Raw genomic sequence first — 57671 nt, forward strand, 5'->3', positions numbered from 1 at the left:
CTCGCAACGGCGCAGGAGGAACACGCCACCCCTCTCCTGCGAAGAGAGGGATGGCGGGTACATGGTCAGGTCTTGACGCTTCAGATATCGAAGCCGTTCTGTGCCGCGAGGTTCTTCAGCGACGTCCCGGGGCGTGCTCCGACATGGCCGATGACCTCGGCCGCCGCCATGCAGCCCAGTTCCGCGCAGCGCGGCAACTCGTAGCCACGTGCGAGACCGAAGAGGAAACCTGCGGCATAGAGATCGCCGGCGCCCGTCAGGTCCACCACCTCATCGACCGGATTTGCCCGCACCTGATAGGTTTCCTCGCGCGTGACCGTCAGCGAGCCCTTTTCGGAAAGCGTGACGGTCGCGAGCTGCGCGTCCTCGCGAACCGCGTCGATCGCGGCATTGATGTCGGAGGTCTCGTAGAGCGCCTTCAACTCGTGCTCGTTGGCGAAGACGATATCGACGGCCCCGTTGCGCACCAGTTCCCGGAACTCGCCCCGGAAGCGATCGACACAGAAACTGTCGGAGAGCGTCAGCGCTGTCTTGCGATCGGCGGCGTGGGCAAGATCCATCGCCCGGCGGAACGCTTCCTTGGCGGCCGGCGGATCCCACAGGTAGCCTTCCATGTAGGTGATGGCCGAGCGGGAAACGAGATCGGCGTCGATGTCGTCGGGGCCGAGTTCGGTGCAGGCGCCCAGATACGTGTTCATGGTGCGCTCGCCGTCGGGCGTGATCAGGATCATGGAACGGGCGGTCGGATTGCCGCCCTTGAGCGGCGCGGTGGAGAAATGGGCGCCGATGCCGCGCATGTCGTGCGCATAGGCCTCGCCCAGCTCGTCGTCGGCGATCTTGCCGATATAGGCGGCCTTGCCGCCCAGCGAGGCGATGCCGGCGATGGTGTTGCCGGCGCTGCCGCCCGACATCCGGGTGGCCGAGCCCATCTTGCCGTAAAGACGTTCCGCCTCGGCGGTGTCGACAAGGCGCATGGAGCCTTTCACCAGCTTCTCGGAGACGAGAAAGTCGGATTCGACATGGGCGAAGACGTCGGCGATGGCATTGCCGATGCCGAGAACGTCGTAGGTCAGATCGGTCATTCAGATGTCCGTTGGTTGATGGTCGGAAGGATGAAGCCGCGTTGAAGGTTCCTGTCGGTGCCGGTGCCGCGCGCGCCGCGTGCTACACACCGGGTGTCGGCCTGAGCGCGCGGTTTGCCTCCGGCTCGCGGATCTTCTCGCGGAAGGGGCTGGCGCGATAGACGCCCAGCATCTTGAATTCGGCACAGAAGAACTTCAGCTCCTCAAGCGCCAGGGCCACGTTGCGCTCGTCCGGGTGGCCCTCGATATCCGCGTAGAACATGGAGGCGAAGAACTGGCCTTCAAGCTGGTAGCTCTCCAGCTTCGTCATGTTGACGTTGTTCGTCGCGAATCCGCCGAGCGCCTTGTAAAGAGCGGCCGGCACGTTGCGCACGCGGAAGATGATGGTGGTGATGACGGGTTGGCCGTTGTCGGCGGCTCGCATGTCGTCACGCGCAAGGATCAGGAAACGGGTGGTGTTGTGGGCCGCATCCTCCACGTCGCGTGCGAGGATTTCCAGCCCGTAGGCCTCGGCCGCGAGATCCGGCGCGATGGCCGCCGCGGTGAGGTCGTTGCGTTCCGCGATCTGACGGGCGGAGCCGGCGGTATCGGCGCCGACCACGGCGGTCAGGCCGAGCCGGCGAATCATCTTGCGGCACTGACCAAGCGCCATGATGTGGCTCTGCACGCTCTTCAGCCCCTCGATGGTGGCGCCCGGAGGCGCCATCAGCTGGAAGCGGATCGGCATGAAATACTCGCCGATGATGTGCATGGACGAACGCGGCAGGAGATGGTGGATGTCGGCCACCCGGCCGGCGACCGAATTCTCCACCGGGATCATGCCGAGTTCGGCCTCGCCCGATTCCAGCGCGTGGAAGCAGTCCTCGAAGGTCGCGCAAGGCACCGATTCGTAGTCGGGATAGACGTCTCGGCAGGCCATGTGCGAATTCGCACCCGGCTCGCCCTGGAACACGATCTTCTTCATGCTCGACATTTCTGGCTTGATCCTCGAGGTCTTCTTGTCTTGTCGTTCTTGTATAAGGCCTTTTCTTTCAGGCCTTTTCGGATGCCGTTTCCATTCGGGCGAAGGCGGCACGCACGCGCTCCAGATCCTGGGGCGTGTTGACGTCCATCGGCGTCGCGGGAACCAGACTCACGTCGATGCGCATGCCCGCCTCCAGCGCGCGAAGCTGTTCCAGCTTCTCGCGCATTTCAAGCGGAGATGGCGGCATGGCGACAAAACGTTCAAGCGCCGCGCGGCGCCACGCATAGACGCCGATGTGCTGGAAGAGCGGCCCTTCGCCTGTCGGGGCGGTGGCGCGGGTGAAATAGAGTGCGCGGTGACGACCGCCGGACAGCGGCGTCGTGACCGCCTTGACGAAACTCGGATCGATGCGCCCGCTCTCGTCGTGGATCTCGGTCATGATCGTGCCGATATCCACGGCGTCATCGGTGAGAGGATCGAGTGCGGCGGCGAGCGAAGCCGGATCGATCAGCGGCACGTCGCCCTGCAGATTGAGAATGATGTCGCAATCGGGATCGGCCTTGTTGACCGCCTCGCGCACGCGGTCGGAGCCCGACGCGTGATCCTTGCTGGTCATGACGGCACGTCCGCCGGCGGCTTCCACGACGGCGCAGATGCGGGCGTCGTCGGCGGCTACGACGACGGGGCCGAGATCCGCTTCGCGGGCGCGGTCGAGGACCTGCACGATCATCGGCTTTCCAGCGATATCAGCGAGGGGCTTGTCAGGCAGGCGGGAGGAGGCCATGCGCGCCGGAATCACCACGAGAACGCGTGGGCGGCGGCGGGAAGAACCAGTGGAAGCGGACATCAAGAAAAATGCTCCTGGATCGACGCGGGCCTGTCAGGTCTTGCGGAGCCGGGCTCAGCGGCATCGATCGGGTTCATGGTCTTGGAACGGCGGCGCCACGGCCCGGATCCCAAGCCGGACCCGAAGCTCGTGCTCGGATCGGGCCCCGGTTCCCTGGGGCGGACGCGCTGCTCCGGCGTGCGGGCGTCTGATGAAGCGGATCGCTGCGGCAGGGAGGTCGTTGCCGGGCGCTCCCGCTCTTGTACCAATGACGCAGGAACTGGTTGTTTTATACCTATGGACAGCGACGTCAAAAAATTTGTAGTTTCCGGCGACTTTGGGAAAAAGTGCTGACAGGGACGGGGAGGGTTGCTGCCGGTCGTCTCCTGCCAGCAAGTCAAGCGGAGAAATGGCCGACATGGATAGCTTCGAGCTGAACAAGATCGCCGGGGCGGTGCTGCTCTCCCTTCTCGTCATTATGGCGCTGGGGGTCTCCTCCGACATCATCTTCGACAGCCATGCGCCGGAGACGCCAGGCTATCCGATCGAAGTGGCTTCGGCAGATGGCGCAGGGGAAGCTTCGCAATCTGCCGAAGCGGAAGCTCCGAAGTCGCTGGCACAGCGGCTGGCGGAAGCGGACGCGGGAGCGGGCGAGAAGGTCTCCAAAAAATGCCAGGCCTGCCATTCGTTTGACCAGGGCGGAGCGAACAAGGTCGGCCCGAACCTGTGGGGCGTGGTCGGCCGCAAGCCTGCCAGCCACGAAGGGTTCAAGTATTCCGCCGCCATGCAGGCCTTCGCGCAGGAGCACGCGGAATGGACCTTCGAGCAGATTGACGAGTTCGTCACCAAGCCGAAGGATCACATTCCCGGCACGGCGATGGCGTTCGCGGGGCTTTCCAAGCCCGATGACCGCGCCAACCTGATCGTTTATCTGCATACGCTGGACGAGAACCCGTTGCCGTTGCCGGAGCCGGAAGCCGCGGCACCAGCCGATTCGGGAGGCGTGAGCGAGGCGCCGGCGGAAGACGCCGCTCCGGCCAATCAGTAGGCACAGCACACGATCGTTGACCTTTGTGAAAAGGCCGGACCCGTACGGGTTCGGCCTTTTTCGCGGGAGCGTTGTGGAGAAGGACTGCGTTCGGGATGCGGGATGAGAAATCCATCGCGCGGGACGCGGGTACGCCCCCGCCGCCGACACGATCCCAACATATGAAATCTTCGTAATTTGCGAAGCTTGCCCAATCATGGCCTAGTAGTCTGATAACACTGAGCCGGCGATTCACCTTCAAGCTGCCGAGGATCGATGTCTGGATTTTTTACCCGCACTCTCCTTGCCGCCTTCCTCCTCCCCCTGTTGGCCACCGCGTCAGCGTTTGCCGCCGATGGCACTTCGAGCGACGGCGGGCCACAATGGACGCATGCCACGGCCCTCACCGGCACGCCCAAATATGGTCCCCACGTCGACCACTTCGACTACGTCAATCCCGATGCGCCCAAAGGCGGAACCGTGCGGCTGGCCACATCCGGCGGGTTCGACACGTTCAACCCGATCCTCTCCAGAGGCAATCCGGCACCCGGACTGGGGCTCACGTTCGACCGGCTGATGGACGACGCGCTCGACGAGATGAACATCTCGGCGACCTATGGGTTGATCGCCGAAGCGACACGGCATCCGGACGACGATTCCTGGGTTGAATTCCGGATCAACCGGAAGGCGCGCTGGCATGACGGCCAGCCAATTACAGCCGACGATGTCGTCTGGAGCTTCAACAAGCTGGTCGAGGTCAACCCTTCCCAGCGCTTCTACTATCGCAACGTGGCGAAGGCGGAGAAGGTTGCCGACAACATCGTGCGCTTTACCTTCGACGTGAAGAACAATCGCGAATTGCCCCAAATCATGGGCCAGGTGCCGGTGTTTCCCAGGCACTGGTGGGAGGGAACCGACGCCAAGGGCAACAAGCGCGACATCTCCAAGGGCACGCTGGAACCGCCGCTGGGCTCCGGCCCCTATCGCATCAAGTCATTCGAGGCCAACCGGTCGATCACCTACGAGCGGGTAAAGGACTACTGGGCGGCCGACCTGCCGGTGCGCAAGGGCACCAACAATTTCGACGAGATCCGCTACGACAGCTATATGGATTCGGCAGTCTCGCTGGAGGCGTTCAAGGGCGACCAGTACGATTTCCGTGACGAGCGCGCCGCCAGCGTGTGGGCCAAGCGCTACGATTTTCCCGCCGTCCATGACGGGCGCGTCATCCTGCAGGAATTTCCCGACAAGGCCTCGGGGGTGATGCAGGCCTTTGTGCCGAACCTCAGGCTGGAGAAATTCGCCGACCCGCGCGTGCGCGAGGCGCTCAACTACGCCTACGATTTCGAAACGACCAACGAGATTATCTCCGCCGGACTTCTCAAACGCGTCGATTCCTTCTTCGCCGGCACCGAACTCGCCTCCTCCGGCCTGCCTGATGGCGAGGAGCTGAAAATCCTGGAAAGCGTGCGCGACGAGGTGCCGCCGGAGGTCTTCACCACGCCCTACGAAAACCCGGTCGGCGGCAATCCGCAGAAGGTGCGGGCCAACCTGCGTCATGCGCTGAAGCTCCTGACCGAAGCCGGCTACCGGCTGGACGGCCGCAAGCTGGTCGACGCCTCCGGCAAGCAGCTCTCCATCGAGTTCCTCTACTACGACAAAGGCCAGGAAAAAGGCCTGCTGCCCTATCTGAGCAACCTGAACAGCATCGGCATCGCCACGACGCCGCGCCTCGTCGACATGCCGCAATATATCAACCGGCTGCGCAACCGCGACTTTGAAATCCTGACCTACGCGTGGGTGGAATCGCTGTCGCCGGGCAACGAGCAGCGAGATTACTGGGGTTCCCAGGCTGCCGACCAGTCGCAGTCGCGCAATATCGCCGGCATCAAGGACAAGGCCGTCGACACGCTCATCGACAAGGTGATCTACGCCGGGGACCGGGCCGAACTCGTCGCCGCCACCCATGCGCTGGACCGGGTGCTCTTGTGGAAGCACTTCGTCATCCCGCAATTCTATTCCGACGTTGACCGTACGGCGCGCTGGGACCGTTTCGGCCACCCCGAGACCATGCCGCAATACACCTACGGCTTTCCGCAGATCTGGTGGTGGGACAAGGACAAGGCCGCCAGGGTGGGCCCGCAGCCATGAGCCGCGATCCGAGCCGCCGCACGGTTCTGGCAATGGGCGCGGGCGCCGCGCTCGTGCCGCTTGTCCGCGTCCTGCCGGCGCACGCCGGGGAGACGGCCGCAAAGGACGCCATCCATGGCCTGTCTGTCTTCGGCGATCTGAAATACGGGCCGGATTTTCAGAATTTCGGCTACGTGAACCCCGAGGCTCCGAAAGCGGGATCGATGTCCTTCACCCCGCCGAACTGGGCCTTCAACCAGAACCCGCTCACCTTCGACACGCTGAACACCTTCGTGCTCAGGGGCAACGCCCCGCCGCGCATGGAATTCTGCTTCGACACGCTGATGGTGCGCGCCGTGGACGAGCCCGACGCGATGTACGGGCTGGTGGCGGAAAGCGTCTCCATCTCCGGCGACGGCAACATCTACACGTTCCATCTGCGCCCCGAAGCGCGCTTCCACGACGGCTCGCCGCTGACCGCCGAAGATGTCGCCTATTCGCTCGTGCTGCTGAAGGAAAAGGGCCATCCGGCCATCACCCAGACCGTCCGCGAGATGACGGACGCCCGCGCGCTCGACCCGGCCACGGTGGAGGTGACGTTTTCCGGCAAGCAGACGCGCCAGCTGCCGCTCACCGTCGCCGGCCTGCCGATCCTTTCGAAGGCCTATTACGAAACGCGCGATTTCACCGCCTCCACGCTGGAGGCGCCGCTCGGCTCGGGCCCCTACAAGGTGGGCGAGGTCGATCCGGGCCGCTCCATCGAATACGAGCGGGTCAGGGACTGGTGGGCGAAGGACCTGCCCGTCTCGCGTGGCATGTACAATTTCGACAGGCTCCGGATCGAGTTCTACCGCGAGCGCGACATCGCCTTCGAAGCCTTCAAAAAGGGCAATCTGACCTATCGCGAAGAATTCACGGCAAAGACCTGGGCCACCGGCTACGACTTTCCCGCCATCCGTCAGGGCCGGGTGATCAAGACGACGTTTCCCGACCTGACGCCGGCCGGCGCACAGGGCTGGTTCTTCAACACCCGGCGCCGGAAGTTCGCCGATCCGCGCACCCGCGAGGCGATCGGGCTCGCCTTCGATTTCAAGTGGACCAACCAGAGCCTCTTTTACGGGCTTTACGAGCGCACCAGTTCGTTCTTCCAGAATTCGCCGATGATGGCTGAGGGCAAGCCCTCAGCCGGCGAGCAGAAGCTCCTGGAGCTTTTCCGGGGGCAGGTGCCGGACGAGGTCTTCGGCGAGGTGTGGAGCGCGCCTGAGTCCGACGGCTCGGGCCGCGACCGCACGCTGCTGCGGCGGGCAAGCGAGCTGTTGGCCGAGGCCGGGTGGGTCCGGCAGGGCAACCGGCTCGTCTCCGCCGGCGGTGAGCCGCTGACGCTCGAGATCCTCGGCAATTCGCCGAGCTTCGAGCGCATCGTGCAACCTTACGTCAATGCGCTCGGCCGGCTCGGCGTCGCGGCGCAGTTCCGCCTCGTCGATGCCTCGCAGTACCAGTCGCGGCTCAACGATTTCGATTTCGACATGACCGGGCGCCGCTATTCGCTGTCGGCGACGCCGGGCGAGGCGATCCGCCAGTTCTGGGGCAGCCGGGCCGCGGACACGCCCGGCAGCGCCAATCTCGCCGGCATCAAAAGCCCCGCGATCGATGCGCTGATCGAGAAGGTCATCCACGCCGATACCCGCGAGGAGATGACCATCGCGGCGCGCGCGCTCGACCGGGTGCTGAGGGCCGGCCACTACTGGGTGCCGAACTGGTACAAGGGGAGCCACTGGGTCGCCTACTGGGACAAGTTCGGAATGCCCGAGGCGCCGCCGGCCTACGATTTCCCGGTGGAGACCACGTGGTGGTACGACGAAGACAAGGCCAAGCGAATCGGCAAACCTGACTGAATTGCCGAGGACACGGTCCCGATCCATTTCCCACTGACACGCGCCGGTCCTCCGGCCGAAGACACGAGACGAGATCCTCGCCCATGGGCGCCTATATCCTCAGACGTCTGCTTCTGATGATCCCGACCATCATCGGCATCATGGCGATCAACTTCGCGATCATCCAGTTCGCCCCCGGCGGACCGATCGAGCAGATCATCGCCAAGCTGCAGGGCACCGACGTCTCCGCCACCTCGCGCTTTTCCGGCGGCGGCGGCGATTTTGCCGGCCAGCAGGCCCAGGCCGGCGGCGGCGAGGGCATCGGGTCCAAGTATCGCGGCGCGCAGGGGCTCGATCCTGAATTCATCAAGTCGCTTGAAAAGCAGTTCGGCTTCGACAAGCCGCCGCTCACCCGTTTCGGCGATATGCTGTGGAACTACGCCCGCTTCGATTTCGGTGAGAGCTATTTCCGCGACATCTCCGTCATCGACCTGATCAAGGAGAAGCTGCCGGTCTCCATCTCGCTGGGCCTGTGGATGACGCTTCTCTCCTACGGCATTTCCATTCCGCTCGGCGTGCGCAAGGCGGTGAAGGACGGCTCGCGCTTCGACGTATGGACCTCAGGCGTCATCGTCATCGGCTATGCGATCCCGGGCTTCCTCTTCGCCGTTCTGCTGATCGTGCTGTTCGCCGGAGGCTCCTATTGGGACTGGTTCCCGTTGCGCGGCCTCACCTCCGACAACTGGGAGAGCCTGTCCTGGCCCGCCCGCATCTTGGACTATTTCTGGCACCTGGTGCTGCCGCTGATCGCCATGGCGCTGTCGGCCTTCGCCACCACGACGCTTCTCACCAAGAACTCGTTCCTGGACGAGATCCGCAAGCAGTATGTGGTCACCGCGCGCGCAAAAGGGCTTTCCGAGCGCAAGGTGCTCTACGGCCACGTCTTTCGAAACGCCATGCTGATCGTCATCGCCGGCTTTCCCGGTGCCTTCATCTCGTCGTTCTTCGCCGGCTCGCTGCTGATCGAGACCATCTTCTCGCTCGACGGCATCGGACTGCTTTCCTATGAATCGGTGCTCAACCGCGACTATCCGGTGGTTTTCGCCACGCTCTACATCTTCTCGCTGCTGAGCCTCGTGGTCGCGCTGATCACCGACCTCACCTACACCTGGATCGACCCGCGGATCGATTTCGAGAGCAGGAAGGTCTGAACGATGGCGATGGACCAGAGGCTCGACAGGGAACTGGAACGCGAAGGGTTCGAGGCTCCCGAACCGCTTCCCGGCGAGACGCAGGCGCCGCCGAAGCGCTTCGCCATTTCACCGCTCAACCGGCGCAGGCTCGCCAGCTTCAAGGCCAACCGGCGCGGCTACTGGGCGTTCTGGATCTTCCTCGTCCTCTTCGTCCTCTCGCTCTTCGCCGACGTGATCGCCAACGACAAGCCGCTGCTCGTCTCCTACAAGGGCGAGCTGCTGTCGCCGGTGCTGGTCGACTATCCGGAGGAGAAATTCGGCGGCTTCCTTGCGGTCACTGATTACCGCGATCCCTATATCCAGGACGAGATCAATTCCAACGGCTGGATGATCTGGCCGCCGATCCGCTATTCCCACACCACTGTGAACACGGCGATCCCGACGCCGGCGCCGGCCGCGCCCTCCTGGCAATTCGACAGGGAGACACGCTGCCAGCGCTACGACAAGGGCGTGGACGACCGCAATTGCACGCTTGGCAACTGGAACTGGCTGGGAACCGACGACCAGGGCCGCGACGTGCTCGCCCGGCTGATCTACGGATTCCGCCTGTCGGTGCTGTTCGGGCTGGTGCTGACCATCCTCTCCTCGTTCATCGGCGTGGCGGCGGGGGCTGTGCAGGGCTACTACGGCGGCTGGATCGATCTCGGCTTCCAGCGCTTCATCGAGATCTGGACCTCGATGCCGCAGCTCTATCTGATCCTGATCATATCCTCGGTGCTGGTGCCGAATTTCTGGATCCTGTGCGGCATTCTGCTCGCCTTCTCGTGGGTGGCGCTGGTCGGGCTGGTGCGCGCGGAATTCCTGCGCGGGCGCAACTTCGAATACGTCAATGCGGCGCGCGCACTGGGCGTTGGCAACCGCACCATCATGTTCCGCCACCTTTTGCCCAACGCCATGGTGGCGACACTGACCTTCCTGCCGTTCATCCTGAACGGCTCGATCTCGACGCTGACCTCGCTCGACTTCCTGGGCTTCGGCCTGCCGCCGGGCTCACCGTCGCTGGGCGAACTGCTCAGGCAGGGCAAGGACAACCTGCAGGCGCCCTGGCTGGGCATTTCCGGCTTCATCACCATTTCCCTCATGCTGAGCCTGCTGATCTTCATCGGCGAGGCCGTGCGCGACGCCTTCGATCCGCGCAAGACGTTCAAGTGAGGCCTGGCAAATGAGATCTGGCATGAGCGAGAATCAGGACCCCCTCCTCTCCGTTCGCGATCTTTCCGTCGATTTCGAACAGGGCGGCAGCGCGACCCACGCGGTGCGTTCCGTCTCCTTCGACATCGCCAAGGGCGAAACCCTGGCGCTTGTCGGCGAGAGCGGGTCGGGCAAGTCGGTCACCGCGCTGTCGGTGCTGAAGCTGCTGAGCTATCCGCCCGCCTCCCATCCTTCCGGCCGGGTCCTGTTCGAGGGCGAGGACCTGATCGCGGCCAGCGACAAGGCGCTGCGCTCCATTCGCGGCAACCGGATCGCGATGATCTTCCAGGAGCCGATGACCTCGCTCAATCCGCTGCACCAGGTGGAGCGGCAGATCACCGAGATCCTGAAGCTACATCGCGGCATGGGCGATGCGCAGGCGCGCGCGCGCACCATCGAACTGCTCGATCAGGTCGGCATCCGCGATCCCGAAAGCCGGCTTTCGAGCTATCCGCACCAGCTTTCCGGCGGCCAGCGCCAGCGCGTGATGATCGCCATGGCGCTTGCCAACGAGCCGGACCTGCTGATCGCCGACGAGCCGACCACCGCGCTCGACGTGACCGTGCAGGCGCAGATCCTCAAGCTCTTGAAGGAGCTTCAGGAACGCCAGGGCATGGCGATGCTGTTCATCACCCATGATCTCGGTATCGTGCGCAAGATCGCCGACCGCGTCTGCGTGATGACACAGGGCGAGATCGTGGAACACGGGCCCGTGGAGCAGATCTTCACGCAGCCGCAGCACGCCTACACGAAGCACCTGATCGAGGCCGAACCCAAGGGCACACCGCCGGAGCGCGATCTCTCCAAGCCGATCATCGTGTCCGCCGACGATCTGAAGGTCTGGTTCCCGGTCAAGCGCGGCTTCCTGCGCAAGACCGTCGGCTACATCAAGGCGGTGGACGGCATCGACGTGGCCGTGCGCGAGGGCCAGACGCTGGGCGTGGTGGGGGAATCGGGTTCGGGAAAGACGACGCTGGGACTGGCGCTCCTGCGCATGATCTCGTCCACCGGACGCATCGCGTTCCTCGGCCACGACATCCAGCAAAAATCCTGGAAGGAGATGCGCCCACTCAGGCGCGACATGCAGATCGTCTTTCAGGATCCGTTCGGCTCGTTGAGCCCGCGCATGTCGGTCGCCGATATCGTCGGTGAGGGGCTGGAAGTCCATTTCCCCGGCATCAGCGTAGGCGAGCGCGACAAGCGCGTGTGCAAGGCGCTTGACGAGGTCGGCATCGACCCGGTCGTGCGCCACCGCTATCCGCACGAATTCTCCGGCGGCCAGCGCCAGCGCATCTCGGTGGCGCGCGCGATGGTGCTGGAGCCGAAATTCGTGATGCTGGACGAGCCGACCTCGGCGCTCGACATGTCGGTGCAGGCGCAGGTGGTGGACCTGCTGCGCGACCTGCAGAAGAAGCACGATCTCGCCTATCTGTTCATCAGCCACGACCTGAGGGTGGTGCGCGCGCTCGCCAACGACGTGATCGTCATGCGCGAGGGCAAGGTGGTGGAGACGGGTACGGCGCGGGAGATCTTCGACGCGCCGAAGACCGACTATACCAGGGCACTGATGGCCGCCGCCTTCCGCATCGAGACCGCCCCGGAAGGCGTGGTCAGCGACTAGGGCGCTTTCCGATCAAACGGACCCGTTTGGCGGCCGATCCTTCGAGACGCCCGCTCGCGCGGGCTCCTCAGGATGACGTTGAGCTTGTTGTGGGCTTTCTCGAAACCATCAACACATTCAACGTCATCCTGAGGAGGACCGAAGGGCCGTCTCGAAGGATCGGCCACTTGTTTCCATCAAGCCCTGAAACGCTTCAGGTATCCTTGTCGTCAATGAGCGCAGTCGGTTTGGCCAGCGTCTTGACTGCCGCCATGTCGTTCAGCCGGACGACGTTGTTGTCCACGTCCACGCCGTAGGGGCGCAACGTGTTGAGCGCACGCGAGAGATTTTCCGGGGTCATGCCGAGCATCGAGGCCAGCTTGCGCTTGTCGTAGGGCAGAACGAGTTCGCCCGTGCCGCCCTGCTCCTTTTCGAAGCCGAGCAGCCGGTTCGCCAGCCGCTCCACCGCCGAGCGCAGCTTCAGGTCCTTGTGTTCCTTCACCATGCCGCGATAGCAGTCGGCCAGTTCGCTGATGATGGCGCGCGCGAAATCGGAATCCGCCTCGAACACGTGCCGCACGTCTTCGGCCGGGATCAGCAGGATCTTCGACTTGTCGAGCGTGCGCGCAGACATGAGGAAGGGAGCATCCTTGATCACCGCCGCGAGGATGAAGGTGCCGATCGGATGAACCATGCCCATCGTCGCCTGACGCTCGTTCCAGCAGGCGTAGAGCTCGACGCAGCCTTCCACGACCACATAGAGAAAATCGGCGCTGTCGCCTTCCGTGATCAGGTCCAGTTGGGCAGGAAACGTCTGCAGATAGGCGGCCTGCATGAGCTCGGCGAACCGTTCCTCCGACATGGAGCGGAACAGTTGCAGGTCGCGAACCTCCGGCAAATCGCTGGAGCGCATTGAGGTTCAACCCCTTCGGGTTCTTGATAATTATCAAGCATGGTTATGTCGCTTTTAGCAACAACGACAACGCATAGCAAATGAATGCATGACCGACAGAAATCTGATTCTTGATCTCAATATCGCCACTCCTTGTTTCTTCCGCACCAGCGGAAAACGTTGATTCAGGTCAAAAGACTTCCGCTTTCATGGGCGGACCTTCTGCGCATCTTCAACGATACAGGCAACAAACGCTGCCCAACCGAAGGGGTGCAAAATGCATGCGTTGCACGGGGTTTCACGCTCGGATCAATACAGGGCGCTCGGTCTGAGCACATTCGCCTTCACGACCTGCTTCGCCGTCTGGACGATCTTTTCGATCATCGGGGTCAGGATCAAGACCGAACTGGGCCTGAGCGATACGGAGTTCGGCCTGCTGGTCGCAACGCCGGTTCTCACCGGCTCGATCAGCCGCATCTTCCTCGGCGTGTGGACCGAGCAGTTCGGCGGCAGGATCATGTTTCCCTTGCAGATGCTGGTCACCGCGATCTGCGTCTGGCTGCTGACATCAGCGCATACCTATCCGGTTTTCCTGCTTGCGGCCCTTGGGCTGGGGCTCGCCGGCGGTTCGTTCATCATCGGCGTCGCCTACGTCTCCCAATGGTTCGAGAAGGAGCGCCAGGGCACGGCGCTGGGCATATTCGGCGCCGGCAATGTCGGCGCGGCGGTCACCAACTTCGCCGCCCCTTTCCTGGTTGTCGCGCTCGGCTGGCAAGGCACGGCACAGGTCTACGCCATCGTGCTGGCCGTGGTGGCGGTGTTGTTCTATCTGCTGTCCAAGGATGACCCGGCCCAGGTCGCGCGCAAGCGCACCGGCGCGTCGAAGGTGTCGGCGGCCGAGCAGCTTGCGCCGCTGAAGAACATCCAGGTCTGGCGGTTCGCGACCTACTACTTCTTCGTCTTCGGCGGCTTCGTCGCGCTGGCCTCCTTCCTGCCGCGCTACTATGTCGGCGCCTACGCGCTGCCGCTGACGACCGCCGGCGTGCTGGCCGGTCTCTATTCGCTGCCTGGTTCCATCTTCCGCGCACTGGGCGGCTGGATGTCGGACAAGTGGGGCGCGCGCTTCGTGATGTACCTCACCTTCTTCGTCGCGCTCGCCTGCCTTTTCGTCATGAGCTATCCGCACACCCGTTACACGGTCAGCGGCATCCACGGCTCGGTCGACTTCGAATTCGGTATCGGCCTTCCCGCCTTCGTCGGCCTGACCGTTGTGCTCGGCTTCGTCATGAGCCTCGGCAAGGCGGCCGTCTACAAGCACATTCCCGTCTATTACCCGCACCACGTCGGCGCGGTGGGCGGTCTCGTCGGCATGATCGGCGGGCTTGGCGGCTTCTTCCTGCCCATCGCATTCGGGTTCCTGCTCGACGCAACCGGCGTGTGGACCGTGCCCTACATGCTGATGTTCGTTCTGGTCGCGGTCTCCACGATCTGGATGCACGTCGCCATCCGCCGCATGGAACGCCGCCGTCACCCGGCCCTGCGCGACGAGCGCCACCTCTCCGATCTGCCCGACGCGCCGCTTGGAAAGAGCGAGCCGTCCACCGCCGATGCCAATGCCGATGCCGAGATCGCGCCTGCCCCGGGTCTCGCCCGCTAACGGCTGTGCGCCGTCGCACCCAAAAGGGCGCGACGGCGGGCCTTGCCAAGAAGATCCCCAATTCATTCGAGGACCCAACCCATGAACATCGCGACGGCCGGTTCCGGCCGAAAGGGCTACACCCTCTCCGACTGGCACCCCGAAGACCCGGATTTCTGGAACGAAAGGGGCAAGGCGATCGCCACGCGCAACCTGTGGATCTCGATCCCCAACCTGCTGCTCGCCTTCTCGGTATGGATGGTCTGGTCGGTGGTGGTGGCGAAGATGCCGGCCATCGGTTTCGACTTTACCGTCGGCGAACGCTTCTGGCTCGCTGCCCTGCCGGGCCTGTCGGGGGCGACGCTGCGCATCTTCTATTCCTTCATGATCCCGGTCTTTGGCGGGCGAAAATGGACAGCGCTGTCCTCCGCCTCGCTGCTGCTGCCGGCCATCGGCATCGGCATCGCCGTGCAGTCGCCGGACACGACCTACGCGACCTTTCTGATATTGGCGCTGCTGTGCGGTTTCGGCGGCGGCAACTTCGCCTCCTCCATGGCCAACATCGCCTACTTCTATCCCAAGAAGACCAAGGGCAACGCGCTCGCGCTCAATGCGGGACTTGGCAATCTCGGCGTATCGGTGATGCAGTTCCTGGTGCCGCTGGTCATCACTGCGGGCGTCTTCGGCGCCATCGGCGGCGAGCCGCAGACGCTCACCGACGGATCGAAGCTGTGGATCCAGAACGCCGGTTTCGTCTGGGTGCCGTTCATTCTCGTGGGCACCATCGCCGCCTGGTTCGGCATGAACGACATCGCCTCGGCCCAGGCGAGCATCAAGGACCAGACGATCATCCTGACGCGCAAGCACAACTGGGTCATGTGCATCCTCTATACGGGAACGTTCGGTTCCTTCATCGGCTATTCGGCCGGCTTTCCGCTGCTGATGAAAACGCAGTTTCCACAAGTCGATGCGCTGACCTACGCCTTCCTCGGCCCGCTTGTCGGCGCGCTGAGCCGGGCCGCGACTGGCTGGATCTCTGACCGGCTGGGCGGCGGGCGCGTCACCTTCTGGACCTTCCTCGGCATGATCGCGGCCGTTGCCGGCGTGCTCTTCTTCCTCGGCATCAAGGAACAGCCGGGCGCCTTCTGGGGCTTCTTCGGCTGCTTCATGGCGCTGTTCTTCCTGACCGGCGTCGGCAATGCCTCCACCTTCCAGATGATCCCCTCGATCATGCGCCAGGAAGTACCCCGGCTGATGCCGGAGCTGGCCGGTGACGCGCTCCTGAAGCAGTCGGAGCGCGAGAGCGCGGCCATCATCGCCTTCACCTCGGCCATCGCCGCCTACGGCGCCTTCTTCATCCCCAAGGCCTACGGCACCTCGATCGCCATGACCGGCGGTCCGGAGGCAGCCCTTTGGTGCTTCGGCATCTTCTACGCACTCTGCGTCGTGATCACCTGGGCCTTCTACACCCGCGCGAACGCCTCAGTTCCGTGCTGAACGCAGATCGGGAAAGAGACCGCACATGTCACATCTCATAGACCGCCTGAACTTCCTCTCCCGCAAGAATATCGGCACCTTCGCCGATGGCCACGGCGTGACCACCAACGAGAGCCGGGCCTGGGAAGACGCCTACAGAAAACGCTGGCAGCACGACAAGATCGTGCGCTCCACGCACGGGGTGAACTGCACCGGCTCATGCTCGTGGAAGATCTACGTCAAGGGCGGGATCGTCACCTGGGAGACCCAGCAAACCGACTATCCGCGCACCCGGCCGGACCTGCCCAACCACGAACCGCGCGGCTGTTCGCGCGGCGCCAGCTACTCCTGGTACATGTATTCGGCCAACCGCGTGAAATACCCGCTGATCCGCTCCCGGCTGTTGAAGCTGTGGCGCCGCGAACGGGTGCTGAAGAGCCCGGTCGGCGCCTGGGCGGCGATCCAGGAAAATCCGCAAAAGCGCGCCGAATACGTCAAGGTGCGCGGCCACGGTGGGTTTGTCCGGGCGGCGTGGGACGAGGTCAACGAGATCATCGCCGCCGCCAATGCCTATACGGCCAAGACATGGGGACCGGACCGGGTCGTCGGCTTTTCGCCGATCCCGGCCATGTCGATGGTCTCCTATGCGGCGGGCGCGCGTTACCTGTCGCTGCTGGGCGGCACCTGCCTGTCCTTCTACGACTGGTACTGCGACCTGCCGCCGGCCTCGCCGATGACCTGGGGCGAGCAGACGGACGTTCCGGAATCCGCCGACTGGTACAATGCCGGCTTCCTGATGCTGTGGGGCTCCAACGTGCCGCAGACGCGCACGCCGGATGCCCATTTCTACACCGAGGTGCGCTACCGCGGTACCAAGTCGGTCGTCGTTTCGCCGGACTATTCGGAAGCCGCGAAATTCTCCGACCTGTGGCTGCATCCCAAGCAGGGTACGGACGCTGCACTGGCGCTGGCCATGGGCCACGTCATCCTGCGCGAATACCACCTCGACCGGCAGGCGGAGTATTTCGAGGACTATTGCCGCCGCTACACCGACATGCCGATGCTGGTGAAGCTCGTGGAGAAGGACGGTCGCTACGTGCCCGACCGGATGGTGCGCGCATCGGATTTCTCCGACGAACTGGGCGAGGCCAACAATCCCGAGTGGAAGACGGTCGCGATCGATGCGGACGGTTCTCTGGTGACACCCAGCGGCTCCATCGGCTTTCGCTGGGGCGAACAGGGCAAGTGGAACCTGGAGGCCAAGGACGGCAAGGGCAAGGACGTCGCCCTGCGCCTCTCGCTGATCCTCGGCGAGGACCATGACGAGGTCGCCTCCGTCGGTTTCCCCTATTTCGGCAATCGCGAGCACGATTTCTTCGAAGGAACCGAGCATGAGAGCGTGCTGGTGCGCAAGGTTCCGGCCCGCAAGCTGAAGCTCGCCGACGGCGAGACGATGGTCGCCACCGTGTTCGACCTCTTCGTCGCCAATTACGGGCTCGACCGCGGCCTGGACGACGCCAATTCCGCCAGCGCCTACGACGAGGACATCCCCTACACGCCGGCCTGGGCGGAGCGGATCACCGGCGTGTCGCGCGACCATATCGTAACGGTGGCGCGCGAATTCGCCTCCAACGCGGAAAAGACCAACGGCCGCTCGATGGTCATCCTTGGGGCCGGGCTCAACCACTGGTACCACATGGACATGGCGTACCGGGGGATCATCAATCTCCTGGTCATGTGCGGTTGCGTGGGCCAGTCGGGCGGCGGCTGGAGCCACTATGTGGGCCAGGAGAAGCTGCGTCCGCAGACCGGCTGGCTGCCGCTCGCCTTCGGGCTCGACTGGTCGCGCCCGCCGCGGCAGATGAACTCCACGTCGTTCTTCTATGCCCATACCGACCAATGGCGTTACGAGACGCTCAAGGTGGAGGAAATCCTTTCGCCGACGGCGCCGGAAGGGCCGTGGGATGGCGCGCTGATCGACTACAACATCCGCGCCGAACGCATGGGCTGGCTGCCGTCGGCACCGCAGCTTCGCACAAATCCGCTGGACGTCGCCAAGGCGGCGGCCAAGGCCGGGGTGGAGGCGAAGGACTACGTCGTCTCCGCCCTGAAGGACGGCAGCCTGCAGATGTCATGCGAGGACCCGGACGATCCCGCCAACTGGCCGCGCAACCTGTTCGTGTGGCGTTCCAACCTGCTGGGATCCTCGGGCAAGGGGCACGAGTATTTCCTCAAGCACCTGCTCGGCACCTCGCACGGCGTGCTCGGCAAGGACCTTGGCACGGAGGAAGGACAGGAGCGTTCCAGGGAGATCCGCTGGCACGAAGAGGCGCCGGAAGGAAAACTCGACCTGCTGGTCACGCTCGACTTCCGCATGTCGACGACCTGCGTCTACTCCGACATCGTCCTTCCCACCGCCACCTGGTACGAGAAGAACGATCTCAACACCTCCGACATGCACCCCTTCATCCATCCGCTGACGAGCGCGGCCGATCCCGCCTGGGAGGCCAGAAGCGACTGGGACATCTTCAAGGGGATCGCCCGCTCGTTCTCTGACGTCGCACCCGAGGTGCTGGGCGTGGAGAACGACGTCGTGATGGTTCCGATCCTGCACGACACGGCCGGCGAACTCGCCCAGCCGCTCGACGTGCGCGACTGGAAGAAGGGCGAGACCGACCCGGTGCCGGGCCGCACGATGCCGGCGATCACCGTGGTCGAGCGTGACTATCCCAACCTCTACAAGCGCTTCACCTCGCTTGGTCCGCTGCTGGACAAGCTTGGCAACGGCGGCAAGGGCATCTCGTGGAACACCGAGCACGAAGTGGACCTTCTCGGCCGCCTGAACGGTCTCGTCACCGAGGAGGGTACATCGAAGGGCCGGCCGCGGATCGAGACGGACATCGACGCTTCCGAGGTCATCCTCGCTCTTGCGCCGGAAACCAACGGCGAGGTTGCGGTCAAGGCCTGGGCCGCGCTGTCGAAGGGCACCGGGCGCGATCACACCCATTTGGCCGTGCCGAAGGAAGACGAGAAGATCCGCTTTCGCGATATCGTCGCCCAGCCGCGCAAGATCATTTCCTCGCCGACCTGGTCGGGAATTGAATCCGACAAGGTCTGCTACAATGCCGGCTACACCAACGTCCACGAGTTGATCCCCTGGCGCACGCTCACCGGCCGCCAACAACTCTATCAGGATCATTTGTGGATGCGGGCCTTCGGCGAGGGTTTCTGCGTCTATCGCCCGCCGATCGACACCAAGTCGGTCAATCCCGCGCTTCGGGCCAAGGCCGACGGCGCACCGCATCTGGTGCTGAACTTCATCACCCCGCACCAGAAGTGGGGCATCCATTCGACCTACACCGACAATCTGCTGATGCTGACGCTCAATCGCGGCGGGCCGGTCGTCTGGCTGTCGGAGACCGACGCCGCGAAGGCCGGCATCGCCGACAATGACTGGGTGGAGGTCTACAACGCCAACGGCGCGCTGGTCGCCCGCGCGGTCGTCTCCCAGCGCATGAAGGACGGAACGCTCTTCATGTACCACGCGCAGGAGAAGATCGTGAACACGCCGGGCTCGAAGATCACCGGCCAGCGCGGCGGCATCCACAACTCGGTCACCCGGGCGATCTCCAAGCCGACCCACATGATCGGCGGCTACGCGCAGCAATCCTATGGCTTCAACTACTACGGCACCGTTGGTTCGAACCGCGACGAGTTCGTGGTCGTGCGCCGACTGGAGAGCGTCGACTGGCTCGAAGGTCCGCTTGAACCCGGCACTCACAGCAAGGAGGCGGCAGAATGAAGATCCGCGCCCAAATCGGAATGGTGCTGAATCTCGACAAGTGCATCGGCTGTCACACCTGTTCCGTCACCTGCAAGAACGTGTGGACCAATCGCGAAGGCGTCGAATACGCCTGGTTCAACAATGTGGAGACCAAGCCCGGCATCGGCTACCCGAAGGAATGGGAAAACCAGAAGAAGTGGAACGGCGGCTGGGTGCGCGGCAAGAACGGCAAGATCCGGCCGAAGGCCGGCGCCAAGTGGCGCATCCTCGCCAACATCTTCGCCAACCCCGATCTCCCCGAGATCGACGACTACTACGAGCCGTTCGACTTCGATTACGAGCACCTGCAGACCGCACCGGAAAGTCAGGCCATGCCGACGGCCCGGCCGCGCTCTCTCATCTCCGGCGAACGCATGGAGAAGATCGAGTGGGGTCCCAACTGGGAGGAAATTCTGGGCGGCGAGTTCGCCAAGCGCTCCAAGGACATCAATTTCGAGGGGGTCGAGAAGGAAATCTACGGCCAGTTCGAAAACACCTTCATGATGTATCTGCCGCGCCTGTGCGAGCATTGCCTCAACCCGTCTTGCGTCGCCTCCTGTCCCTCAGGCGCGATCTACAAGCGCGAGGATGACGGCATCGTCCTCATTGATCAGGAAAAGTGCCGGGGCTGGCGGATGTGCGTCTCCGGTTGTCCGTACAAGAAGATCTACTACAACTGGTCGTCGGGTAAATCGGAGAAGTGCGTCTTCTGCTATCCGCGCATCGAGGCGGGGCACCCGACCGTATGTTCGGAGACCTGCGTCGGCCGCATCCGCTATCTGGGTGTCGTGCTCTATGACGCCGACCGCATCGAGGAAGCGGCATCCAGCACCGACGAGAAGGACCTGTACGAGGCGCAACTGAAGATCTTCCTCGACCCGAACGATCCCAAGGTCATCGAGCAGGCCCGCAAGGACGGGATTTCGGATGCCTGGCTGGAGGCCGCCAAGCGTTCGCCCGTCTACAAGATGGCGATGGAATGGAAGGTCGCCTTTCCGCTCCATCCCGAATACCGGACCCTGCCGATGGTCTGGTATATCCCGCCGCTCTCGCCGATCCAGTCGGCGGCCGAGGCCGGCAAGATCGGCATGGATGGCGCCATGCCGGACGTGCGCTCCATGCGCATTCCCGTGCGCTATCTCGCCAACCTTCTCACCGCCGGCAACGAGAAGCCCGTCGTCCATGCGCTGGAACGCATGCTGGCGATGCGCGCCTACATGCGCGCCAAGACGGTCGACGGCGTCATCGACGAGGCGGTGGCGAAACGCGTCGGCATGAGCGGGCAGATGATCGAGGACATGTACCAGGTGATGGCGATCGCCAACTACGAGGACCGCTTCGTCATCCCGACCTCGCATCGCGAGGTCTCCGAGGACGCCTACGACGTGCGCGGCTCCTGCGGCTTTTCCTTCGGAAATGGCTGTTCGGGCGGCACGTCCTCCAACGACCTGTTCTCGGCCAAACGGACGCGCACGGTCCACACGCCCACCGACATCTTCAAGGAGCGCGCATGATGACCAGGAGCCTCAAGATCCTTTCGCTGCTGCTCTCCTATCCGAGCCTCGAGCTGCAGCAGGCCGCGCCGGAGATGGCGCGGATCGTGGCCGACGACACGCAGCTTGGCGAAGAGAACCGCCGGTCGCTGCTGGAGCTGATCGACGATGTCGCGAAGGGCGATCTCACCGATCTTCAGGAGCGTTACGTCTTCCTGTTCGACCGCACCCGCACGCTGTCGCTGCATCTCTTCGAACATGTCCACGGCGAGAGCCGCGACAGGGGGCAGGCGATGGTGGACCTGATGGCCACTTATGACGCAGCAGGCTTTGAGATCGGCGCGCGGGAGCTGCCCGACTACCTGCCGCTGTTCCTGGAATTCCTGTCGATGTGCCCGCAAGAGGAGGCGGCGGACCTGCTCGGCCAGACCGTCCACATTCTCGCGGCGCTGAAGGAGCGGCTCGAAAAGCGCGGTTCGATCTACCGCAATGCCTTCGCGGTGATGGAGGCAATGGCCAGCGGCACGCCCGACCGCGCGCTTCTCGACGAACTGCGCGACGCCCCGCAGGACGACCCCAACGATCTCCAGGCGCTCGATGCCATCTGGCAGGAGGAGGCCATCACCTTCGGCGGCAATGCGGGCGAAGGCGCCTGCGGCCCCGACCGTCTGCAACGTCGCATCCGGGCATCAAAACGCGATGCGGCAAGCGACATGTCCCCCGACGTCGGGCACGTGGCCTGAGGAGGCAGAGATGGAACTATATTTTCACAACTTCGTTTTCGGCATCTATCCCTATATCGCGCTGAGCGTCCTGATCATCGGATCGGTCATCCGCTACGACCGCGAGCCCTATACGTGGCGGTCCGGCTCCAGCCAGCTCCTGAGGCGCCGGCAACTCATGTGGGGATCGGTGCTGTTCCATGTCGGCGTGCTGGCGATCTTCGCCGGCCACGTGGTCGGGCTGCTCACCCCGATCGCGATCTTCGAATGGCTGGGCATCCCGCACGAGGCCAAGCAGATCGTTGCCGTCGTGCTCGGCGGCGTGGCCGGGATCATGGCGATCGTCGGCGCGAGCCTGCTCATCCACCGCCGCTTCTTCGATGCCCGCGTGCGCGCGGCCTCAAACATCTCCGACAACCTGATCATCGTGTTGTTGTGGCTGCAGCTGGCCCTAGGGCTCGGCTCCATCCTTGTCTCGCTGAACCATCTCGACGGATCGGAGATGGTCCGCTTCATGGCATGGGCGCAGGCGATCTTCACCTTCGACCTCAATGCCGCCAGCTATGTCGAGGGCACGCACTGGATCTTCGAGCTTCACATCCTGCTGGGCCTGACAATCTTCGTGCTGTTTCCCTTCACCCGGCTTGTGCACATGCTGTCGGTACCGGTGCGTTACATGTGGCGGCCGGGCTATCAGGTGGTGCGCGCGAAAGAGCGCCGGGCCGCGAACCTTCATATTCCCGCGGAGTAGTGCGATGACGACCCTTTTCGATAACCGCGCACCGGCCGCCGGCCCCGCTTCGCCGGACAAGGCGCAGGCAAGCTATGAAGGCTACGTGGAGCCGGACACGCGCATTCCACCCAAGGCAAGGCCCGTGCTCGAGGCGGTCAGCGTCGACGGGGTGGAAATCCCGCAGGCCGCGATCCTGGCCGAAGCGCAGAACCATCCCGGCGCCAATCCCGGAGAAGCGGTCCGGCAGGCGGCGCACGCACTCGTCGTGCGCGAGCTTCTGGTGCAGGAGGCGCGCCGGCAGGAGATCGAGGCCAGCCCCGAGCCCGATGACGAAGGCCGGCACGAAACGCAGGAGGACGCGCTCGTCAGGGCGCTGATCGAGGCGGAGATCGACGTGCCGCGGGCAAACGAGGAGGAATGCCGGCGCTATTTCGAGCGGAACCGCGAAAGGTTCCGCACTGATCCGCTGTGGCAGGTCCGGCATATCCTTCTGGCCGCTCGGGAAGGGGATGAAACGGCCCGCGCCAACGCGCGGCACAAGGCGCAGGCGCTCTGCCAGGCCCTGCGGGCGCATCCCGAAGGATTCGCCGAGGCCGCGAGCGCACACTCCGCCTGCAGCTCGGCACGCGATGGCGGTTCACTCGGCCAGATCTCGCGCGGCGAGACGACCGAAGCCTTCGAGGCGGCGCTGGAAGCGATGCGGGCGGGCGAGATGAGTTCGGAGCCGGTGGAGACCCGCTACGGCTACCATATCATCGCGCTCGACCGGATGGAGGCGGGGCGTGATCTTCCCTTCGAACATGTGAAGGGACGTATCGCGGGCTGGCTCGAAGCTGCGAGCTGGTCGCGGGCGGTGGCGCAATATGTCACGCTTCTGGGTGCCTCCGCCCGCATCACCGGCGTCACGCTGGAGGGGGCGGACGGTCCGCTGGTGCAGTAAGCGAGGCGGCGGCGCGAAAGCGACAGCGCAAGATCCAGCTTTCGCGCGCCGTCAGCCTGCCGACGAGCCCTTGCCGCGCTGGGCGAGCATGCGCTTCAGATAGGCCATGTTGGCCTTCACCTCGGCGGGCGGCAGGTCGGCGCTGGCGACCTGCTCGGCCTCGGCGAAGCGCCCCTGGAGACCCAGCACGAGAGCGAGGTTCTGGCGGATGCGGGTGTTCTTCGCACCGCCTGCCATGGCGGTACGAAGGATCTTCTCCGCCGTCGTCAGGTCGTTGTCGAGAACATAGCTCATGGCGAGATTGTTCAGCACGGACGGTTCGCCCGGAACGATCTTCAGCGCCTCGGTATAAAGATGGCGGGCATTCTGGTGATCGCCAAGCTGATCGTGGATCGCGGCCTCCGCCGACATCAGTCGCCAGTCGGGCTGGGTCGGGGTCTGGGCCTGCTGGATGACGTTGAGCGCTTCCTTGAAGTGGCCAGACTGCGCCAGCACCTTGCCGTAGGCGGCGGAGATCTCGCGGTCCTTCTTCTGCTTGATCAGACCGCGGCGCAGCACTTCCGTCGCCTGGTCGAGCTGGTCGTTGCGGCGCAGCGCATCGGCATAGCCGAGAATGTTCGCCTTCTCGTTGGGTTCGGATTCGTAACGCTGTCCCCAGCGCTCCACCTGCTGGCGCGCATCGCCGCTGCCGGGCACAGCGGAAGCACTGGACGATTGTCCGGCGGCAGACATTCCACGCGTATGGGTCGACACCCCGTCGGTCACGCAACCTGATAGCGCGAAGGCCGCCGCGAGAGCGGCGCTCAGGCAGACACTGTGCGCACGGGCTCGCACGATCGATCCGGCGCGGGCTGACATGCGAGCTGGCATGAGGATACTCCGATTGACGAGGCGGAAGAGTGAAAACGCTGCTTTCGGTAATAATTCATTCACCCTAATGCTTGGTTAAGCGCGCCGCCGGCGTTGCTTTGTAAGAGCCCTCTCCGTAGTCTTGCCGGCATTCGACTCCCCCCAATTTTCCGGAGCATTCCTGCCGTGTTCGATTCCCTTCTGGCGTCCGCCGAAGCCCCCGTTGCGATCCATGCCGTCGATGCCGACAGGCTGGAACAGGTCCTCTCCCTTCTGCCGGCCGCGGCCGGTCGCTGGGTCAAGGCCAACGGCTATACGGGATCGCCGGGTTCGATCCTGATCGTGCCGGATGCGGAAGGCGGCGTTGCCGCCGTGCTGTTCGGCGAGGGAGACACGAGCGACCCGCACGCCGCCGGCGCCCTTCCCAAAGCCCTGCCGGCCGGCACCTACCGGCTGGAAGGCTTCGCCGATCCCGACATGGCCTGCCTCGCCTTCGCGCTCGGCTCCTATGCCTATCGCGCCTATAAGTCGAAGAGCGACGGCGACGAAGACCGCGCCCGCCTGGTTGTGCCGAAGGGGTTCGACCTGACGGCGGCGAAGTTCGAGCTTGAGGCGGTGGCGCTCGCGCGCGATCTCATCAACACCCCGGCCAACGATTTCGGCCCCGAGGAACTCGCGGCCGCCGCGCGCCAGCTCGCCGAGCGTTTCGGCGCAACCTTCAAGGTGACCGTCGGCGAAGCACTGCTCGAGCACAACTTCCCTATGATCCACGCGGTCGGCAAGGCGAGCACGCGCGCGCCCCGGCTCATCGATTTTTCCTGGGGCGATCTCTCCCATCCGCGCGTCACGCTGGTCGGCAAGGGCGTGTGCTTCGATACCGGCGGGCTCGACATCAAGCCGTCGAGTTCCATGCTCCTGATGAAAAAGGACATGGGTGGCGCGGCCAACGTGCTGGGACTGGCGCTGATGATCATGGCCTCTAACCTGCCGATCCATCTGCGCGTGCTGATCCCGGCCGTGGAGAACTCGATTTCCGGCAACGCCTTCCGCCCCGGCGACATTCTGCCGAGCCGCAAGGGCATTTCGGTGGAAATCGGCAACACCGACGCGGAAGGCCGGCTGGTGCTGGCCGACGCGCTGGCGCTGGCGGATGAGGAAAACCCGGATCTCATCATCGACATGGCGACGCTGACGGGCGCCGCGCGCGTGGCGCTCGGCCCGCAAGTGATGCCATTCTACACGGACGACGACGGCTTTGCCGACGCCGTTTCAGGCGCGGCGGATCAGGTGGCCGATCCGGTGTGGCGGATGCCGCTGTGGAAGCCCTATTCGAAGATGCTCGAGTCCAAGGTCGCCGATATCAATCACGTCTCGACGGGTGGCTTCGCGGGCTCCATCACGGCCGCGCTGTTTCTTTCCCGCTTTGTGGAAAATGCCGGCACCTGGGCGCATTTCGACATTTTCGGCTGGACTCCGTCGGCGCGCCCGGGACACCCGGAAGGCGGCGAGGCGCAGGCGATCCGTGCGCTGTTTGCCGCGCTGAGCAACCGCTATCCGGCGTGACGCGTGCTTGATGCCGGCGCATTCGGCTTCTATACCGGAACCGAAATGATCAGTATCCGGCGCCAAGTGGTGCGCCGGGCCGGGACATCCCGCGATGTTCCGGCGCTCCGGAGGCATGCACCCGCACCATGGCGATCGAGATCCGCGCAGGCCAAGCCCTGAAACTCTGGCACGATGTGACGCTGGAGCTGGTGCATTTCGGCGAGCAGGACCTGACCGCCCGGCAGATGGCGATCCTGCTGACCGTTTATCTGGAGCCGCCGCCGCACACGGTGCGTGGGCTTGCCGCCAAGCTCGGCGTCACCAAGCCGGCGATCACCCGCGCGCTCGACACGATGGGCCGGATGAAGCTCGTTGACCGCCGCCGCGACGAGGCCGACCGGCGCAACGTAGTCATCCTGCGCACGGTGGACGGCGCGCTTTATCTGGAAAAGCTCGCCGACGTCCTTGTCGAAAAGGCCGCAGAGGTGCGCCGATGACACCCCCCGATCGCCGTATCACGCCATGGCGGACGGATCTCGCCGCCGCGCGGCTGAGAGGCGTCCACGCGGCGGAGCGCTATGTGGACGGAGAACCTGCGCGCATCGTCCGCACCATCGTCGCCATGCGGCCGGAACCCTCTCCCGCCCGTTCGCTCGATACCGAGTTGCTCTTCGGCGAAACGGTTACCGTCTATGAGCGGCGCGAAGGCTGGGCATGGGTGCAAAACGCCGCCGACGGCTATGTCGGCTGGATCGCGGAAGACGCGCTGGGCTCGGCGGAGCCCGCCTCCACACACCGTCTCGCGGAGCTTAGAAGCTTCCGTTATCCCGGTGCGGAACTGCGCGCGCCGGCGCTCGACTGTCTGTCCATCGGCTCGCGCCTGACGATCGTCGGCGAGGCCGTGACCCGCGGCACGCGCTACGCGCTTCTGGCCGACGGCTCTGCCGTCATCGCCCGCCATCTGGTGCCGGAGGGCACGTTCGCGCCCGACTGGGTGGCGGTGGCGGAACGCTTTCTTGGCACGCCCTATCTGTGGGCCGGACGCTCCAGCATCGGCCTCGACTGTTCCGCGCTGGTGCAGCTTGCACTCGCCGAAGCCGGCATCGCGGCCCCGCGCGACAGCGACATGCAGGAACACGAACTGGGTACGGCACTCGACATTTCCGGCGGGCTGCCGGCGCTTGCGCGTGGCGATCTGGTCTTCTGGAAAGGCCATGTCGGCATTATGAGCGACGGCGAAACGCTGCTGCATTCCAACGGCCACACCATGACGACGGCGAAGGAACCGATCGCCGAGGCCGTGGCCCGCATCGCCGCCAGCGAATACGGCGCGGTGACTGCCGTGCGGCGGCTTTAGCGGCATCTGCGGACAACCGTTCCACGCCTTGTCATTCCGGCACAGGCGGAAAAGCTGGCCGGTGCCGCGATGCACCGAACCGGGTCCAATCTTCGTTCAGCCGGTCCCGCTCACCGCACACCGACGCGCAAGCCCGGGGCGGGACGTTCGCGCAGCACCTGGCGGCGGAAACGGAAGAGTGCTGCAGGTCGTCCGCCCGTGCGCGTCGTGGTGGCGCCGGTCGGTTCCACCAGCTCGGTCGTCTCCACCAGCCGGCGGAAGTTCTGCTTGTGCAGGTGGCGGCCGGAAATCGCCTCAACCGTGCGCTGGAGCTCTGTCAGGGTGAAGACGTCAGGCATCAGCTCGAAGATCACCGGCCGGTATTTCAGCTTGCCGCGCAGCCGGGTGATGGCGGTCGCGAGAATGCGGCGGTGGTCGTGCTGCATCGCCCGGCCCAGATAGGGGCGCGCGTCGAGCCCCGGCACCAGCGGCCGGCCATCGCGCTCGGCTTCCGCCAGAAGCCCCGCCTCGTAGCACAACTCGTAACGCTCCAGCGCGCGCTCCTCGTCCCAGAGATTGCCGTCACCGCCAAACGACAGGCGCAGCCGGTCCTGACGGCGGCTCGCGCGCGCCCGGTCGCCCGCGGCACCCGGCGCCTTCGCCCATGCATCAAGTGCGGGCAGGATCACCTCGTCGAGCAGGGTGGGACGTCCCTGGCGCCAGTCCTCCCAAGGGAAATAGTCGTACCACGGCCGCCAGCGCGCCCTTGCGCGCTCCAGCACAAGCTCGGATTCCGGGCTCTGGCGGGCAAGCGCCAGATAGCCGACGGAGACCACATGGGGGCCCCGATCGCCCGGCTGGGCGTGACGTCCGCGATCGCCGTAGGTGTAGAGCTGTTCGACATAACCTAGGCGCAGCGCGGTCTGCTGCTCCACCCATGCGCGCAGGCCGATCTCGAAGGTGCGGTGATGAAGCGGATCGAACGGGCCGAAGGGCAGCGATTCCGGCTCTCCGTGCGCCGTGCCTTCGATGGTCAGCACCAGCGGGGTGGGGTGTGTCACGGCGACGATCACGGCGTTGAGGCCGATCTCGATGGCGGGGGCCGCCGTGTCCATGCGTATCGCTCCGTGCCAAATCCCCGCCCCGTGCGGGAAGTGAGCCTTTTCTAGTCGATTTGCGTGACGTTTTGAACCGTTTGCGTGCGATCGACGGGCGCTGGCAAGATGTTGAGTTTCGCGGGGTTTCCCGGCGACAACCGAAGTGTCGGCGGGCGCGGGAAGCCCGGCTGTCGCGTCAATCCAGCGCCAGTTCGAAAGGTTCGCCCTCGAAGGCATCGCGGCCACGACCAATGGCGCGGATCGCCTCCACCATCCGCCCGTCGCGTTCGAGCAGCTGATCGGCGAACATGACGAGCCGCGCGTTCGGCGTTGCCGATGGGGAAGCCCCACGCAGCGCATTGGCGATGTCCGCCTCGTCGCGCTCGGGCATCAGCGCGCAGGCGGTGATGTAGGCGGCTGCGGTGGAGCGCGAGATGCCGGCGAAACAGTGGATCACCAGCGGTGCCTGGCGTTCCCAGGCAACAACATAGTCGAGCAGTTCGCTGACATGGGCGGCGGCGGGCGGGGTCATGCCCTCGATCGGCTCCACGATGTCATTGAATCCGAGGAAGAGATGATTGCTCGCCGCGATGGAGGCGGGGCGCTCCACCGGCGTACCCTCGTTGATCAGGGTCACCAGATGACGCGCGCCGGTGCGCTCGACGGTGTCGTGCAGCTTGGAGAGGGAGCAGACGTAAAGCATGAGCGGTAATGTCGGGTGTGGGCGCGGCCGATTCAAGCGGACATGCGCGGGGCTGGAATAGGAGCCGCGAGCATACCCTTATCGATCAGATCGGTTCAATCGGAATGCCCGGGCGGCGCGCAATACGCTGCCCCCCTTCGCACCACGGCGATCATTCAGGCGTCGGCGGCCGTCTCCCGGATGCCATCGAAACTCGCCATATGAAGCTCGCGCCCCTTCGTGATATCGACCTCGCCGCCGCCGCAATGGGGACAGTGCAGGGTATAGTCGGGAATGGCGAAATCCGCGCCACAGGTCCGGCAGTGGCCGGCCGGCGGCACGGATTCGATATCGAGGACAGCGTCCTTCGCCAAGGTGTCCTCGACCAGAATCTCGAAACACCCGCGAAGCTGACGCAGGTCGAGCCCGCGCAGCCGGCCCACCACCAGACGCACGCGGGTAACGCGCGTTATCCCGCTTGCGTCCGCGTGCTCGACGAGGAGCTTCATCAGGCTGTCCATGACCGAGAATTCATGCATGGCGAGCTCTCCTGGCCGAACATTCACGCACCGGGAGCGTGCGTGTGCGCGTGCCCATGCCCATGTTCGTGCTCGTGCTCGTGCTCGTGCTCATGGGGCTTGCCGTCCTTTGGATGAAGCCCGCGGTTTTCCGCCACCTGTGCCTTCAGCCAGCCTGTCCACGCATCCAGACCCGCGCCGGTCTTGCCGGACAGGCGGAGTGGAGCCCCCTGCCCGCGCACCTTGACCATCGACGCCTCGGCCCGCGCCGGATCGAACTCTTCCAGATAGGGGAGAAGGTCGGTCTTGGTGAGCAGGACGAGATCGGCCGCACGGAAGATGACGGGGTATTTCTCCGGCTTGTCGTCGCCTTCGGTCACCGACAGCAGAACCACATTGGCGTGGGTTCCGATGTCGAAATCCGCGGGACAGACGAGATTGCCGACATTTTCGATGAACAACAGGTCCAGTTCCGCCAGCGGCATCGTCTCCAGCGCATCGTGGACCATGCGCGCATCGAGGTGACAGGCCACGCCGGTGGTGATCTGCGCCGCCGGAACGCCGTGGCGGCGGATCCGGTCGGCGTCGTTCTCCGTCTCCAGATCGCCCTCGATGACGCCGATCCGGAGATCCTTTGACAAGGCCTGGATCGTCGCTTCCAGAAGGCTGGTCTTGCCGGCGCCGGGTGACGACATGACGTTGATCGCGAAGACGCCGTGATCGTCGAAATGACGGCGGACATGGCCCGCCAGCCGGTCGTTCTCGGCAAGCAGGTTCTCCAGCACCGTGATGGTTTCCACCTTGGTCCCGGCAGTGGCGCCGCACCCGCAGGTCTGGCACATGGTCTTGTCCTTTCTTGGCGGAGTGCCGGATGTCCCGCGTTGCTACCGCAGGTCCTCCAGGTCCGATTTCAGTCGTTTCAGATCAGGTATCAGAATGGCGCCGCCGCCCAGGCGTTCCAGCGCACCGTCGCGCACGAGGCCCGCCATGGCCGTCGATACGGTCTGACGCGATGCACCCACACGCATGGCCAGGGTCTCACCGCTCGAACGCATGTCGATCACCACGCCGCGCGGCGTCTTGCGCCCGGTCTTTTCGGCGAGGTCGACGACCATGCGCACCAGCCGGTACTTCACGCTGTGGAAAGCCACGTCCTCGATGATGTCGATGGACTTGCGCAACAGGCGTTCGATGACGGGCATGACCAGGAAGGCGAAATCGGGATAGGTCCGCACAAGCCGTTCGAAGACGGGATGGGGGAGAAGATAGAGCTCGCCCTCCTTCTGGATCTCGACCTGGATGTGCTCCTTCAGAGGCATCGCGTCACCCTCGCTCAAGGAGAAGAGCGTAAGTTCCTTGCCTTCGAAGGACGTGAAGCAGCGCGCCTCGCCGCTTGCCATGATCACCATGGCGTCACCGGTCTCGTCCCGTTCTTCCGCGCCATAGATCAGGGTGCCGCGCCGGACCTTGCGGCGCCGGGGTATCGCGGCGTCGGCAGGCAGCGCGTCGAGGAAATCGTGTGGGCGGCTGAACGATGAGGATGGCGCGGCGGCGGGAGAAGAGGGGGCGGCGTTCGCGTCGACGGCACCGGCATCGGGTTTCGAGGCTGCCCGGGGTTTGGACTCCATGCGCGCGAACAGGGTCTGACCGCCGGTTGTCTGCACCACGCATTCGTCGGAGGAGGCCTGACGGTTCACGCTTCCGTACTGAACGGAGAACAGATCGGCGAAGCGCGCTTCGCCGACGGCGGACCATGACAGGTTCAGCAAGGCCACCGCGTTGCGGTTCACCCCGACCAGCCGATCGCCGTCGAAGGCGAGCAGCCCCTCGTGCGGACTGCCCACGAAGTGCGGATTGGAATGCAGGCGCATGCGCTCCCACTGGCCGCAGTGAAGTTCGAACAGCCCGCGTTCGATCTGTTCCACCGCGCGCCGTATGAGCGCGGGAATATGATCGTGGGGAACGGCCGTCGGCGTGCTCAGATCGAGAACCCCGACGATCGCACCGCGCGGATCGAAAATCGGTGCGGCGGAACAGTTCAGCACGCCGTTGGACGACACGAAATGCTCCGGACCCAGCACCGACAGGGGCTGCCCCTCGATGAGCGCCGTTCCGATGGCGTTCGTCCCCACCGACTGTTCCGCCCATGACGCGCCCGACGTCAGGGCGAGCTTGTCCGCATCTCGGGCGAAGGTGTCGTCCCCGATCCGCATCAGGATGCGTCCCGCCGCGTCGGTGAGAACGGCAAGACCGCTGTGACCGCCCAGATCGCGACGCAGCGCCTCCACCTCCGCGCAGGCCGCCCGCACCAGGGATTCGTTGCTTTCGATCAGAATGCGGAGATCATGGCGCGTAGGCAGATCGATGTCTTTCGGCGCGTTTGCGCTCAGGCCCTGCTCCACGCATCTGCGCCAGGAATGCAGAATGGGAGCGGGCAGGCCCTCGATGCTGTCGGACCCGCTTCGCGGATCGCGTCCCTTGCCCGTGAGGAACGATATGCCGTCGGCAAGCCCGATGCAGGCGCCAGCCGGCAGATCGGGAGAGGACGGAGATGTGGGAGAGGACGGAGCCGGCACCGGTGCCACCTTGCCCGGTTCGTCTTCGGAATCCTTCATGAGGCAACCATCTCCCTCGTCGGTGCCGCTCCCGGCGCACGCGTCGTTCGTGCGTGGAGAAAACCAACACCTGCAAAAGAACGGTCGCCCCGGGCAACCCGGCCGATCGGGAACGCAGCGCCGTATGTCCGATGACTTTCGTCCGACGACTTCAACATGTTGGTGCGCCTTCAAAGAGCAAAGGAGAGAGGTCCGTCAATTCGGTAATGACCCGATCCGGCTGTCCCTCGCTCAGCCGGCGACCGTTCCGTTCGACAAATACGAAAGGCATGGCGATCGCCCGTGCCGCGGCCAGATCTTCCGCTCCATCGCCAACGAAGAGCGCATCGCCCGTCTCGCAGTTCAGCCGGCGACAGGCGAGCAGCAGGAGGTCGGGATCGGGCTTGTTGCAAAGGCCGGCTTCGCCACCACCGAGTACAACGTTCACCCACGGGGCGAGCGCAAGCCTGTCGAGCAGGATCTCCGCGTCCCGGGTCCGCTTGTTGGTGACGACCGCCACCTTGCGGTTTTCCCGCGCCAGCGACTGTACCACCTCCCTGGCGCCGCGATGGAGCGCACTCAGCGCCGTTTCGTGGACATGATAGAGGGAAACGTAGCGGGCGACCATGGCATCCTGCTCGTCCGGCGAAAGCGTCTGCCCCAGATGCCGGGCCGCGCGTTCCATCAGCATGCGCGCGCCGCCTCCGATGATCCCGGCAACCGTATCCGCTGCCAGGGGGGCTTTGCCGAATGCGGCAAGCGTCTCGTTCAGGGCCGCCACGACAGCGGGCAGGGTATGCGCGAGGGTGCCGTCCAGATCGAACAGGACAGCCCGGGGCCATGCGCCCCGGCACGCGTGCGTGATGCCGCGCTTGCCGGCATGGGGCAGGAGTGCGCCTGCCGCCCGCGTGACATTGAGATCCAGCTCGCCCGCGCCCACAGCCCGGCCGATGGCGGGCATGGCCAGCAAAGCGCGCCGCGCGGTGGCCTCGATATCCGCCGTGTGTTGGACCGGTGGCGCCGCGACGACGACGTCGAGAACCGCGGGCGGACCGTCCTCGAGACGGGCGGTATAGTCGGTGACGGAGGACACCGCGAACAGCGCCTGGTCCATGGCGGCGCGCGACAGGCTCTCTGCGCCGCGCAGCGACGCGCCCCCGCCGATCCGTCCGCCCAACCCGACGAGACGGCGAAACGGCGAGCCGCAACGACATGGCGTATCGATCATGCGCGCGAGATCGCCGGTGCGATACCGGATGAGGGGAAGCGCCGTGCGGCGCAAGGTGGTGAGCACGATCTCGCCCTCCTCGCCCGGCTGGACGGACGTGCCGGACAGGGGATCGATCACTTCCACATAGAGATCGGTTTCGCGGATATGCGCGCCGGCATGGTGGGGACAATCGAGCGCGCCGCCATATCCGCTCTCCGTCATGCCCCAGTGATCGAACACCTCGCAGCCCCACAGCGTATTGAGCCCGGCGATCAGCGCGGCGCAGGCGGCGTCGGAACTGATCAGAGCCGCGCGGATGGCCGGGACCGGGCCGCCATCGGCGTGGGACAGGCGGGCGGCGGCGAGAAACGGCACAGGCGGGCCGAACAGGACGTCGGGCGTTTCCGAGCGGATCCAGCCGAGAAGGGAGGCCGCGGAAAGATCGGCGAGCGGGGCGGTCAACGGCGTGGCATCAAGGCGTCGCGTCGCCTCCACCAGATCCTCACCGATGCTGCCGGGCCGCTCGGCGGGAAAGACGATCCCCACCCGGTCGCCGGGCCGGGCGAACTGGGCCATGCCGTGGTGGAAGTAGTCGATCGTGTCTTCCACATCTTGCGCGGTAAAGGCGATCCGCTTCGCCTGCCCCGACGTACCCGAGGTCTGGAGCGTGACCATCCGGGCAATGGCGCTGCGCGGTGCCGCGGTAAACGGCGGATCGTTGCGGGCAAGTTCCTGCGGCCAGGTGAAGGGCAGCCGGGCGACGTCCGCCAGACTTTCGGGCAGCGCGTCGGGCCATTTCCGGCGCGTACGGTAGAACGGGCTTTCGCGCCGGGCATGCGCCACCGTCTCGCGGATCCGGGCGAGATGATAGGCGTCCCGCTTTTCCGCCGTGAGCGGAGCGGACACCTCCATGCGGCGGGCGGCCCAGTCCATCATCCCGTGTGCCTCCTGTAGAGGCTGTGTCCCTGCCGATCCGTCAGATTGTGGGCGCAGAACGGGATCGCCCGCTGGTCCGGCGACATGACGTGGATATGGCATTGGCGCAGGCGCTCCAGATCCAGCGTCCAGGCATCCTGAAACACCATCGCCGACAGCCCCAGAGTGTGGGCGCGCCGCTGCAGGACCGCGTCAAAAGCGGCGAGCCCCGGCGCATCGTCGTTTGACGTCTCGGCCAGGGTCCACTGATCGGCCACATAGCGCCGCGCCCGCGCCACATCCGCGCTGGGCCGCGCCTCGGCTGCCGGGGCGGCGGTTTCATCCGATGCCGCAGTCGCATTCTCTGTGGAGCCGCAGCAACATCCATGTTCCTCCTCATGGGCCGTGGCCCCACCGCAGCAGGAATGCCCGGCCTCCGCCTCGTTCGCGCCGCCACAGCAGCTGTGCGCATCTTCCGCGCCCTTGGAGCCGCCGCAACAGGCGTGGTCTTCTCCCGCATCTTTCGAACCGCCGCAGCAGGAATGCTCTTCCTCGGCGTGGCTGGAGCCGCAACAGGAGGATTCCTCCTCCGGCGGGGCGCCGCAGCACGAGACGGGGGCGTCCCTGTCCACGGTGAGCCGGCCATCGTCGCCGAGCAGGAACCGTCCGGCAAAGGAGCAGAACGGATTTTCCGCCGAGCCGGGATGGAAATCGGACAGGCGGATGGCGCCTTGCTCGTGGGCGATCAGGGCCTCCATCACCTCCGGCAGAGTGAAACGGGTTTCGGGGCGCGGCGGGGCGGGCACGCGGCCGAAATAGCTGATCGGCTGGAAATGGACCGCCCGGACCGTGGGCATGTGGGCCTTGGCGAACTCCACGATGGCACCGATCTGGCCGGTGTTGACGCCGGGCACCAGCGTCGGCACCAGCACCACGCCCACCCCGGCACGGCCGCAGGCCTCCACCGCCTGAAGCTTGACCCTGGCGAGCTTTGCGCCGCGCAGCTTCTGGTGAACGTCATCGCTCACCCCATCGAACTGCAGGAAGACGCAGTCGAGTCCCGCCTCCACCAGCGCTTCCAGATAGTCCGGATGCTTGGCGATGCGCACGCCGTTGGTGTTGACCTGAACGAACGAGAACCCCTTGCGCCGCGCCAGCGCGACGATCTCCGGCAGATCGTCGCGCACCGTCGGCTCGCCGCCGGAAAGCTGGATGTGCACCCGGCCGCCGGCGCGCTCCATCAGCGTGTCGAGCCAGGCCTCGACGGTGTCGAAGGCAATGTCTTCGCCCTTGCGGGTGGCGGAGGCGAAACAGACCGGGCAGGCCAGATCGCAGCGCGAGGTGACTTCCAGAAGCACGCAGCAGCTTTGCTGCTGGTGATCCGGGCACAGGCCGCAATCGCGGGGGCAGCCCTCGTGGACGACGGTCGCGGGCTTCGGCACGCGCGAGCGGTTGCGTGGGCTCGCATCCCACATGAAGTAGCTCTTCAGACCGCGCCAGATGGGCGTGGAGGTCGTGCCGTGTTGCGGGCAGGTCTTTTCGAGATAAACCGTGTCGCCCTCCGCGTAGCGGATCGCCGGCACGGTCGCCAGACAATCCGGGCACACGCTTTCGGTGTTCGCGAGCACGAGGCGGCTGTCGGAAAAGGTCATGACGCGATCTCCCGGATAACGGGGATGGAGGGGCCCGTGGCGGGTTCAAAACGCGGGTTGGCGAGAGAGAGGCAAACGCCCGCCGCTTCCACCAGGCGGGCGATGACCACGGCGTCGGCAAGGCGCCGTCGGGCGCCGGCCAGCGCCGTCTCGTCCGCCGCGAACCGTTTGAGAGCGGGCGCGAAGCGTTGTTCCAGGGTCACCTGTTTTTCCCCCGCGACGAGCTTGTCGGCCAGATAGACCACGGCCGTTTCATCGATGATCGAAGGCCGCGCAGGCAGAGCCATGTGGTGCTCGATGATCGCCGACAGGGCCGGAAAACCGAAAGTGCGTATCATCTGCGCACCGAATGCGGCGTGATGGGCGCGGCCCTTGGCGATGTCGTGGAGCAACGCTGCGGCGCGAATGCGGGGAATATCGAGACAAAGTCCCGCCCGGTTCAGGGCTGTCGCCAGCGCGAGCGCAAGATCGGCCACCGCACGACCATGGCGACGCACCGGCACAGGCGTGCCCGCCGCCTCGAACATGGCAAGGCATTCCGCCTCGCTCGGCACGGTTTCGTAGACCAGAGCCGCGTCCAGGGCGCGATGATCGCGCGGGGTGTCCATGTCGCGCAGACATCCTTCGTCGAACACGGCGACTTCCACAGCCTTGTTTTCATGACGGGCAAGAATGGTGCAGGCTCCTTCCGTGTCGTCCGCGGCGAGGATTTCCGAAAACAGCTCGCGCGCGATGAAGGGCGGATGACCGCGTTCGCCCCTGAAAACCGGATGGACGAGAACCGCCCCACCGTGGCGCGCCTCTTCGAGGATCCGGGTTACGGATGCCGGCCGAACCAGGGGAATGTCCGCCGGCATGAGAAGACACCCGGACATATTCTCATCCAAAGATGCGATGCCCGCCTTGATACTGCTCAACATGCCGGTCCTGAAGGCGGGGTTTGAAACCGGGGTCGCGCCCAGCCGGATCACATGCGGAACGATCTCCTCGGCACGGTGGCCGACGACCACGTGGATATGTTCGACACCGGCGTGCCGCGCCGCCGCGATCACCCTGCCAAGAACGATATCGTCGCCGAGCGGCAGAAGCGGTTTCAGGGCGCCCATGCGCGAGGAAAGCCCCGCCGCCAGCACGACCGCCGCAATTTCCTTGCGCCCGCTCATGGTTGCAGCTCCCCATCCGACGCGGGGCGCGGCGGATGGGCGATGTCGACGTCCCGGCTTTCCAGGATCTCGCGGATCTTTTCCCAGCAGTCGCCGACAAGGCCGGGACAGCGCTCGGCCTTCAACGCGGGATCGAAGCCCATGATGTCGGCGCAGGTGTAACCACCATAACGCTCCTTCGCCATGACGACGAACCAGCCGCTGAACTCGTCCAGCATGTCGGCGAAGCGCTCGTCCTCGGGCTCGTCCTCCCCGCCGCGCCCCGCAAGCAGGCCCAGCACGCAGCACCCGCCGGAAAGCGCGCCGCAGTCGAGCCCCTGACCCATCCCCAGCGCGAGCCCGGACATGGCGCGCACCAGGTCGGGATTGCTGCGCCCGCCCGCCTCCAGTGCGAGCGTCATCAGCACGTGGCTGCATTTCATGTCGGCGAGCAGCAGTTCCGCGATGCGGAAAGTGTCCTCGTTCATGGTCTGCTTCTCCTATGTTGCCGCAGGCGCTTGTGTTGCCGTTGGGGCCGGGCGGGCCGGCCTGACGGCGAGCGCCACGCAGTAGCCCGGCGCGACGGCGCGCATGGTCCGGGCGGTGGCGGCGTCGCCCCACAGCACCTCAAGCGATCCGTAGCGGAAGATGAACCGCCCGACCCAGGTCCGCAGCACCTCGGAACGGTCCTCGAACCGGGTCACGACAAGCCCGGCGGCGGCGATGAGCGATTGCAATTGCACCGCCGAACGAATGCCTCCCGCCCGCGCGCAGGCGCTCTCCCGGGACGCGGGACTGCGGGCGTAGACATCGGCAAGCGCCAGACGCCCGCCCGGGCGCAGCACGCGGGCCCATTCGGCCAGGATCGCCGCCTGATCGGGCATCACGGAGAGCACGCATTCCGACAGGATGCCGTCGAGCGCACCGTCGCCGAAGGGCAGCGCGTTGCCGCGAGCCTGCACGAGGACGCCCGGCACCCGGTCGCGGGCGGCCCGCAGCGGCCCTGGATCGGCGTCGATGCCGATGGCAGAAATCCCCCGCGCGGCCATGAAGGCGACGCTGCGACCCTGTCCGCAGCCGATATCGGCCACCCGGTCGCCGGCCGCGAAACCGGCGCCGTTCACGAGCTCCTCGGTAACCGCGCAGCCGCCGGGGCCGAGCGGCTCGCCCTCGCCGTCGCACACCAGCCCGCTACCGAAAAGGCCGGCACAAGCAGATGCGGACGAGGTGGACGAGGCGCGCGCGGGAAGGCGGTCCATCACTTGTCCTCCAGCGCCTGCTCGACCTTCAGCATGCGGCCGGCCGCCAGATCTTCCGAGACATAGACGAAACCGCAGGACGGGCAGACCGGCAGTTCGACGGGAAAGGTCTGCCCCATGTAGCTCGCCTGCACCTTGCCCATGCGCAGAGGCACATCGCATCTGGCGCAGATCAGATCGTCCGTATCGGGAACCGGGACTTCGGGAGGAACCGGGACGCTCATGACTTCGCCTCCACGTTCATGCGGTGGCCATAGGCCTTGTGGACGAGCGCGCCGGTCTCGGTATTCTCGTACTCCACCCAGGTGGTGACGGGACCGCTGCGCAATGTCGCGATGAGGTGACCGGTCTTGCGGTCCTTCAGCTTGCGGCCGGTGGTCTCCGCATCGGCGATCACCGCGGTGACCTCATCCACCAGAATCAGCTTGCGTTCCATATCGGCGCGCACGTCATCCGGGATGTGCACGTTCCAGACGGATTCGGGGTCGCTCATGTCTTCTCCCCACAGGTTGCGCAGCAGCCGGATCTTCAGCCGGGCGCGGTTGTCGCGGCGCCCGGAAAAGCCGGGATCGGGCCGGGCGGCGGGATCGGCGCCGTCCTCGGGCGGAAAGGCGAGATCGAGAAGGTGCGCCGAGCGCTTGCCCCGGCGGGCGAAGTTGTCGCGGCACATGGCGCAGTAGGTCAGGTAATCCTCCGGCCGTTCGGCGGCGCGCGCATCGACGGTGGCGTTCGCCACGTCCGGATTGGCGAAGGAGACGAGACCGCCGAAGCCGCAGCAGGTGGTCAGTTCGGCGGACGAGATCTCGCGAACCGAAGCGCCGAGCCGCGCGGCCAGATCGCGCACGGCGACGTGAACCTCGCGCTCGTGCCGGCCCGTGCAGGGATCGTGTATGGCGAGCGTCTTGCCGGCGGCGCGCGCATCCGTGCCTTCCGGCCAACCGATTTCGGCCAGAAGCGGCCAGAGCGAGCGGACCGGCGCCTCGCTCAGATGGGTGCGCAGCATGGTGAGGCAGGTGGCGCAGGCGGTGACGATTTCCGGCTCGCCCATCTCCTTCCAGGTTTGGCGCAGGTGATCGACCACCTCGGTGTGAAGCGCTGTGCGTCCTGACCAGTGCGCCGGTGCGCCGCAGCAATCCACCATCAGGCCGACGCCGCCCTCCAGCCGGTCGCGCAGATGCGCGTAGACCCGCTCCACGTGACCCGGGGCGGAAGCGGTGAGCTGGCAGCCGGGGAAGAACACGCGGGCACTGCGCTCGCGCCCCGGCTCGTGACGGGCGAAGGCGGCGCGCGCGGAGCGGCTGTCCTCCATGTCGCGCAGGGCGAAGTCGTGATGGGAAGCGGGCATGTGGCCGCTGTCGACCATCTCGCGCCGCGCCTCCAGACAGACGTCGCCCATCGCGAGATCCGTCGGGCAAACCGTCTCGCACAGGCCGCACAAGGAGCAGCTGTCGATCATCCGGTTGGCCTTGCGGTTGCCCATGATGATGCTGAGGTTGTTGTGGATCTCGCGCACCGCCCGCTTGGGGTAGGTCTTGTAGTGGGCGAGGAACACGCAGGCCTTCACGCATTCCTGGCAGTGACAGGGGAAGCAGCGCGCGGCCTCCGCCTTCGCCTCTTCAAGCGTGTAGCCCGCCGCCGTGTCGACCGGCTCGACGGGAGGGACCGCCTCTTGGGCTGCGGTGTTCACATAAAGACAGGAGGCTTCGCCGTCCGCGTCGTCGCGCTTGGCGGTCAGCGAGGCGCCCTGCAGAAAGCGGTCGATGGAACCGGCGGCCCGGCGGCCGTCGCGAATGGAGCCGATGGGCGAATAGACCTCCCCGAGCGCGCCGTGAAAGCCGCCGCCGAACACCTTCGGGTGGCTGGTGGCGCGACTGTTGGGGTCGATGTCGATCCGTCCGTTGTCGGTCAGGCGGACAGTGGAGGAGAAATTGCGGGCGACACCCGGCCCCAGCGCCAGCAGGACTGCGTCGAAGTCGTCTATGAGCGTGTCGAGCCCCAGCGGGCCGGGGCCACCGGCGACCCGGCTTCTGACCCGGATCTCCACGCCGAGAGTTTGCAGCGCGCCTATTTCGGCGGCGATCACCGAGCGCGGCAGGATGTCTTCGTCATAGTCGTGGTAGAGGCGCTCCAGCGGATGGGCATCGGCTTCCAGAACCGTGATCCGGTGCCCCTTCATGGCCAGATCGAAGGCCGCCGTCAGACCGGCGAGGCCTGCACCGACGACGGCGACGCGCTTCGGCTTGGATTGGCGCTGCGCCGTCCGGCGCAAGGTGGCGTAGCTTTCCTCCACCAGCGCGCGTTCCACCGCGGCGATGCGGATGGCGCCGCCCGCCTCCTGCCGGCGGCACGTCGCCTCGCAAGGGTGGTCGCAGATGTGGCCGACGATGCCGGGAAAGGGAACCATCCGGGCGTAGAGCGCGAAGGCGCCGGAGAAATCGCCCTTCTTCACCTTTTCGAGAATGGCGCGCATGTCCACGTGCAGCGGACAGGTCGCCATGCAGGCAGGCGGCTGTTCCTCGATGCACCTGGCTTCCAGTTTCCTGACGCGATCACTGTCCATGTCCGGCCCCTCCTGGGGACCCCCGGCGAACGAGACCATTTCGCCGGAGGCCGGTTTCGGGAACGTCATTCGTTCCGGTTGGCGGGACGGACGGTTTCAAGGACCGCCAGCCCCGCCGACCGGGAATCCATGGCGGCAAACGTTTGCCGCCATGGAGCGTGGTGGTCAGTGGACGAGGTCGGAGGCGGTGCCTTCGCGCGCGGCCTTGGCCTCCAGTTCCTGCTTGATCACCTCCGGCAGGGCCGGCACCCGGAAGATCCGAACGCCGCAGGCATTGTAGATGGCGTTCAGGATGGCCGGATGCGGTGCGGTCAGAGGCGCTTCGCCGCAGCCCGCCGCGCCGAAGGGACCCAGCGGACGCGGGGTTTCGAGATACAGGATCTCCATCTCGTCAGGGACGTCCTTCGGATAGGGGATGCCGCAATCCTTCAGGGTGTTGTGAAGTTCCAGATCCTCGAAGTCCTCGGTCAGGGCGAGACCGATGCCCTGGGCCAGACCGCCGTAGATCTGACCGTCCACCGTGGCCTTGTTGATGATGGTGCCGACATCGACCGAGGTGGTGAACTTCACCACCTTGACCTCGCCGGTCTCCACCTCGACCTCGACCTCGGGCATGAAGACTTCGTACATGTAGATCGGGAATGGATCGCCCTGGCCCGTTTCCGGGGTACAGTCGGTGCAGGCGGCGGCGACCCAGTTGCCGTCGTAGACCAGAGGGACGTTGTCGGCGACCATCTCGTCGTAGGTGCGATAGGTGCCGTCGTCCTTGCGCATGGCGTTCAGCAGCATTTCCGCCGCCACGCGCGTGGCGTTGCCGGTGAACACGTTGGAACGGCTGCCGCCGGCCGGACCGGAGTTCGGACCGTTGGTGTCGTTCATGTCGAGCTTGATCTGGTCGACGGTGATTCCGGCCTGACGCAGCACCTCGTGCGCCATGGTCAACGTACCGAGATCGGCGCCCTGCCCGTGGTCTTCCCATGCGTTGTAGACAACGACGCCGTCGCGGGTCATCTCGACGCGGGCATTCGAACTGTCGGGACCGTCAAGGCCGCAGCCGTAGATGCCCAGCGCGATGCCGACGCCGCGCTTGACCTCATCGGTCGACAGTTCGGCGCAACGCTTCTTCGCTTCCTCGTATTTCGGCCGCAGCATGTCGAACAGTTGCGGCAGAACCAGCACGTCCGGCTTCTGCCCGGTCGGCGTGGTCGAGGTCTCGTTGTAGAGATTCTTGTAGCGGAACTCGAAGGGGTCCTCGCCCATCTTCTCCGCCAGGATGTCCATGGCGATTTCCGACGCCAGGAAGGCTTGCGGCGAGCCGTAGCCGCGGAAGGCCGATCCCCAGGCGTGGTTTGTCGCAACCGTGCGGCCCTGACCGCGGATGTTCTCCAGATGGTAGCCGGCACCGGTGAACTGGGCCTGGCGCAGCGTCACCAGATCGCCGAATTCCGAATAGGGGCCGTGATCGAGCCACCAGTCGGTTTCCATCGCGGAGAGCTTGCCGTCGTCGCCGCAGGCCAGCCGGATGTTGATGTTCACCGGGCTGCGCTTGCCGGTGTAGGTGATGTTCTGATGCTGGTCGTAGACGAGGGAGACCGGCTTTCCGGTGGCAAGTGCGGCCACGCCCAGCAGGGCTTCCATGGTCGGCGAGAACTTGTAGCCGAAGGTGCCGCCCGTCGGGTTCTGGATCAGCCGCAGCTTGTCCGGCTCCAGTCCGAGGCCCGGGCAGATCATGGCGTGGTGAAGGTGCACGCCGATGCTCTTGGACAGGATCGTCAGCACGCCGTCATCGTCGACGAAGGCCTCGCCGCAATCCGGCTCCAGGTGCAGGTGGGGCTGGCGGGAGCAGTAGGTCGTGATGTCGACCACGGCGGCGGCCTTGTCGATCAGGGGAGCGGTTTCCGCGCCCTTGACGACGCCCTGCTCGTAATAGGCGTTGGGAACGCCCGGATGGATCTCCATCGCGTCCGGAGCGAGGGCTGCGAAGCCCGACATGTAGGCCGGCAGGATTTCCAGATCGACCTTGACCTTTTCCGCCGCCGCCCTGGCGTGGGCCTCGGTATCGGCGGCAACGATGGCGATCGCGTCGCCGTACTGGAAGATCTTGTCCCTGCACAGGATCGGACGATCCCAGCCGTCACCCTTGTTGGAGGGGAAGGTGATCAGGCCGGTAATGGCGTTGCGGCCCTTCACGTCCTCCCAGGTCAACACCTTTTCGACGCCGGGCATGGCCTCGGCCTCGGAGGTGTCGATGCCCTTGATCTCGGCATGGGAAACCGTGGCCTGCACCAGCGCCAGGCGCAGCGTGCCCTCGGGCATGCGCAGGGCTATGTCGGCGCCGAAGTCCCAGGTGCCGGTGACCTTGGCCTCGGCCGAGGGACGGATATAGGAGGAGCCGAGGATGGAGCCGTCTTCCTTGGCCTTCGGCATGATCTCGGCAACGCTCTTCTCGCCGCGCATGACGGCGGCGGCATCCATCACCGCATCGACCAGCGGCTTGTAGCCGGTGCAGCGGCACAGGTTGCGGTTGCGGTTGAACCAGGCGCGGACCTGTTCGCGGGTCGGGCTCAGGTTCTTGTCGAGGAGCGCCTTGCCCGACATGATGAAACCGGAGGTGCAGATACCGCACTGCGCCGCGCCGTGGGTCATCCAGGCGACCTGCAGCGGATGCAGGTTGCCGGGCGTGCCGACACCCTCGATCGTGGTGATCTTCGCCGCCGGCGCAAGTTCGTCGACGACCTTGAGGCAGGCGCGCACGGGTTTGCCGTCGATGATGACGGTGCACGAGCCGCATTGGCCGTTGTCGCAGCACACCTTGCTGCCCGTCAGCCGCAGCTGGTTGCGCAGAACATCGGCAAGGTTGGCGCCCGGTTCGACCAGAACCCAGCGATCAACGCCGTTCACGTTCAGACTGATGCGTTTCATGTTGTTTCTCCCTTAGGGCGGCGCGGAGAAGCCCGTGCCGCCGGATCGGTCGCCGGGCGGGTCGTACGGGGCGGGAATGGCTTTTCCCGCGTCCGATCCGCTCGACCCTTCGAGCCCGATGTCCCCGCTAAGGGGACATTCCCCTTGGAGAGGAGGTGGGGCGGGGGGCGGGCCAGCCCCCGAAGTCGGGTCCCGGTCGGGGCCCGCTCGTTTCAGGCCGCGCCGAGGCCCGAAACCCGCTCGGCGGGGACGGGATCCACATCGCCGTCCTCGCCCTTCGCGGATCGCCGCGACGTTTCGAGATCGGCCATGAAACGGGAGCTCACGGCCTGAGCGCCCCGGATGTGAGCAATCATTTCGGCGACGACCGACACCGCGATTTCCTCGGGCGTATCGGCGCCGATATTCAGGCCCACGGGGGCATGGACGCGGGCCAGCCTCTCCGACGGCACGTTCTGCGTGCGAATCTTGTTGAAGACGGTCTGGACCTTGCGCTTGGAGCCGATCATGCCGATGTAGCCAGCCGGCGTGGTGAGCGCCCAGGACAGCACCTTCGTGTCGTGGGCATGTCCCCGGGTCGCGATGAAGATCAACGCGTGCTCATCGGGCGTCAGGTTCGCGGTGACCTCTTCCCAGGGGCCCGCATGGACGGCGCGGGCCTCGGGAAAGCGCTCGGCATTGGCGAATTCGGGCCGATCATCGATCACCTCCACCTCAAACCCGACGCTTTGCGCCAGGCGGGCGGTGACCAGCCCGACGTGACCGCCGCCGAACAGATAGGCGGAGACGGCCGGACGGAAGGGTTCGACAAAGACGTCAAGCGCCCCGCCGCACACCATGCCGCTGTCCAGCAGCGGATTGTCGTGCAGGTTGAAGGAGACCATCCGGGGCTTGCCATCCTTCATGGTCTCACGGGCCTTGGAGATGACTTCTCCTTCCGCCGCCCCGCCGCCGACCGTGCCGACGATGGAGCCATCCTCGCGCACCAGCATTTTGGCGTGGTCCGAGGCGGGGACCGACCCCTGGACGTTGACGATCGTGGCCAGCGCGCAAGGGCGTCGCGCGCTGCGTTCGCGAACCAGTTCCTCAAAGACATCCATGGTGTTTTCCTCCAGCCATATCCTTGTTCGGGTGCCGGCACGGGGCCGGCCCGAAGAGGGGCTTGCGCTTGCGGGGATCAGACGTGCTCGATTGCCCCGGACTGGCAGACGTCGACGCATTGCGGCTCGTCGAAGTCGCCGACGCACTCCTGGCACTTGTTCGGGTTGATCGTGTAGACCTTGCCCTTGTGGCTGATCGCCTTGTTCGGGCAGACGTCCTCGCAGGATCCGCAGGCTTCGCAGATCTCGGGGTCGATACGGTAGGCCATGGGATAACTCCTTTTGTCTCGCCGGGATCGGGGCTCGGAGGCCCCTTGCCGGCCCTGGCTTCCTTCAGCGTTCCGTGCAGGAGATGCAGGGATCGATGCTGTTGACGATGATTGCGATGTCGGCGACCTTCGCACGGCTCAGCATGACGGTCAGAGCGTCCCAGTTGGGGAAGCTCGGAACCCGCCATTTCAGGCGCTCGGGTTCTTCCGCGTCGCAGGTTTTCAGGTAGTAGAGCAGCTCGCCGCGCGGGGCTTCGGAGCGGGCGACGGCCCGGCCCGGCGGCACGTAGGGGTCGCTGCCCAGGTTGATCGGCCCATCCGGCAGATCGCGCAGGCAGGCCCTGAGGATGACGATGGCGTCGAGCGCCTCGTGCAGGCGGATCATCGCGCGGGACCAGACGTCGCCGTCGGGCAGCGTCAGGACGTCGAGCGGCAGGCGGTCGTAGGCGTGGTAGGGCGCATCGGCGCGCACGTCCTGCAGCAGACCGCTGGCGCGCGCGACGGGGCCGACGACGCCGCAGGCGATCGCGTCGTCGATGGAGAGCACGCCGACGCCGCGCGTACGGCGCTGGATCGAGCCGTTGGTGCGGTAGGTCTTCTCGATCTCGCGGATTTCCGGCTCCAGCCGGTCGAGCGCCACCGTCAGGGCGGTGATCGTGTCCTCGTCCAGGTCGTAGCGGGTGCCGCCGATGCAGATCGCCCCCAGATCCATTCGGTTGCCGAAGACGGCCTCCTTCAGGTCCTGGGCGAGCTCGCGCACCTGCATCACGTGCATGAACAGCGCCTCGTAGCCGACCAGATGGGCGAGGATGGCGACATTGAAGAGGTTGGAGGCGACGCGCTTCACCTCGCCTGCGACGACCCGCAGGTAGGTGGCACGCTCGGGAACCTCCATCTCGGCGATGGTTTCGGCTGCGAGTGCGAAGGTCTCGGGATGGCTGTTGGAGCACAGCGAGCAGATGCGCTCGGTCAGGATCATGTTCTGCGCGAGTGTGCGCTTGGTGGCCAGATACTCGATGCCGCGATGAACGTGGCCGGCGTTGATGTCGACATCGGTCACCGTTTCGCCGTCGACGGCGACGCGGAAATACATCGGCTCCTCGAGCGCCACATGCAGCGGCCCGACGGGAATGGTGAAGCTCTCGGAGGTCACGGGAAGGTTGGTCATCGCTCACTCACCTTCTTTCGCGGTGGCTTTCGCGGCGGCGTGGACCTTCTTCCAAAGATCGTCCGTGCTTGCCGCGTTCACCAGCGTGGAAAACGGGATGAGCCGTTCGAAAACGGCCGGTTCGATGGAGTTGTCGAGGAACAGCCGGCGCGGATCGGGGTGGCCGGTGAAGATCAGGCCGTAAAGCTCCATGATCTCCCGCTCGGGCCAGTCGGCGGGCCGGAACAGCGGCGTCAGCGAGGCGAGCGAGGCATTCGCGGGCGCATGGGCGATCAGGTTGACCGCTTCATCGGCGAGGATGAAGTGGTAGATGACCTCGTAGGAGGTGCCGTCGAGCGGCGTGCCGCCGAAGGTCATGGGCGTTTCCCTGGCCACGACGTCCCCGGTTTCCCCGTTCTCCTCGTCCTGCTCGTCGTCCTCCTCTTCGGGGGCTTTGGGCTGGGAGGCGGTGATCATGGCCAGGCGGGCGTCGAACGACCTCATCCGGGCGGCGACGGCCATCAGGTCCGTATTCCTGGCCAGTTCGCACCAGACCACGCTGACCCCGTGGGCGTCCGTGGTGGTGGTGATGGCGAGGTCACCGGCGGCTGCGGCGCGCAGGGTTTCCTCGAATTCCGGCGGAAGGCGGGTCACGCGCGTTGTCTCCTGTCCTTGAGGTACTTGGCCCGGCACTTGGGACAGAGGGACCGCAGTTCCTGGGTTTCTTCGGGTGATAGGGGCGGCTTGATCTTTCCGATCGCGGGGGCGCTGTCCAAACCCTTGCCGCCGCACGACGAGCAGACGATGGCCGGGATCAGGCCGTGCTCGACCTGCAGGTACTTGTCGGCCTGCAGATGGGCCAGATGCCAGTCGGCGGTCTGATGGATCGCCCCGGTCGGGCAATGGAAGGCGCAGTTGCCGCAAAAGACGCAGGTGTCGTGCCAGCAGTCGAAGGTCATGCCTTCGGGCGTGCGCTCGAAGCGGATGGCGCCCGTGGGGCAGGCGCGCTCGCACTTGCGGCAGGCCTCGCAGGTCTCAGGATCGAAGGCGACCTTTCCCCGGAAGCGCGCCGCCGTGGGGGCGGGGGCGAAGGGAAAGGGGTCCGTGTAGGGACCGTGGACGAGATTTCGAACGAAAAGGCTCAGGAAGTTCATGGTCTCGTCCTCACAGCCTCTGGCGCCAGACCTGGATGGCCTGGGCGATGCCCTCGATGATCGCCTGGGGGCGCGGCGGGCAGCCGGGCACGTTGACGTCGATGGGGAAATAGTCGTCGATGGGGGCGAGCACCGCGTAGCTTTCGCGGAAGATGCCGCCGGAGATCGGACACACCCCGACGGCCACGGTGACCTTCGGATCGGGGATCTCGTCGAAGACCCGTCTGGCGGCGTCCACCACATGGCGAGTGAGCGGACCGGAAATCAGCACGATATCGGCGTGCCGTGGGCTGCCGCAGTACTGGCATCCCAGCCGTTCCACGTCGTAGCGCGGGATCAGCGCGGTGGTCGCCATCTCCACGTCGCAGCCGTTGCAGGAGCCGGCGTTGATCCGGTAGATCCACGGCGAGCGGACGGCGATGTCCTTGAATTTCTGAAGTATGGTCATCAGGGCCTCCCGGCTCACACGAGCGCGATCGCGGCGACGCTGGCTGCCGAGAGCAGCAGCGGCCACTTGAAGAAGAAGGAAAAGGCCTGGTCGATCCGCATCCGGCCCGCCGACAGGCGCACGGCCGTGACGCCCAGGACCATGAGGACGGCGATCTCAGCCAGCCAGCCGAGCAGCGCCGGCGCGCCGGACAGGCCGAGCGGGGCGAAGAGCGCGATGCCGAGCCCCAGCACGACCACCGCCTTCAGCGCGGACATGACCTTGAACAGCCCAAGCGCCGGACCGGAGTACTCGAGCACCGGACCTTCCAGCACCTCCGTCTCGGCTTCGGGAATGTCGAACGGCACGATGCCGAGATTGGCGGGGAAGAACAGGCAGAAGGCGCCCAGCGCCGGCCACATGACCGGGTCGAGCAGGAAGATGCTGTGGGTCCGCTGGTAGGCGACGATCTCGACCAGCGAGAAGGTCGCGACGTGGCCCTCGGCCATGCCGACGCGCAGCGCCACGGCGGCCGCGACCAGGACGATGGGGCCCTCGTAGGCGAGCATCAGCACCATCTCGCGAGAGAAGCCGATGGCGCCGTAGGGCGAGGAGGAGGACGAGCCCGCCACCATCAGCACGATCCCGGGGATGACCAGCAGGTAGAGCACCACCAGCAGGTTGCCGAGGATCGGTTCGGGCGTGTAGAGGCCGGAGATCGGCACCAGCGCGGCGGCCGCCAGCATTGAGACGACACCGACCAGGGGCGCGCCGAGGAACACCGGCTCGCAGGCGGTGGTGGGAACCATGGTGCGCTTGAAGGCCAGCTTCACCAGGTCGATGAAGGGTTGGGTCAGGGGTGGTCCCACCCGGCCCTGGAGGCGGGCGGCGACACGCCGGTCCACCCCCTTGAGGGCCAGTCCCAGGGTCAGGGCGAACAGGCCTCCGGGGAAAAGCAGGACAGAGAGAATGACGGCGACTTGAGTTGACATGGTCTTGGTCTCCCTCAGATCCGCTTGCCGGGACCGGGATTGCCGGGAAGAAGCAGGGTCCGGATGACCCCGTTCGGGCTTTCGAAGAGTTCGGCCGCGGGAAGGCGTTCGCGGTCGGCGCTCAGATCGTTGACGCCGCACATGTGGGCGGGACTGCGCACCACGCCGGCGCTCCGTCCCAGCCGCAGCCAGGGCACCAGCAGCAGGCCCAGGACCAGCATCAGCAGGGTCAGGACCGTCGGGCTCCAGCCGTCGAGGCCGGGCAGCGGACCGGTCCAGGTGGCGACGATCGGCGTCAGGCCGAGCTCGGCCTCGATGGCGGCGATGGGCACCAGCAGCAGGCCGGGCATCAGGCCGACGGCGAGGCTGGCGGCGACCAGCACGCCCATGGCGACCAGCATCGGAGCCGGTGCCTCGCTGGCGGCGAGCGCCTTGGCGGTCGGCTGTCCCATGAAGGCGGCGTGGGCGAACTTCAAGACGGCGGCCAGCGTGAACATGGACGAGATCATCGCGGCGGCGCCGAGCAGCCAGTGGCCCGAGCCGAAGGCCGCCTCGAAGATCATCCACTTGGAGGCGAAGCCGTTGAGCGGCGGCAGCCCGGAGAGCGACAGTCCGGCGAACAGGAAGATGCCGAACGTGATGGGCATGCGCTTGCCGAGCCCGCCCAGCTCGTCGAGCAGGGTCGCATGGGTGCGCACCATCACCGCGCCGGCCACCAGGAACAGCGTGTCCTTGAGCAGCATGTGGTTGACGAAGTGCATCAGCCCGGCGGCGACGCCCAGCGAGGTGCCGAAGGACAGCGCCAGCAGCACGTAGCCGAGCTGGCAGACCGTCGAGTAGATCAGCACCAGCTTGATGCTGTTCTGCACGACCGCCATGGCACCCGCATAGACCATGGTGATGCCCGCGATCACGGAGATCACGGTCAGGATCGCCGGTTGCCCGCCAATCGAACCGCCGAGGCGGATGAACAGCGCCGCTCCGCCGAAGACAATGAACAGCTTCAGGATCGCCCAGGGGCCGGACTTCAGCAGCACCGCGGAGATGTATCCCGAAACCGGCGTGGGGGCGGCGGCGGGGTGCATCTGGTAGTCGATGCGCGCCGGCAGCATGGCCGCTTTCATCACGAGGCCCAGCAGGACCAGGGCGATCGGCGGCAGGATCACGGCGACCGGCAGGCTGGCGAGTGCGTCCTTGAGGCCGGCGAACTCGAAGGTGCCGGCGCGGGCCGCGAGCATCGTCACGCCGAGGAACAGGAAGGAGGCGCCGACAGTGTTGAACAGGAAGTACTTGAAGCCCTCCCGCCGCGCCTCGTCGGTCTCCTCGTGGACGATGGCCGCCCACAGGGCCCAGGCGCTCATCAGCTCCCAGAAGGCGAAGAAGTTGAAGAGGTCGGGCGCGGCCGTCAGGCCCAACAGGCCGGCGATCATCACCAGGAAGACGGCGTAGAAGCGCGGCTGGGCATGGTTGTGGGCGAGGTAGGAGGTGGCGTGCAGCATGTTGAGCGCGCCGACGCCGGCGATCAGCAGCGCGAAGCTGAGCGACAGCAGGTCGTAGCGCCCGGATTGCGCCAGCACGGCGACGATCGCGGCCACCGGCACCGCCACCGCCAGACGCCCGGCCCAGGGGACGGAGAACCGCCCCACGAACAGGACCGCGATGGCGCCGATCATCGTCAGCGCGGCGCTTGCGGGCCACGCCATGATCAGATCGGGCAGCACCGCAGGGGCGAGACCGGAGCGTGCGGCAATCGCATCGCCCACCGGCGCCACGAGGGCGAGCTGGAACTGGGGCGCAACGCCGCCGACCACGATCAGCGCGGCGAGCACGCCCATGGCGGTGAGCATGGAGACGGGCGCTTCGCGGACGCTCGCCTGCCCGGTGTAGGGCTTGAAGAAGAGCGTGGAGATGACGCGGGTGTAGTAGACGACGCCGATGACGCTGCCGGCGAGCAGGATGCCGGCGACCAGGTAGGACCCGGCCATGGCCGCGGCATAGATCATCAGGAACTTGGAGATGAAGCCGGAGAACGGCGGCAGCCCCATGATGGCGACGCTCGCCAGCGCATAGACGCCGGCGGTGAAGGGCATGACCCGGCCGAGGCCCGACAGATCGTCGATGTAGCGCAGGCCGGTGCGCAGGATGAAGGCGCCGGCGGCATAGAAGAGCAGCGTCTTCATGAGCGCGTGGTTGGTGACATGCAGCAGCGCCGCATCGGTGGCGAGTGCCGTGCCGAGGCCCAGGATTGCGGCGATCTCGCCCACCTGCGCCAGCGTGGAATAGGCCAGCATGCGCTTCAGCTCGCGCTGCCGCAGGGCCTGGATCTCGCCGTAGAGCAGCGTGACGCAGCCGAGTCCGATCAGCACCGTGCGCAGATCCACCCCGGCCACGGCAAAGCGGGTCAGGGCGCCGAGCCCGAACACGCCGAACAGGATCTTGACGATGCCGAGAATGCCGGCCTTGGTCAGGATGCTCGACAGCGGACCGGAGACCGACGAAGGGGCCTGCGGATGGGCGATGGGCAGCCAGGCGTGGAAGGGCACGAGACCGGCCTTCACCGCGAAGCCGACGAACAGGCAGGCCATGATCGCCAGTCCGATGCCCGGCGCGATGGTGTCGACGTTCTCCGCGATCGCGGAGAAGGCGAAGGATCCGACCTCGGCATGGGCCATCAGGATGCCGAAATGCATCACGTAGGCCCCGCTCGCGCACATCAGGAAGTAGATCAGGCCGGCGTTGAGCGCCTTGCGCGTCTGTTCGTGGATGACCAGGAAGTAGGAGGTCCAGGTCATCAGTTCCCAGAAGACGTAGAAGTCGCCGAATTCACGGGCCGTGGTCAGGCCCAGCATCGACCCAGTCATCAGGAAGGTGAAGAAGTAATAGCGGTTGACCCATTCGACCTTGGCCATGTAGCCGATCGAATAGATCACCATCACGCAGATAATGCCGGAGAAGACCAGCGCGAACAGCCGCGAGGTCGGATCGAGGCTCGTGTTGGTGAGCACCAGCGCGAAGGTGGCCAGCGCGAGAAGAACGGCGCCCACATCGCGGCCCCGGGGCGTGAAGCGGCCGAGCGCATAAAGCACGAAGCCGCCGATATAGGGAACGAGCACCAGCGGCGACCAGGGGGATTCGAAGTGCGGCACGCCCGCGCCACCGACGACGCCCGCAAGGGTCTCGGCCAGCGTCTCCAGAGGAGCGGGGAAGAGGCTCATCGCCGCGGCCGCGACCGCCAGCACCGCCGTGATCGCCATCAGGCCCTTCGGCACGGGCCGCAGCGCAATGCGCCGGGCCGGAGCCTCGAAGCAGATCCGCTGGATCAGGACCATGTAGTAGACGGCCGCAACGATCGAGGCGACGGTTCCCACCGCCGCGATCGCCCAGTGGCCCTGTTCGATGGCCGCATAGAGGATCAGGAACTTGGAATAGGTTCCCTTGAAGGGGGAGAGCCCCATCACCGAGAACATGCCGAAGCCGAACAGCGTGGCGGTGACCGGCATGCGCCGGCCGCTTCCCGCCAAGTCCTCAAGGCGGGTCGAGCCCACTCGCAGGATCAGCATCCATCCGGCAAAGACCACCAGCCCGCGCATGGCCAGCTGGAAGCCGATATGCATGAAGGCGCCGGTTTCTCCCGCCGCGCCTCCCACACCGAGACCAATCAGGACATAACCCAGCTCCGCGACCGTCGACACGATCAGCACGCGCACCGGATGGGCGATACTGAGAAGGGCGGCGATTTCGCCGAATAGCAGGAATACGGCGCCCATCCAGGCAAGAGACATCGGATCCAGGGTCATCATCGCGAACACGGCCATCTCCCCTTCGAAGAGATCCAAGTGGATATCTGGCGGAAAACACGGATTTCCGCACCGAACGAGGGGAAGATGCGCTCAAGCCGCGCAGATGTCTGTCAAACGGCGGACAAGAGGGGGGATCTTGTTGTCTCTTTGCTGACAACAAGAACGTAAGCTCATGAGGAATCATGGATATTAACTAGGTAAGCGGACCACTATTTTTTGATATCGGTGATCTGCGGAAATAAACTTGAGATTCAACGTCCGAATATATTGTCGCAGGTAGAAATACGACCTGAAGCGTGAAGAGCAGTCGCGTAGGGGCGCTGACGGGACGGGGATGCGGACCACACCGCCATGCGCGGCCGCTGGACGTCCCCAACCGCCCGGCAGGGCGCCCAGGCCTCACAGGGTTGCGTGCTGCCGAACGCCGCCGACCGACAACTGCATGTACTGGATGAAGGCCTTGCAGGCGGCGCTCTGCGAATGCCTGTTGGACCAGGCGAGCCCGACATCCATGGTCGGAACTCCCTCGGCGACCTCCATCGTCTCGACCCGCTGTCCTTCCAGAGACCACGGCCGGTGAACGAGATCGGACAGGATCGTGACCCCCATGCCATTTGCCACCATCGAGCGCACGGCTTCCACAGATGAGGTCCGCAAGACGGTATTCGGCCGGTAGGGTGTCCGGTTCCAGTAGCGCTGGGTAGTGTTGCTGGCCTCATCCACCGTCAGCATGACGTAGGGCTCGTTCGCGATATCCTGCAAGGACACCGATTGCTGCTTGAGGAACTTGTGGTGGGCTCCCACCCAGAGCCTGCGCCGGTTGCGCAACAGCGTATCGTGCGAAATCCCCTCGTGATTGACGATGTTGGAGGTGAGCATCACGGACAGGTCGAACCCGCCGGTCACAAGACCGGCCTCGATATTCGCCCTGTCCGCCTCAGACAGATTGACCCGAACGTTGGGAAAGGCGCGGGTGAAGCGGGCCAGGTAGCTCGGCAGGAAATAGCCCGCGACGGTGTAGGAGACCGCCAGATCGATCTTGCCGGTGACGTCGTCGCGCACACGGCGCGGAATCCGGATGGCTTCCTCAAGCGACTCGACGATGTGCGTGGCGTGTTCGAGGAACATGTTGCCCTCATACGTCAGCCGCACCCCGCTCGGGTGGCGCTCGAACAGCGCCGTGCCGATCGACTCCTCCAGCGCCTTGACTGCCATCGTCACCGCGGATTGCGAAACGTTGATATCCATGGCGGCCTTGGAGAACTGGCCGGCATTCGCCGCCGCGATGAAATAGCGCAATTGCCGGAAGGACGGCTCCATCAGTTTTTCCGATACGCCGTATCATGACAGCGAATGAGGCGCTGCACATGAATCCCTCCGCACGACCTGCCAGATGACGCGAACGCGCGCGAGCGCGACGTCAAGCCGCTGATTCGGTATTCCGTTTCGATCGCCATCCGCCCCTGCCCAATTTTTGGTCGTGCTGAATAACTGGAAGAATGGCATGTGTTTTTCTGATATCAAAGCCGAAAATTTTGTATTTTACAATACCGCTACCGTTTCCCACTCTTGAAGACGCGTCGTCGGATCTTCTTCCGTCAAAACAGACGCTGCCGCAGGTGAAGGAGGTTTTCATCCGGGGCACAAAGAAGAGGGACATTCACCAAAATGAAAATCACCTTGAGCCTCTTTTCAGGCCTCGCCTTGTGCGCGCTCGCCTCGTCGACCGCTGGGGCGAAAGACTGGTATCCCTACCCCGTTCAGGTCTGGGATCCGCCGTTCAACATGAACAGTCCGCGCAAGGACATGGACTACGAACCGCTCGCCAAGGCGTCCAGGCCCTGGGAGATCTGCGTCTCCTTCCCCCATATGAAGGATGCCTACTGGCTCGGCGTCGACTACGGCGTGACCGAGGAGGCCAAGGACCTCGGCGTCAAGATGCAGGTCGTGGAGGCCGGCGGCTACACCGAGCTTTCAAAGCAGATCTCGCAGATCGAGGATTGCGTCGCCGCCGGCGCACAGGCAGTCATCATCGGCGCGATCTCCTATGACGGGCTGAACAATCTGGTGTCGGAAATCCGCGCCAAGAACATTCCCGTCATCGACGTGATCAACGGCATCTCCTCGCCGAAACTCTCCGCCAAGTCTCTCGTCTCCTTCGGCGAAATGGGCGCGAAGACGGGCGAATATCTCGCCAGGCTCCACCCCGCCGGCTCCGCCCCGGTGAAGGTCGCCTGGTTCCCCGGCCCCGCCGGAGCGGGCTGGGTGGAGGCCGGCAATACCGGTTTCACGAACGCCATCAAGGGCAGCGCAATCGAGCTGGTGGAAACCAAATACGGCGACACCGGCAAGGAGGCCCAGTCCAAGCTTGTGGAAGACACGCTGGAGGCCCACCCCGACCTCGCCTACATCGTCGGCACGGCGGTGACGGCGGAAGCCGCCATTCCGATCCTGCGTTCGCGCGGCCTGACGGACAAGATCAAGGTGGCATCCTACTATTTCACGCCGGGCGTCGACCGGGGCCTGCATCGGGGCCAGATCGTCGCCGCGCCGACGGACTCCACCGTCATCCAGGCGCGCATCGCGGTCGATCAGGCCGTGCGCATTCTCGAAGGCAAGCCCTACCAGAAGCATGTCGGTCCGGCGCTCTACGTCGTCACGCCGGAAAACCTGTCCGACTTCGACCCCAGTTCGACGTTGGCGCCGAACGGTTTCACGCCCGTCTTCCGCGTCGACTGACGCTTCCGACCATCCCCACAGGCTTGTCATGAACACGAATGCCGAGACCGGATCGGGTGTCGACCCACGCGCGCGCGATCCGGAAATCCCCCAACCGGCGGACATGCCGCCGCTTGTCGAAACCGTCGGGCTGACACGCGACTATCCCGGCATTCGCGCCCTCGACAACGTTTCGCTCGACCTGCGGGCGGGCGAGGTACACATCCTGTTTGGAGAAAACGGCGCCGGCAAATCGACCCTCATATCGATGCTTGCCGGCGCCAACCAGCCGACGTCCGGCGAAATCCGCTTCAATGGCCGCCATGTCGCGCTGAATTCCGTCCACGAGGCGCGTGCGCTTGGCATCAGTGCCGTCTTTCAGGAATTCTCGCTCATTCCGCAGATGACGGTGGCGGAGAACCTGTTTCTGGGCGCCGAGCATACGCGCCTGGGGCTCTTGCGGGCCAAGGAGCAGCGGGCGAAGGCGCAGGAGATCCTGAGCGGCCTCGATTTTCACATCGATCCCGACCGTACCGTCGATCACCTGACGCGGGCCGAACAGCAGATGGTCGAGATCGCCAAGGCCTTCCGCTCCGATCTCGCCGTCCTGATCCTCGACGAGCCGACCGCCTCGCTCACCAACCACGAGACGGACCAGCTCTTCAAGGTGATCGAGACGCTGAAACAGCGCCGGGTCGCGATCCTCTACATCACCCATCGGATGGCCGAAATCCGAGAGATCGGAGACCGGATCACGGTGCTGCGCGACGGTCGCCATATCGACACGGTCGATGCCGGAACCACGTCGGAGGACGATCTGGTACGGCTGATGACCGGCCGGGTGGTCGGTCAGATATTTCCCGAAATCACCTTCACGCCGGGTGAAACGGTCTTGCAGGTGGACGACCTGCGCACCGGCGACGGCGGCGTCGACGGCGTTTCGCTGACGGCGCGCCGCGGCGAGATCGTCGGCATCGCCGGGCTGGTCGGCTCGGGCAAGTCCCGTTTCGGGCAGGCCTGTTTCGGGGCCACCGATCTCGCCTCAGGCACCATCGCCTTCAAGGGCGAACAGGTCGCCGGCGCCAGCACGCGCGCGATGCTCGACAAGGGGATGCTCTATCTGCCCGCCGACCGGCATACGGACGGGCTGATGCTGATGCGCTCCGCGCGCGAGAACATCACCCTTGCCGCGCTCGACGCGGCGCCCATTCGCAGGTCCCTGTTTCTCGACCGCAAGGCGGAAAACACCCTCGCCGACGGGCTGGCCGAGCGGCTCAATCTCTCGCCGCGCCGGCTCGAACGGCTGGCGGAGCACTTCTCCGGCGGCAATCAGCAAAAGCTGATGCTGGCCAGAAGCCTGACGCGTGACTTCGATCTCATCATCTTCGACGAACCGACCGTCGGCGTCGATGTCGGCACGCGGGCGGCGATCTACCGCTTTATCGCGGAGCTTTGCGCCAACGGCGCCGCCATCATTCTGATCTCGTCGGACCTGCCCGAAATCCTGCACCTCACCAATCGCGCCTACGTCTTTTATCGCGGCCGGATCCAGGCGGAACTCGAAGGCGAGGCGATCACCGAGGCCAACGTCCTGTCCCACTTCTTCGAAAAGGAGGCTGCATGATGGGCAGTCCGGCTGAAGCCATGAAACCGAAGACGGGCGATCTCGCCGACCTGCCCAAGAAGCTCTTCGTCAAACTGGGCATCCTGCCCTTTCTGCTGGTGATCGCGATCATCGTCTTCGCGGCGATGTCGGACAACTTCCTGACCGTACGCAATCTGACCAACGTGCTGCGCCAGTCGGTCTATCTGACGATCGTCGCCATGGGCCAGATGTTCGCGCTGCTCACCGGCGGCTTCGATCTGTCGGTGGGAACGGTCGTCGCGCTCTCCTCCGTCGTCGGTGCCATGGTCATGGCCGGCACGTATGCCGCCATGCCGGACGTGGTGTGGCTGGCGATCGTGCTGGGGTGCCTGGCCGGCATCGTAGCCGGCGGGCTTGTCGGCGTGTGCAACGGCGTCGGCGTGGCCTTCTTCAATGTCTCGCCCTTCATGATGAGCCTGGGCATGACCTCGGTCGGCTTCGGTGCCGCGCTTTTCCTCACCGGCGGCGTTCCGGTC

The 57671-nt window shown here is 65.4% G+C and carries 45 protein-coding genes and 1 pseudogene (1 of these 46 running past the window's edge); 19 read left to right on the forward strand and 27 right to left on the reverse strand.

The features are described 5' to 3' along the window. Nucleotides 1–80: 80 nt before the first annotated feature. The 3 genes from C8N35_RS04260 to C8N35_RS04270 form a co-directional block, all read right to left on the reverse strand. Nucleotides 81–1082, reverse strand: coding sequence for an adenosine kinase (locus tag C8N35_RS04260; protein ID WP_107988333.1), 1002 nt, complete (start codon nt 1080–1082; stop codon nt 81–83). Nucleotides 1083–1164: 82 nt separating this feature from the next. After that, complete coding sequence (locus C8N35_RS04265; protein WP_107988334.1) at nt 1165–2055, reverse strand: prephenate dehydratase; 891 nt, start codon at nt 2053–2055, stop codon at nt 1165–1167. 58 nt (nt 2056–2113) lie between these two features. Beyond that, on the reverse strand, nt 2114–2893 hold the full coding sequence (locus tag C8N35_RS04270; protein ID WP_107988335.1) for a 3-deoxy-manno-octulosonate cytidylyltransferase: 780 nt from the start codon (nt 2891–2893) through the stop codon (nt 2114–2116). 397 nt (nt 2894–3290) lie between these two features. Between C8N35_RS04270 and C8N35_RS04275 the strand changes: the two genes are divergently transcribed. The 6 genes from C8N35_RS04275 to C8N35_RS04300 all read left to right on the forward strand — a co-directional run bounded on the left by C8N35_RS04275 (nt 3291) and on the right by C8N35_RS04300 (nt 11968). Continuing rightward, on the forward strand, nt 3291–3920 hold the full coding sequence (locus C8N35_RS04275; protein ID WP_107989075.1) for a c-type cytochrome: 630 nt from the start codon (nt 3291–3293) through the stop codon (nt 3918–3920). 255 nt (nt 3921–4175) lie between these two features. Then, a complete protein-coding gene (locus C8N35_RS04280; RefSeq protein ID WP_107988336.1) occupies nt 4176–6050 on the forward strand; it encodes an extracellular solute-binding protein in 1875 nt (624 codons plus the stop codon). Next, complete coding sequence (locus C8N35_RS04285) at nt 6047–7924, forward strand: extracellular solute-binding protein (protein ID WP_107988337.1); 1878 nt, start codon at nt 6047–6049, stop codon at nt 7922–7924. The genes C8N35_RS04280 and C8N35_RS04285 overlap by 4 nt, the downstream gene beginning before the upstream one ends. 83 nt (nt 7925–8007) lie before the next feature. Further along, complete coding sequence (locus C8N35_RS04290) at nt 8008–9114, forward strand: microcin C ABC transporter permease YejB (RefSeq protein WP_107988338.1); 1107 nt, start codon at nt 8008–8010, stop codon at nt 9112–9114. Nucleotides 9115–9123: 9 nt separating this feature from the next. Continuing rightward, nucleotides 9124–10308 carry an ABC transporter permease gene (locus C8N35_RS04295; protein ID WP_107989076.1) on the forward strand — a complete coding sequence of 395 codons (1185 nt, stop codon included), beginning with the start codon at nt 9124–9126 and terminating at the stop codon, nt 10306–10308. A gap of 22 nt (nt 10309–10330) precedes the next feature. Continuing rightward, complete coding sequence (locus tag C8N35_RS04300; protein ID WP_107988339.1) at nt 10331–11968, forward strand: ABC transporter ATP-binding protein; 1638 nt, start codon at nt 10331–10333, stop codon at nt 11966–11968. Between the two features lie 193 nt (nt 11969–12161). On the opposite strand, the gene C8N35_RS04305 is transcribed toward C8N35_RS04300, so the two are convergent. Continuing rightward, nucleotides 12162–12860, reverse strand: a complete 699-nt coding sequence (locus tag C8N35_RS04305; RefSeq protein ID WP_107988340.1) for a cyclic nucleotide-binding domain-containing protein — start codon at nt 12858–12860, stop codon at nt 12162–12164. 256 nt (nt 12861–13116) lie between these two features. Between C8N35_RS04305 and C8N35_RS04310 the strand changes: the two genes are divergently transcribed. The 7 genes and pseudogenes from C8N35_RS04310 (at nt 13117) to C8N35_RS04340 (ending at nt 23662) form a co-directional block, all read left to right on the forward strand. Beyond that, nucleotides 13117–14496, forward strand: coding sequence for an MFS transporter (locus C8N35_RS04310; protein WP_107988341.1), 1380 nt, complete (start codon nt 13117–13119; stop codon nt 14494–14496). A 39-nt stretch (nt 14497–14535) separates the two neighbouring features. After that, nucleotides 14536–15972, forward strand: a pseudogene (locus C8N35_RS04315) (NarK family nitrate/nitrite MFS transporter); the annotation flags it as partial. A 25-nt stretch (nt 15973–15997) separates the two neighbouring features. Beyond that, a complete protein-coding gene (locus tag C8N35_RS04320; protein ID WP_107988343.1) occupies nt 15998–19753 on the forward strand; it encodes a nitrate reductase subunit alpha in 3756 nt (1251 codons plus the stop codon). Next, nucleotides 19750–21288 carry a nitrate reductase subunit beta gene (gene narH, locus C8N35_RS04325; RefSeq protein WP_107988344.1) on the forward strand — a complete coding sequence of 513 codons (1539 nt, stop codon included), beginning with the start codon at nt 19750–19752 and terminating at the stop codon, nt 21286–21288. Before C8N35_RS04320 ends, narH begins: the two co-directional genes overlap by 4 nt. Beyond that, nucleotides 21288–22010 (forward strand): nitrate reductase molybdenum cofactor assembly chaperone, encoded by a 723-nt coding sequence (gene narJ, locus C8N35_RS04330; RefSeq protein WP_107989077.1) that lies wholly within the window; start codon nt 21288–21290, stop codon nt 22008–22010. The genes narH and narJ overlap by 1 nt, the downstream gene beginning before the upstream one ends. Nucleotides 22011–22020: 10 nt before the next feature. Continuing rightward, nucleotides 22021–22740: a respiratory nitrate reductase subunit gamma gene (gene narI / locus C8N35_RS04335; RefSeq protein ID WP_107988345.1), complete on the forward strand. Its 720-nt coding sequence runs from the start codon at nt 22021–22023 to the stop codon at nt 22738–22740. A gap of 4 nt (nt 22741–22744) precedes the next feature. Further along, the gene (locus tag C8N35_RS04340) at nt 22745–23662 is read left to right on the forward strand and encodes a peptidylprolyl isomerase (RefSeq protein WP_107988346.1); all 918 of its coding nucleotides are present in this window, start codon (nt 22745–22747) and stop codon (nt 23660–23662) included. A 51-nt stretch (nt 23663–23713) separates the two neighbouring features. Here the strand turns inward: C8N35_RS04340 and C8N35_RS04345 are convergent, their stop codons facing one another. Then, nucleotides 23714–24532 (reverse strand): tetratricopeptide repeat protein, encoded by an 819-nt coding sequence (locus C8N35_RS04345; protein WP_210203377.1) that lies wholly within the window; start codon nt 24530–24532, stop codon nt 23714–23716. A 156-nt stretch (nt 24533–24688) separates the two neighbouring features. Between C8N35_RS04345 and C8N35_RS04350 the strand changes: the two genes are divergently transcribed. The 3 genes from C8N35_RS04350 to C8N35_RS04360 all read left to right on the forward strand — a co-directional run bounded on the left by C8N35_RS04350 (nt 24689) and on the right by C8N35_RS04360 (nt 27413). Continuing rightward, entirely contained in the window at nt 24689–26074 is a 1386-nt protein-coding gene (locus tag C8N35_RS04350) for a leucyl aminopeptidase family protein (protein ID WP_428977100.1), read from the forward strand. Nucleotides 26075–26202: 128 nt separating this feature from the next. Beyond that, the gene (locus C8N35_RS04355) at nt 26203–26553 is read left to right on the forward strand and encodes a MarR family winged helix-turn-helix transcriptional regulator (RefSeq protein ID WP_107988349.1); all 351 of its coding nucleotides are present in this window, start codon (nt 26203–26205) and stop codon (nt 26551–26553) included. Next, a complete protein-coding gene (locus tag C8N35_RS04360) occupies nt 26550–27413 on the forward strand; it encodes a C40 family peptidase (protein WP_107988350.1) in 864 nt (287 codons plus the stop codon). Before C8N35_RS04355 ends, C8N35_RS04360 begins: the two co-directional genes overlap by 4 nt. Nucleotides 27414–27523: 110 nt before the next feature. Here C8N35_RS04360 and C8N35_RS04365 read toward each other — a convergent pair whose 3' ends face one another. The 22 genes from C8N35_RS04365 to C8N35_RS04470 form a co-directional block, all read right to left on the reverse strand. Then, nucleotides 27524–28507, reverse strand: a complete 984-nt coding sequence (locus C8N35_RS04365; RefSeq protein ID WP_107988351.1) for an NUDIX hydrolase — start codon at nt 28505–28507, stop codon at nt 27524–27526. 178 nt (nt 28508–28685) lie between these two features. Next, on the reverse strand, nt 28686–29192 hold the full coding sequence (locus C8N35_RS04370) for a tyrosine phosphatase family protein (protein WP_107988352.1): 507 nt from the start codon (nt 29190–29192) through the stop codon (nt 28686–28688). Between the two features lie 155 nt (nt 29193–29347). Beyond that, nucleotides 29348–29710: a hydrogenase maturation nickel metallochaperone HypA gene (hypA, locus tag C8N35_RS04375; RefSeq protein WP_107988353.1), complete on the reverse strand. Its 363-nt coding sequence runs from the start codon at nt 29708–29710 to the stop codon at nt 29348–29350. 23 nt (nt 29711–29733) lie between these two features. Then, nucleotides 29734–30531 carry a hydrogenase nickel incorporation protein HypB gene (gene hypB, locus C8N35_RS04380; protein WP_107988354.1) on the reverse strand — a complete coding sequence of 266 codons (798 nt, stop codon included), beginning with the start codon at nt 30529–30531 and terminating at the stop codon, nt 29734–29736. 42 nt (nt 30532–30573) lie between these two features. Continuing rightward, entirely contained in the window at nt 30574–32304 is a 1731-nt protein-coding gene (locus C8N35_RS04385; RefSeq protein WP_107988355.1) for a GAF domain-containing protein, read from the reverse strand. 151 nt (nt 32305–32455) lie between these two features. Then, nucleotides 32456–34429 carry a DVU_1553 family AMP-dependent CoA ligase gene (locus tag C8N35_RS04390; protein WP_170122017.1) on the reverse strand — a complete coding sequence of 658 codons (1974 nt, stop codon included), beginning with the start codon at nt 34427–34429 and terminating at the stop codon, nt 32456–32458. After that, nucleotides 34426–36060: a radical SAM (seleno)protein TrsS gene (gene trsS, locus C8N35_RS04395; RefSeq protein WP_210203378.1), complete on the reverse strand. Its 1635-nt coding sequence runs from the start codon at nt 36058–36060 to the stop codon at nt 34426–34428. The genes C8N35_RS04390 and trsS overlap by 4 nt, the downstream gene beginning before the upstream one ends. Beyond that, nucleotides 36057–37223: a DVU_1551 family NTP transferase gene (locus C8N35_RS04400; protein WP_107988357.1), complete on the reverse strand. Its 1167-nt coding sequence runs from the start codon at nt 37221–37223 to the stop codon at nt 36057–36059. The genes trsS and C8N35_RS04400 overlap by 4 nt, the downstream gene beginning before the upstream one ends. After that, nucleotides 37220–37690, reverse strand: a complete 471-nt coding sequence (locus C8N35_RS04405) for a DVU_1555 family C-GCAxxG-C-C protein (RefSeq protein WP_107988358.1) — start codon at nt 37688–37690, stop codon at nt 37220–37222. Before C8N35_RS04405 ends, C8N35_RS04400 begins: the two co-directional genes overlap by 4 nt. Before the next feature lie 12 nt (nt 37691–37702). Continuing rightward, nucleotides 37703–38461: a DVU_1556 family methyltransferase gene (gene trsM, locus C8N35_RS04410; RefSeq protein ID WP_107988359.1), complete on the reverse strand. Its 759-nt coding sequence runs from the start codon at nt 38459–38461 to the stop codon at nt 37703–37705. After that, on the reverse strand, nt 38461–38685 hold the full coding sequence (locus C8N35_RS04415) for a DVU_1557 family redox protein (RefSeq protein ID WP_107988360.1): 225 nt from the start codon (nt 38683–38685) through the stop codon (nt 38461–38463). The genes trsM and C8N35_RS04415 overlap by 1 nt, the downstream gene beginning before the upstream one ends. Beyond that, nucleotides 38682–41021, reverse strand: coding sequence for a pyridine nucleotide-disulfide oxidoreductase/dicluster-binding protein (locus tag C8N35_RS04420; RefSeq protein WP_170122018.1), 2340 nt, complete (start codon nt 41019–41021; stop codon nt 38682–38684). The genes C8N35_RS04415 and C8N35_RS04420 overlap by 4 nt, the downstream gene beginning before the upstream one ends. Nucleotides 41022–41186: 165 nt before the next feature. Then, nucleotides 41187–43943 (reverse strand): molybdopterin-dependent aldehyde oxidoreductase, encoded by a 2757-nt coding sequence (locus tag C8N35_RS04425; RefSeq protein WP_107988362.1) that lies wholly within the window; start codon nt 43941–43943, stop codon nt 41187–41189. Between the two features lie 212 nt (nt 43944–44155). Then, complete coding sequence (locus C8N35_RS04430) at nt 44156–45043, reverse strand: XdhC family protein (RefSeq protein WP_107988363.1); 888 nt, start codon at nt 45041–45043, stop codon at nt 44156–44158. 77 nt (nt 45044–45120) lie between these two features. After that, entirely contained in the window at nt 45121–45312 is a 192-nt protein-coding gene (locus C8N35_RS04435; protein WP_107988364.1) for a 4Fe-4S binding protein, read from the reverse strand. A 64-nt stretch (nt 45313–45376) separates the two neighbouring features. Further along, nucleotides 45377–46480, reverse strand: a complete 1104-nt coding sequence (locus C8N35_RS04440) for a hydrogenase large subunit (protein ID WP_107988365.1) — start codon at nt 46478–46480, stop codon at nt 45377–45379. Between the two features lie 3 nt (nt 46481–46483). After that, nucleotides 46484–47113, reverse strand: a complete 630-nt coding sequence (locus C8N35_RS04445; RefSeq protein WP_107988366.1) for an NADH-quinone oxidoreductase subunit C — start codon at nt 47111–47113, stop codon at nt 46484–46486. Continuing rightward, on the reverse strand, nt 47110–47613 hold the full coding sequence (locus C8N35_RS04450) for a 4Fe-4S binding protein (protein WP_107988367.1): 504 nt from the start codon (nt 47611–47613) through the stop codon (nt 47110–47112). The genes C8N35_RS04445 and C8N35_RS04450 overlap by 4 nt, the downstream gene beginning before the upstream one ends. A 10-nt stretch (nt 47614–47623) precedes the next feature. Next, nucleotides 47624–48061, reverse strand: a complete 438-nt coding sequence (locus C8N35_RS04455; RefSeq protein WP_210203379.1) for an NADH-quinone oxidoreductase subunit B family protein — start codon at nt 48059–48061, stop codon at nt 47624–47626. Between the two features lie 14 nt (nt 48062–48075). Further along, the gene (locus C8N35_RS04460) at nt 48076–49032 is read right to left on the reverse strand and encodes a respiratory chain complex I subunit 1 family protein (RefSeq protein ID WP_107988368.1); all 957 of its coding nucleotides are present in this window, start codon (nt 49030–49032) and stop codon (nt 48076–48078) included. A gap of 14 nt (nt 49033–49046) precedes the next feature. Continuing rightward, on the reverse strand, nt 49047–52868 hold the full coding sequence (locus C8N35_RS04465; protein ID WP_245926651.1) for a proton-conducting transporter transmembrane domain-containing protein: 3822 nt from the start codon (nt 52866–52868) through the stop codon (nt 49047–49049). Between the two features lie 363 nt (nt 52869–53231). Beyond that, entirely contained in the window at nt 53232–54152 is a 921-nt protein-coding gene (locus tag C8N35_RS04470) for a LysR family transcriptional regulator (protein ID WP_107988369.1), read from the reverse strand. A gap of 348 nt (nt 54153–54500) precedes the next feature. Between C8N35_RS04470 and torT the strand changes: the two genes are divergently transcribed. The 3 genes in view from torT to C8N35_RS04485 are tightly spaced (at most 28 nt apart) and all read left to right on the forward strand, a layout consistent with a single transcriptional unit that may run on beyond the window. Then, nucleotides 54501–55571 (forward strand): TMAO reductase system periplasmic protein TorT, encoded by a 1071-nt coding sequence (gene torT / locus C8N35_RS04475; RefSeq protein WP_107988370.1) that lies wholly within the window; start codon nt 54501–54503, stop codon nt 55569–55571. Nucleotides 55572–55599: 28 nt separating this feature from the next. Beyond that, complete coding sequence (locus C8N35_RS04480) at nt 55600–57174, forward strand: sugar ABC transporter ATP-binding protein (protein ID WP_245926652.1); 1575 nt, start codon at nt 55600–55602, stop codon at nt 57172–57174. After that, nucleotides 57171–57671: the 5' end (the start) of an ABC transporter permease gene (locus tag C8N35_RS04485; RefSeq protein WP_210203380.1), read on the forward strand. Its footprint extends 531 nt past the window's final position; the window shows 501 of its 1032 coding nt (coding positions 1–501); the start codon lies at nt 57171–57173; its stop codon lies beyond the right edge, outside the window. The genes C8N35_RS04480 and C8N35_RS04485 overlap by 4 nt, the downstream gene beginning before the upstream one ends.

It is taken from the genome of Breoghania corrubedonensis (assembly GCF_003053845.1).
Taxonomy (GTDB): domain Bacteria; phylum Pseudomonadota; class Alphaproteobacteria; order Rhizobiales; family Stappiaceae; genus Breoghania; species Breoghania corrubedonensis.

Bases quoted from the DNA above. Each gene is read 5' to 3' on its own strand.
- C8N35_RS04260 (WP_107988333.1), bottom strand. From the start codon at position 1,082: ATGACCGATCTGACCTACGACGTTCTCGGCATCGGCAATGCCATCGCC.
- C8N35_RS04265 (WP_107988334.1), bottom strand. From the start codon at position 2,055: ATGTCGAGCATGAAGAAGATCGTGTTCCAGGGCGAGCCGGGTGCGAAT.
- C8N35_RS04270 (WP_107988335.1), bottom strand. From the start codon at position 2,893: ATGTCCGCTTCCACTGGTTCTTCCCGCCGCCGCCCACGCGTTCTCGTG.
- C8N35_RS04275 (WP_107989075.1), top strand. From the start codon at position 3,291: ATGGATAGCTTCGAGCTGAACAAGATCGCCGGGGCGGTGCTGCTCTCC.
- C8N35_RS04280 (WP_107988336.1), top strand. From the start codon at position 4,176: ATGTCTGGATTTTTTACCCGCACTCTCCTTGCCGCCTTCCTCCTCCCC.
- C8N35_RS04285 (WP_107988337.1), top strand. From the start codon at position 6,047: ATGAGCCGCGATCCGAGCCGCCGCACGGTTCTGGCAATGGGCGCGGGC.
- C8N35_RS04290 (WP_107988338.1), top strand. From the start codon at position 8,008: ATGGGCGCCTATATCCTCAGACGTCTGCTTCTGATGATCCCGACCATC.
- C8N35_RS04295 (WP_107989076.1), top strand. From the start codon at position 9,124: ATGGACCAGAGGCTCGACAGGGAACTGGAACGCGAAGGGTTCGAGGCT.
- C8N35_RS04300 (WP_107988339.1), top strand. From the start codon at position 10,331: ATGAGCGAGAATCAGGACCCCCTCCTCTCCGTTCGCGATCTTTCCGTC.
- C8N35_RS04305 (WP_107988340.1), bottom strand. From the start codon at position 12,860: ATGCGCTCCAGCGATTTGCCGGAGGTTCGCGACCTGCAACTGTTCCGC.
- C8N35_RS04310 (WP_107988341.1), top strand. From the start codon at position 13,117: ATGCATGCGTTGCACGGGGTTTCACGCTCGGATCAATACAGGGCGCTC.
- C8N35_RS04320 (WP_107988343.1), top strand. From the start codon at position 15,998: ATGTCACATCTCATAGACCGCCTGAACTTCCTCTCCCGCAAGAATATC.
- narH (WP_107988344.1), top strand. From the start codon at position 19,750: ATGAAGATCCGCGCCCAAATCGGAATGGTGCTGAATCTCGACAAGTGC.
- narJ (WP_107989077.1), top strand. From the start codon at position 21,288: ATGACCAGGAGCCTCAAGATCCTTTCGCTGCTGCTCTCCTATCCGAGC.
- narI (WP_107988345.1), top strand. From the start codon at position 22,021: ATGGAACTATATTTTCACAACTTCGTTTTCGGCATCTATCCCTATATC.
- C8N35_RS04340 (WP_107988346.1), top strand. From the start codon at position 22,745: ATGACGACCCTTTTCGATAACCGCGCACCGGCCGCCGGCCCCGCTTCG.
- C8N35_RS04345 (WP_210203377.1), bottom strand. From the start codon at position 24,532: ATGCCAGCTCGCATGTCAGCCCGCGCCGGATCGATCGTGCGAGCCCGT.
- C8N35_RS04355 (WP_107988349.1), top strand. From the start codon at position 26,203: ATGGCGATCGAGATCCGCGCAGGCCAAGCCCTGAAACTCTGGCACGAT.
- C8N35_RS04360 (WP_107988350.1), top strand. From the start codon at position 26,550: ATGACACCCCCCGATCGCCGTATCACGCCATGGCGGACGGATCTCGCC.
- C8N35_RS04365 (WP_107988351.1), bottom strand. From the start codon at position 28,507: ATGGACACGGCGGCCCCCGCCATCGAGATCGGCCTCAACGCCGTGATC.
- C8N35_RS04370 (WP_107988352.1), bottom strand. From the start codon at position 29,192: ATGCTTTACGTCTGCTCCCTCTCCAAGCTGCACGACACCGTCGAGCGC.
- hypA (WP_107988353.1), bottom strand. From the start codon at position 29,710: ATGCATGAATTCTCGGTCATGGACAGCCTGATGAAGCTCCTCGTCGAG.
- hypB (WP_107988354.1), bottom strand. From the start codon at position 30,531: ATGTGCCAGACCTGCGGGTGCGGCGCCACTGCCGGGACCAAGGTGGAA.
- C8N35_RS04385 (WP_107988355.1), bottom strand. From the start codon at position 32,304: ATGAAGGATTCCGAAGACGAACCGGGCAAGGTGGCACCGGTGCCGGCT.
- C8N35_RS04390 (WP_170122017.1), bottom strand. From the start codon at position 34,429: ATGATGGACTGGGCCGCCCGCCGCATGGAGGTGTCCGCTCCGCTCACG.
- trsS (WP_210203378.1), bottom strand. From the start codon at position 36,060: ATGACCTTTTCCGACAGCCGCCTCGTGCTCGCGAACACCGAAAGCGTG.
- C8N35_RS04400 (WP_107988357.1), bottom strand. From the start codon at position 37,223: ATGAGCGGGCGCAAGGAAATTGCGGCGGTCGTGCTGGCGGCGGGGCTT.
- C8N35_RS04405 (WP_107988358.1), bottom strand. From the start codon at position 37,690: ATGAACGAGGACACTTTCCGCATCGCGGAACTGCTGCTCGCCGACATG.
- trsM (WP_107988359.1), bottom strand. From the start codon at position 38,461: ATGGACCGCCTTCCCGCGCGCGCCTCGTCCACCTCGTCCGCATCTGCT.
- C8N35_RS04415 (WP_107988360.1), bottom strand. From the start codon at position 38,685: ATGAGCGTCCCGGTTCCTCCCGAAGTCCCGGTTCCCGATACGGACGAT.
- C8N35_RS04420 (WP_170122018.1), bottom strand. From the start codon at position 41,021: ATGGACAGTGATCGCGTCAGGAAACTGGAAGCCAGGTGCATCGAGGAA.
- C8N35_RS04425 (WP_107988362.1), bottom strand. From the start codon at position 43,943: ATGAAACGCATCAGTCTGAACGTGAACGGCGTTGATCGCTGGGTTCTG.
- C8N35_RS04430 (WP_107988363.1), bottom strand. From the start codon at position 45,043: ATGGATGTCTTTGAGGAACTGGTTCGCGAACGCAGCGCGCGACGCCCT.
- C8N35_RS04435 (WP_107988364.1), bottom strand. From the start codon at position 45,312: ATGGCCTACCGTATCGACCCCGAGATCTGCGAAGCCTGCGGATCCTGC.
- C8N35_RS04440 (WP_107988365.1), bottom strand. From the start codon at position 46,480: ATGACCAACCTTCCCGTGACCTCCGAGAGCTTCACCATTCCCGTCGGG.
- C8N35_RS04450 (WP_107988367.1), bottom strand. From the start codon at position 47,613: ATGAACTTCCTGAGCCTTTTCGTTCGAAATCTCGTCCACGGTCCCTAC.
- C8N35_RS04455 (WP_210203379.1), bottom strand. From the start codon at position 48,061: ATGACCATACTTCAGAAATTCAAGGACATCGCCGTCCGCTCGCCGTGG.
- C8N35_RS04460 (WP_107988368.1), bottom strand. From the start codon at position 49,032: ATGTCAACTCAAGTCGCCGTCATTCTCTCTGTCCTGCTTTTCCCCGGA.
- C8N35_RS04470 (WP_107988369.1), bottom strand. From the start codon at position 54,152: ATGGAGCCGTCCTTCCGGCAATTGCGCTATTTCATCGCGGCGGCGAAT.
- torT (WP_107988370.1), top strand. From the start codon at position 54,501: ATGAAAATCACCTTGAGCCTCTTTTCAGGCCTCGCCTTGTGCGCGCTC.
- C8N35_RS04480 (WP_245926652.1), top strand. From the start codon at position 55,600: ATGAACACGAATGCCGAGACCGGATCGGGTGTCGACCCACGCGCGCGC.